The organism is Staphylococcus argenteus (genome assembly GCF_000236925.1).
In the GTDB taxonomy this organism is placed as follows: Bacteria; Bacillota; Bacilli; order Staphylococcales; family Staphylococcaceae; genus Staphylococcus; species Staphylococcus argenteus.
Genome location: NC_016941.1, coordinates 115,343 through 173,013, shown reverse-complemented (window position 1 = coordinate 173,013; position 57,671 = coordinate 115,343). Strand labels below are relative to the sequence as shown.

The 57,671-nt window shown below is 32.9% G+C and carries 55 protein-coding genes and 1 pseudogene (2 of these 56 running past the window's edge); 8 read left to right on the top strand and 48 right to left on the bottom strand.

All coding sequences use genetic code 11. The features are described 5' to 3' along the window. From SAMSHR1132_RS00775 to SAMSHR1132_RS00740, 8 genes are all read right to left on the bottom strand, one after another. Positions 1-327, bottom strand: the 5' end (the start) of a protein-coding gene (locus SAMSHR1132_RS00775; RefSeq protein ID WP_000826864.1) for an MDR family MFS transporter. It extends 924 nt beyond the left edge of the window; the window shows 327 of its 1,251 coding nt (coding positions 1-327); its start codon is at positions 325-327; its stop codon lies beyond the left edge, outside the window. A 385-nt stretch (positions 328-712) separates the two neighbouring features. Further along, entirely contained in the window at positions 713-1,738 is a 1,026-nt protein-coding gene (locus tag SAMSHR1132_RS00770) for an NAD-dependent formate dehydrogenase (RefSeq protein ID WP_000706132.1), read from the bottom strand. A gap of 172 nt (positions 1,739-1,910) precedes the next feature. Then, a complete protein-coding gene (locus SAMSHR1132_RS00765) occupies positions 1,911-2,270 on the bottom strand; it encodes a DUF2294 domain-containing protein (protein ID WP_001092007.1) in 360 nt (119 codons plus the stop codon). A 217-nt stretch (positions 2,271-2,487) separates the two neighbouring features. Further along, positions 2,488-3,519 carry an acyl-CoA/acyl-ACP dehydrogenase gene (locus tag SAMSHR1132_RS00760; RefSeq protein WP_000171668.1) on the bottom strand — a complete coding sequence of 344 codons (1,032 nt, stop codon included), beginning with the start codon at positions 3,517-3,519 and terminating at the stop codon, positions 2,488-2,490. A gap of 12 nt (positions 3,520-3,531) precedes the next feature. After that, positions 3,532-4,293 carry an ABC transporter permease gene (locus SAMSHR1132_RS00755; protein WP_000197561.1) on the bottom strand — a complete coding sequence of 254 codons (762 nt, stop codon included), beginning with the start codon at positions 4,291-4,293 and terminating at the stop codon, positions 3,532-3,534. Then, positions 4,290-5,261: an ABC transporter substrate-binding protein gene (locus tag SAMSHR1132_RS00750; protein ID WP_000719881.1), complete on the bottom strand. Its 972-nt coding sequence runs from the start codon at positions 5,259-5,261 to the stop codon at positions 4,290-4,292. The genes SAMSHR1132_RS00755 and SAMSHR1132_RS00750 overlap by 4 nt, the downstream gene beginning before the upstream one ends. Positions 5,262-5,274: 13 nt before the next feature. After that, positions 5,275-6,015 carry an ABC transporter ATP-binding protein gene (locus SAMSHR1132_RS00745; RefSeq protein WP_000590862.1) on the bottom strand — a complete coding sequence of 247 codons (741 nt, stop codon included), beginning with the start codon at positions 6,013-6,015 and terminating at the stop codon, positions 5,275-5,277. 322 nt (positions 6,016-6,337) lie between these two features. Continuing rightward, positions 6,338-6,850, bottom strand: coding sequence for a DUF4242 domain-containing protein (locus SAMSHR1132_RS00740; protein ID WP_000171917.1), 513 nt, complete (start codon positions 6,848-6,850; stop codon positions 6,338-6,340). A 178-nt stretch (positions 6,851-7,028) separates the two neighbouring features. On the opposite strand from SAMSHR1132_RS00740, the gene SAMSHR1132_RS00735 reads away from it, so the two are divergent. Continuing rightward, a complete protein-coding gene (locus SAMSHR1132_RS00735) occupies positions 7,029-7,232 on the top strand; it encodes a hypothetical protein (RefSeq protein WP_000356961.1) in 204 nt (67 codons plus the stop codon). Between the two features lie 57 nt (positions 7,233-7,289). Here the strand turns inward: SAMSHR1132_RS00735 and SAMSHR1132_RS00730 are convergent, their stop codons facing one another. Then, positions 7,290-8,249: a cation diffusion facilitator family transporter gene (locus tag SAMSHR1132_RS00730; protein ID WP_001042037.1), complete on the bottom strand. Its 960-nt coding sequence runs from the start codon at positions 8,247-8,249 to the stop codon at positions 7,290-7,292. Positions 8,250-8,795: 546 nt separating this feature from the next. Then, positions 8,796-10,283, bottom strand: coding sequence for an aldehyde dehydrogenase family protein (locus tag SAMSHR1132_RS00725; RefSeq protein ID WP_000290384.1), 1,488 nt, complete (start codon positions 10,281-10,283; stop codon positions 8,796-8,798). A 423-nt stretch (positions 10,284-10,706) separates the two neighbouring features. Between SAMSHR1132_RS00725 and SAMSHR1132_RS00720 the strand changes: the two genes are divergently transcribed. Further along, positions 10,707-11,090: a YbaN family protein gene (locus SAMSHR1132_RS00720; RefSeq protein WP_001236998.1), complete on the top strand. Its 384-nt coding sequence runs from the start codon at positions 10,707-10,709 to the stop codon at positions 11,088-11,090. 6 nt (positions 11,091-11,096) lie between these two features. After that, positions 11,097-11,423, top strand: a complete 327-nt coding sequence (gene isdI / locus SAMSHR1132_RS00715; protein ID WP_000480597.1) for a staphylobilin-forming heme oxygenase IsdI — start codon at positions 11,097-11,099, stop codon at positions 11,421-11,423. Positions 11,424-11,491: 68 nt separating this feature from the next. On the opposite strand, the gene wecB is transcribed toward isdI, so the two are convergent. From wecB to SAMSHR1132_RS00620, 20 genes and pseudogenes are all read right to left on the bottom strand, one after another. Then, positions 11,492-12,637: a non-hydrolyzing UDP-N-acetylglucosamine 2-epimerase gene (gene wecB, locus SAMSHR1132_RS00710; protein WP_000723430.1), complete on the bottom strand. Its 1,146-nt coding sequence runs from the start codon at positions 12,635-12,637 to the stop codon at positions 11,492-11,494. Between the two features lie 66 nt (positions 12,638-12,703). Next, complete coding sequence (locus SAMSHR1132_RS00705) at positions 12,704-13,975, bottom strand: nucleotide sugar dehydrogenase (RefSeq protein ID WP_000762191.1); 1,272 nt, start codon at positions 13,973-13,975, stop codon at positions 12,704-12,706. A 54-nt stretch (positions 13,976-14,029) separates the two neighbouring features. Then, complete coding sequence (locus tag SAMSHR1132_RS00700; protein ID WP_001230667.1) at positions 14,030-14,917, bottom strand: NAD-dependent epimerase/dehydratase family protein; 888 nt, start codon at positions 14,915-14,917, stop codon at positions 14,030-14,032. Continuing rightward, a complete protein-coding gene (cap8M, locus tag SAMSHR1132_RS00695) occupies positions 14,917-15,474 on the bottom strand; it encodes a type 8 capsular polysaccharide synthesis protein Cap8M (RefSeq protein WP_000825094.1) in 558 nt (185 codons plus the stop codon). Before cap8M ends, SAMSHR1132_RS00700 begins: the two co-directional genes overlap by 1 nt. Before the next feature lie 10 nt (positions 15,475-15,484). Further along, a complete protein-coding gene (locus tag SAMSHR1132_RS00690) occupies positions 15,485-16,690 on the bottom strand; it encodes a glycosyltransferase family 4 protein (protein ID WP_000038838.1) in 1,206 nt (401 codons plus the stop codon). Between the two features lie 37 nt (positions 16,691-16,727). Continuing rightward, complete coding sequence (locus tag SAMSHR1132_RS00685) at positions 16,728-17,966, bottom strand: oligosaccharide flippase family protein (RefSeq protein ID WP_000700193.1); 1,239 nt, start codon at positions 17,964-17,966, stop codon at positions 16,728-16,730. Between the two features lie 8 nt (positions 17,967-17,974). Beyond that, positions 17,975-18,532 carry an acyltransferase gene (locus SAMSHR1132_RS00680; RefSeq protein ID WP_000584662.1) on the bottom strand — a complete coding sequence of 186 codons (558 nt, stop codon included), beginning with the start codon at positions 18,530-18,532 and terminating at the stop codon, positions 17,975-17,977. Further along, positions 18,529-19,929 (bottom strand): type 8 capsular polysaccharide synthesis protein Cap8I, encoded by a 1,401-nt coding sequence (gene cap8I, locus SAMSHR1132_RS00675; protein ID WP_001032319.1) that lies wholly within the window; start codon positions 19,927-19,929, stop codon positions 18,529-18,531. The genes SAMSHR1132_RS00680 and cap8I overlap by 4 nt, the downstream gene beginning before the upstream one ends. Continuing rightward, a complete protein-coding gene (locus tag SAMSHR1132_RS00670) occupies positions 19,922-21,001 on the bottom strand; it encodes a glycosyltransferase family protein (RefSeq protein ID WP_042354630.1) in 1,080 nt (359 codons plus the stop codon). The genes cap8I and SAMSHR1132_RS00670 overlap by 8 nt, the downstream gene beginning before the upstream one ends. Before the next feature lie 2 nt (positions 21,002-21,003). Beyond that, positions 21,004-22,128: a type 8 capsular polysaccharide synthesis protein Cap8G gene (gene cap8G / locus SAMSHR1132_RS00665; RefSeq protein WP_000413163.1), complete on the bottom strand. Its 1,125-nt coding sequence runs from the start codon at positions 22,126-22,128 to the stop codon at positions 21,004-21,006. Positions 22,129-22,131: 3 nt separating this feature from the next. After that, positions 22,132-23,241 (bottom strand): capsular polysaccharide biosynthesis protein CapF, encoded by a 1,110-nt coding sequence (locus SAMSHR1132_RS00660; RefSeq protein WP_042355847.1) that lies wholly within the window; start codon positions 23,239-23,241, stop codon positions 22,132-22,134. A 12-nt stretch (positions 23,242-23,253) separates the two neighbouring features. Then, on the bottom strand, positions 23,254-24,282 hold the full coding sequence (cap8E, locus tag SAMSHR1132_RS00655; RefSeq protein ID WP_000459058.1) for a type 8 capsular polysaccharide synthesis protein Cap8E: 1,029 nt from the start codon (positions 24,280-24,282) through the stop codon (positions 23,254-23,256). Beyond that, positions 24,275-26,095, bottom strand: coding sequence for a type 8 capsular polysaccharide synthesis protein Cap8D (cap8D, locus tag SAMSHR1132_RS00650; protein ID WP_000940797.1), 1,821 nt, complete (start codon positions 26,093-26,095; stop codon positions 24,275-24,277). The genes cap8E and cap8D overlap by 8 nt, the downstream gene beginning before the upstream one ends. Before the next feature lie 19 nt (positions 26,096-26,114). After that, on the bottom strand, positions 26,115-26,879 hold the full coding sequence (locus tag SAMSHR1132_RS00645; protein WP_000565289.1) for a tyrosine-protein phosphatase: 765 nt from the start codon (positions 26,877-26,879) through the stop codon (positions 26,115-26,117). A 2-nt stretch (positions 26,880-26,881) separates the two neighbouring features. Further along, positions 26,882-27,568, bottom strand: coding sequence for a type 8 capsular polysaccharide synthesis protein Cap8B (gene cap8B / locus SAMSHR1132_RS00640; protein ID WP_000037323.1), 687 nt, complete (start codon positions 27,566-27,568; stop codon positions 26,882-26,884). Between the two features lie 15 nt (positions 27,569-27,583). Next, entirely contained in the window at positions 27,584-28,252 is a 669-nt protein-coding gene (gene capA, locus SAMSHR1132_RS00635; RefSeq protein ID WP_000376471.1) for a capsular polysaccharide type 5/8 biosynthesis protein CapA, read from the bottom strand. 360 nt (positions 28,253-28,612) lie between these two features. Continuing rightward, positions 28,613-31,222: a bifunctional acetaldehyde-CoA/alcohol dehydrogenase gene (adhE, locus tag SAMSHR1132_RS00630; RefSeq protein WP_000955804.1), complete on the bottom strand. Its 2,610-nt coding sequence runs from the start codon at positions 31,220-31,222 to the stop codon at positions 28,613-28,615. A 386-nt stretch (positions 31,223-31,608) separates the two neighbouring features. Next, a pseudogene (locus tag SAMSHR1132_RS13635) lies at positions 31,609-31,821 on the bottom strand (zinc peptidase); the annotation flags it as partial. 38 nt (positions 31,822-31,859) lie between these two features. Beyond that, positions 31,860-33,395, bottom strand: a complete 1,536-nt coding sequence (locus SAMSHR1132_RS00625) for a bifunctional metallophosphatase/5'-nucleotidase (protein WP_000065024.1) — start codon at positions 33,393-33,395, stop codon at positions 31,860-31,862. 51 nt (positions 33,396-33,446) lie between these two features. Next, positions 33,447-34,991 carry a hypothetical protein gene (locus tag SAMSHR1132_RS00620; protein WP_000725616.1) on the bottom strand — a complete coding sequence of 515 codons (1,545 nt, stop codon included), beginning with the start codon at positions 34,989-34,991 and terminating at the stop codon, positions 33,447-33,449. A 229-nt stretch (positions 34,992-35,220) separates the two neighbouring features. Between SAMSHR1132_RS00620 and SAMSHR1132_RS00615 the strand changes: the two genes are divergently transcribed. The 4 genes from SAMSHR1132_RS00615 to phnE (SAMSHR1132_RS00600) all read left to right on the top strand — a co-directional run bounded on the left by SAMSHR1132_RS00615 (position 35,221) and on the right by phnE (SAMSHR1132_RS00600) (position 38,779). After that, complete coding sequence (locus tag SAMSHR1132_RS00615) at positions 35,221-36,177, top strand: phosphate/phosphite/phosphonate ABC transporter substrate-binding protein (protein WP_000787780.1); 957 nt, start codon at positions 35,221-35,223, stop codon at positions 36,175-36,177. 214 nt (positions 36,178-36,391) lie between these two features. Further along, the gene (gene phnC / locus SAMSHR1132_RS00610) at positions 36,392-37,165 is read left to right on the top strand and encodes a phosphonate ABC transporter ATP-binding protein (RefSeq protein WP_000078098.1); all 774 of its coding nucleotides are present in this window, start codon (positions 36,392-36,394) and stop codon (positions 37,163-37,165) included. A 1-nt stretch (position 37,166) separates the two neighbouring features. Then, complete coding sequence (gene phnE / locus SAMSHR1132_RS00605) at positions 37,167-37,967, top strand: phosphonate ABC transporter, permease protein PhnE (RefSeq protein WP_001127868.1); 801 nt, start codon at positions 37,167-37,169, stop codon at positions 37,965-37,967. Further along, positions 37,964-38,779, top strand: coding sequence for a phosphonate ABC transporter, permease protein PhnE (gene phnE / locus SAMSHR1132_RS00600; protein ID WP_000191087.1), 816 nt, complete (start codon positions 37,964-37,966; stop codon positions 38,777-38,779). The genes phnE (SAMSHR1132_RS00605) and phnE (SAMSHR1132_RS00600) overlap by 4 nt, the downstream gene beginning before the upstream one ends. A gap of 118 nt (positions 38,780-38,897) precedes the next feature. Here the strand turns inward: phnE (SAMSHR1132_RS00600) and deoB are convergent, their stop codons facing one another. From deoB to deoD, 4 genes are all read right to left on the bottom strand, one after another. Next, entirely contained in the window at positions 38,898-40,076 is a 1,179-nt protein-coding gene (gene deoB / locus SAMSHR1132_RS00595; protein ID WP_000197809.1) for a phosphopentomutase, read from the bottom strand. 27 nt (positions 40,077-40,103) lie between these two features. Beyond that, the gene (deoC, locus tag SAMSHR1132_RS00590) at positions 40,104-40,766 is read right to left on the bottom strand and encodes a deoxyribose-phosphate aldolase (RefSeq protein ID WP_000667250.1); all 663 of its coding nucleotides are present in this window, start codon (positions 40,764-40,766) and stop codon (positions 40,104-40,106) included. 80 nt (positions 40,767-40,846) lie between these two features. Next, a complete protein-coding gene (tet(38), locus tag SAMSHR1132_RS00585) occupies positions 40,847-42,202 on the bottom strand; it encodes a tetracycline efflux MFS transporter Tet(38) (protein WP_001066714.1) in 1,356 nt (451 codons plus the stop codon). Between the two features lie 6 nt (positions 42,203-42,208). Further along, positions 42,209-42,916, bottom strand: coding sequence for a purine-nucleoside phosphorylase (gene deoD, locus SAMSHR1132_RS00580; RefSeq protein ID WP_000843297.1), 708 nt, complete (start codon positions 42,914-42,916; stop codon positions 42,209-42,211). A gap of 235 nt (positions 42,917-43,151) precedes the next feature. Between deoD and SAMSHR1132_RS00570 the strand changes: the two genes are divergently transcribed. Further along, positions 43,152-43,907 (top strand): GntR family transcriptional regulator, encoded by a 756-nt coding sequence (locus SAMSHR1132_RS00570; protein ID WP_096001295.1) that lies wholly within the window; start codon positions 43,152-43,154, stop codon positions 43,905-43,907. Between the two features lie 109 nt (positions 43,908-44,016). On the opposite strand, the gene SAMSHR1132_RS00565 is transcribed toward SAMSHR1132_RS00570, so the two are convergent. The 14 genes from SAMSHR1132_RS00565 to sbnF form a co-directional block, all read right to left on the bottom strand. Then, the gene (locus tag SAMSHR1132_RS00565) at positions 44,017-44,718 is read right to left on the bottom strand and encodes an LPXTG cell wall anchor domain-containing protein (protein ID WP_000731945.1); all 702 of its coding nucleotides are present in this window, start codon (positions 44,716-44,718) and stop codon (positions 44,017-44,019) included. Positions 44,719-45,015: 297 nt separating this feature from the next. Beyond that, positions 45,016-45,615, bottom strand: a complete 600-nt coding sequence (locus tag SAMSHR1132_RS00560) for a superoxide dismutase (RefSeq protein ID WP_000874680.1) — start codon at positions 45,613-45,615, stop codon at positions 45,016-45,018. A gap of 270 nt (positions 45,616-45,885) precedes the next feature. Then, entirely contained in the window at positions 45,886-47,316 is a 1,431-nt protein-coding gene (locus tag SAMSHR1132_RS00555) for an oligosaccharide flippase family protein (protein WP_000834079.1), read from the bottom strand. Then, complete coding sequence (locus SAMSHR1132_RS00550) at positions 47,306-48,544, bottom strand: O-antigen ligase family protein (protein WP_000431249.1); 1,239 nt, start codon at positions 48,542-48,544, stop codon at positions 47,306-47,308. Before SAMSHR1132_RS00550 ends, SAMSHR1132_RS00555 begins: the two co-directional genes overlap by 11 nt. After that, positions 48,525-49,700, bottom strand: coding sequence for a glycosyltransferase family 4 protein (locus tag SAMSHR1132_RS00545; RefSeq protein ID WP_000692488.1), 1,176 nt, complete (start codon positions 49,698-49,700; stop codon positions 48,525-48,527). The genes SAMSHR1132_RS00550 and SAMSHR1132_RS00545 overlap by 20 nt, the downstream gene beginning before the upstream one ends. Before the next feature lie 215 nt (positions 49,701-49,915). After that, positions 49,916-50,608 (bottom strand): sugar transferase, encoded by a 693-nt coding sequence (locus SAMSHR1132_RS00540; protein WP_000736179.1) that lies wholly within the window; start codon positions 50,606-50,608, stop codon positions 49,916-49,918. Further along, positions 50,571-51,551, bottom strand: coding sequence for an NAD-dependent epimerase/dehydratase family protein (locus tag SAMSHR1132_RS00535; RefSeq protein ID WP_072324220.1), 981 nt, complete (start codon positions 51,549-51,551; stop codon positions 50,571-50,573). The genes SAMSHR1132_RS00540 and SAMSHR1132_RS00535 overlap by 38 nt, the downstream gene beginning before the upstream one ends. Before the next feature lie 325 nt (positions 51,552-51,876). Then, positions 51,877-52,653 carry a (S)-acetoin forming diacetyl reductase gene (locus SAMSHR1132_RS00530; protein WP_000183773.1) on the bottom strand — a complete coding sequence of 259 codons (777 nt, stop codon included), beginning with the start codon at positions 52,651-52,653 and terminating at the stop codon, positions 51,877-51,879. A gap of 216 nt (positions 52,654-52,869) precedes the next feature. Then, positions 52,870-53,664, bottom strand: coding sequence for a hypothetical protein (locus SAMSHR1132_RS00525; protein WP_014373754.1), 795 nt, complete (start codon positions 53,662-53,664; stop codon positions 52,870-52,872). A 49-nt stretch (positions 53,665-53,713) separates the two neighbouring features. Then, positions 53,714-54,142 carry a hypothetical protein gene (locus SAMSHR1132_RS00520; RefSeq protein ID WP_100848549.1) on the bottom strand — a complete coding sequence of 143 codons (429 nt, stop codon included), beginning with the start codon at positions 54,140-54,142 and terminating at the stop codon, positions 53,714-53,716. 189 nt (positions 54,143-54,331) lie between these two features. Further along, positions 54,332-55,096, bottom strand: a complete 765-nt coding sequence (gene sbnI, locus SAMSHR1132_RS00510; RefSeq protein WP_001015552.1) for a bifunctional transcriptional regulator/O-phospho-L-serine synthase SbnI — start codon at positions 55,094-55,096, stop codon at positions 54,332-54,334. Between the two features lie 3 nt (positions 55,097-55,099). Next, on the bottom strand, positions 55,100-56,302 hold the full coding sequence (sbnH, locus tag SAMSHR1132_RS00505) for a staphyloferrin B biosynthesis decarboxylase SbnH (protein ID WP_001266970.1): 1,203 nt from the start codon (positions 56,300-56,302) through the stop codon (positions 55,100-55,102). Next, positions 56,302-57,078, bottom strand: coding sequence for a staphyloferrin B biosynthesis citrate synthase SbnG (gene sbnG, locus SAMSHR1132_RS00500; protein WP_001186808.1), 777 nt, complete (start codon positions 57,076-57,078; stop codon positions 56,302-56,304). The genes sbnH and sbnG overlap by 1 nt, the downstream gene beginning before the upstream one ends. Further along, positions 57,053-57,671: the end of a staphyloferrin B biosynthesis protein SbnF gene (sbnF, locus tag SAMSHR1132_RS00495; RefSeq protein ID WP_096001294.1), read on the bottom strand. Its footprint extends 1,244 nt past the window's final position; the window shows 619 of its 1,863 coding nt (coding positions 1,245-1,863); its start codon lies beyond the right edge, outside the window — the gene reads right to left on this strand; it ends in the stop codon at positions 57,053-57,055. The genes sbnG and sbnF overlap by 26 nt, the downstream gene beginning before the upstream one ends.

The window sequence follows — 57,671 nt, the reverse complement described above, 5'->3', positions numbered from 1 at the left end:
TGTAAATATAGCATATGCAACGCAAAAACCAATGATTTGCCACAACTGATGTGATCCAAACATCCCCATTAAAACTAGCATCATAACCATCGTTGCTTGATAAATAAGTACTAGCAACTTTTTCGGAAATATTTCAATAAGGTAACCAGATATAATAGATAACGGAAATTTTAGAACTACTAAACCAACAAGGTATATGCCGACAATTGATTGACTTAACATATCTGTTAAATATAATGCTATAAACGGTATAAATGCTGTCGTAATAATCAGCTGTAAAAAATTACTAATCAACCGTACTTTCAAAGTCGTACTTAAGCGTTTCATTGATAACTACACCCCAATTTCCATGTATATGCGCACTAACATTTATGTGATATCTATTATTGGATCATACGTTGAAGCAATTTTTTTAATTATGACCATTTATTTAATAAACAAATACATCGATTTAACAATGCTTCTTGCATATTACACCTCAAAAAATTTAGCACTATATGACTATATATTATTCCAAACGAGTGAAATTTATCAATATTTGCGTAAGTGAACACATATGTGCGTAAACGTTAAATGATTGTCCAATTCTAGTAGTTCATATACTTAAATGTAATCATAAAAAAACTACTGCCATCTATACAACAGCAGTAGTACTTATATAATTCATTTATATAAAATTGAAAGTGTTCATCGCTAAATCAACATACTTATTCTATTTTGCTGTATAACTTTTACTAGCAATACGACCACTTGCAACAATAATATCTTTATCTTGGAAAGGTTCATGATTGAAGAAACGATCTAAAATATCTTTAACTCCATCTTCAATACGTTTTTGTGCTTCTAATGTCATACCTGAATAGTGGACTGTCATAGCATTTCTAGGCATTGTTCTCCATGGATGATCAGCAGGTGCAGGTTGTGGATACCATACATCACCAGCATATCCTTGTAAATGTTCAGATGCTAATGCTTCAACTAACGCATCGCGATTAACAATTTTACCACGTGCAGTATTCACTAAATAACTGTGTTTTTTCATGCGACTTAAAACATCTTTATCAAATAAGTTATCAGTTTCTGGTGTTAATGGTGCATGAATTGTAATCGCATCACTTGTTGAAACAAGTTCATCAAAGCTTACAAATTTTGATAATTTATGGTCTTGTTGATTGATTGGATCATAGTGTTGTAATGTCACATTAAATGGTGCTAATCTTTCAGCAACAAGTTGTCCAATTCGTCCAAATCCAAAAATACCAATTGTTTTGTGTTGTAATTCATGCGCATGATTACCCACTTGAGATAAATTCCATTCACCTTCTACTGATTGACGATGACCTTCTTCATAGTTTCTAAGAAGTATTAATAAGTCCATGACAGCATGTTCAGCCACACTAACTGTATTACTTCCAGTAACTTCAACGACACCAATATTGTGTTCACTTGCAGCCGCTAAGTCTACATGGTCAGATCCGACACCTGCTGTAATTGCTAATTTCAATTTTGGTGCTTTTTCAATACGTTCACGAGTCATATATGCAGGGTAAAATGGTGCACTAATAACCACATCCATATCTGGTAAATGTTTATCTAAGTCTTCACCGTTATCTGCTAATATAATGAATTCATGTCCTCTTTCCTCTAAAAATGATTTTAATCCTAATGCTTTTTTAGTATTAAGCAATTGATTGTCTTGACCTTCTACTGCTTCTGGAAATAACGCTACGATTTTCATATCCATCTCTCCTAAATGATAAATTTTGACTTCCTTAAAGTACGTGTTGCGTGTTACTTGTTTTAAAAATACGACAAAAAAACGGCACCGTTTGACATACCACCCCCTTGAATTATTGTTAAATTCAAAGCGAAGTTAGCAAACAGCACCGCGTACCTTACACCAGCAACACTTATTCTATTGACTTATCGAAAACAAATATTGAAATGACTTCATCATCATTCAAATCAATATCTGTAAATAATTTTACAAACTTAGCGCCTACAAGATTTTCCATCTCATTTACATCTATTTCTTTATACATCTGTTTAATCTTCTCTGTGCGTGTATAATGTAGCATCGATTCATTGCGTTTGTCGTTTAAGTAAAAGCTTTCAACTTTACTTAAGACACCAGTCATATATGCAATCGCCCAATTATCTTTAAACGACACTCGAATACTATTAGGGCCTTTACCCACGTATTCTTTACGATAAGATCTCACTAGATTCGAGAATTGTTGTTCTTTAGTATGCGTATCTATTGTATTCACCTTCTTTAAAATAAGAAGTTCATTAATTGTTCACATTTTCATTATACACCTTATTAACACTTTTTCAATGATAACGATTATTATTATTACAAAATGTATATTTTCCTAGTTAAAAAGATATAACAAATTAACAAGAAATATTTATAAACTAGTATTTATATTATTTATAAAAAATGTTTCAACAAATGCATCTAAACAACAAATCAACATATTGTACTTAGTCCTTCAATGTTTCTTCAAGTTTACCTAAATGTCTTAATGTCGGTGTTAATGCAGCGAAGAAGAATCCTTCTTTTAATTTACGTACTTGTGGGGAATACAGTGTATATGCTCTTGAGCCACCATTAACAACAGAAGCTTGATTTACATCCAACAATAAATAGCCAATGTCCTTCTTCAATGATATCAATTCACTTAAATGGCCATCTAAATTGCCATCTTCTAACAATGTATAAAATGCCTCTTTAAGTTGAAGATAACGCTTTTTAAAATCTTCAACATCGTATTCTAAATATTGATTGATACCATTTTGTGCATTAGAAAATGCATCGATTAAGTCTAATGAACTCTTGATTGATCCTAATCCAATTGGAATTTGGTATGCAATAAATTGTGGTCGAATCGTTGCGGCAAACTGTTTTGCATCATGCGTAATAATTTGAGATTGTGGTACAACCACTTGATTTAGCGTAATTTGATATGTTGCTGAGCCATTGACTCCTAAAAAGTTTGTTTTTTCAACGAGTGTAATACCATGTTGATTTGCACGTAATATAAACATCACAAATTCATCTGATGATTCATGCTTCGAAATTGCGCCAAAGTAATGATCTTCTTGGATATTACTAACAGCCGGCATACGTCCACTAACAACTAGTTGCCCATCGACATATGAATGCTCTAAGTTTAATTTTTCTAAATCATTAAATGATTTCATTGGATTAGACAATCCGGTAGCTCCTAATATTTCTCCCGATAACAATTGCACTTGTAAGTCTTTATTTAAATGTGGCTGTGGTGCATTTTGCAAATAAGTAGAAAAGGCCAACTGGCACCACAAGCAAAAGCCTGTGGTCAAACAAGACTGCGATACTGCCTCAATTACTTCAGCATTTTTTCTAAGTGATGCTTCACCAAAATATCCATCTACAAATAACTTTTGAATAAAAGCCTTCGGATAATATGTACCAGCATCAATTTCTTCTAAATATGGATCCAACTGTTCTTTAATTAATGTTTCTAAAGTCATCATCATCTCTCCTTACTCTCCAAATCTTTTCAGTATAAATTGCTCAATATAACTAATTAAACGATCAATAATAAAACCAAATAGACCTATAAAGAAGATCGCTGCTAAAACATCTTCTAAATTCAACATGTTCCGTGCATCTACAATTAAAAATCCTAGACCTGATTGCGCTCCAATCATTTCACCTGAAACTAAAAATATCCAACTTGTTCCAACGGCCATGTGTATACCAGCCATGATCTGTTTGAATGCCCCAGGAAATAAAATATTTCGGTATAGTGACCATCCAGTTAAATTTAAATTAGTAGCTATTTTCAAATATTGAGGTTCAATATCTCTTACACCTTTAATTGTGTTAAAAACAATTGGGAAAAAGGCAGCTATAAAAATAATTGCTATCGCTGGCAAACTACCTATACCAAACCATAGGACAACAAATGGCGCCCAAGCTATCGGTGATATTGGTCTAATCAACTGAAATAGTGGTTCTACTGCATTGTAAAACCAGTGATTTCTTCCAAGTAGGAACCCTACTGGAATAGCAACTATTAATGCGACAACAAACCCTGCAACAAACCGCCATAAACTAATAACCAAATGTTGAAAAATCTCTCCAGTAACAATGAATGTCCAAATACTTTTTCCTACAAGCGCTGGACTAGGTAGCAATACTGGTTGGTAGTGTCCTATGATAATAACTAGTTCCCATATGCCTAGGAAAATGATAAATGTGATAATTGGTAGTAATATTTTATTTATTGTGAGACGTGTCATGAACGCGATGCCTCCTTATATAGTGATGGTTCAACAAAATCATCATATGCAGGTGGGTTAAATAATTGATGTTGTCTCACCAACTTCGAAATTTCTTGATAGCCGGATGGTTTAATAGTTAAGTCGCCATATGATGTCCACTCGGCTGATTGTTTTAAGACCTCACGACTTTGTTTAAAATGTTGTGTCATAATATCTACACTTGTATTTTTATTATTCATTTTAAAGCCGGATTTTTTATAATCTTGTACAAACGCTTGCGCTATATCTCTATGTTGATGCAGAAGTTCACCTCTAAGCACTAGCACACAGCAATATGCATCAGGAATGACGTCATCACCATGTTTCAAAGTCTCACCTTTCCCTAACTTTTCACCGAGGGCACCAAACGGTTCAGCTACAGCGTATCCAGTAATTCGATGTTCACTTAAAGCTGCTGGCATTTCTGCTGGTGACATTTCATGATAACTAAAATGACTCGGTTGAATCTTTAATTGCTTACGTAATGCTTCAAGTAAAAGATAATGGGTTGAATAACGATGTGGTATACCAAAATGATATTCATCATTATTATTAAATTCACTCAAATGCATGCCTTTTTGACCCATAATGACGTTGCCTTCATGATGCCCTAATGCCACCGCTTTTATATTTGATCCCTTTTGCTTTGACTTCATAGCAAGTTCTATTAAAGTCGATGCACCATCTATACGACCACTATTTAATGCATCCATTAAATCAGGCCAATTATTAAATTTCACTAGTTCAAGTTTGTATTTAGCGTGGCTCGATTGCGATAATAATTTTTTAGTCATCATCAAATTCGCTGAATGTGTAATCGGCAAATACCCTATTTTAATTACTTGCTGATTTTGCGACTTTTTAGACGGTGCTTTAGACACCCTTTGCCAGTCACAACCTGAAAGTATAAGGAATCCAATAATGACGATTGCGATAATTTTTTTCATCGTTTTTCACTCCTTATAGATAGTATTCAGGTTCAACTTGATGATGATTCAAGGCAAATGTTTCCATAATATCATGACGAATTTTAAGCAAATGACTATCATTACGATTACGTGGATGTGATGTTGTCATTTCATATTGAGAAATAATATTACAACCTTCTCCTAATAAAACAATTCGATCAGAAAGATAAATTGCTTCATCAATATCGTGGGTCACAAGAATGATAGTGGCTTTTGTTTGATGTTTTAATTGCACTAACTGATCCTGTAATTTATAACGTGTAAATGCGTCCAATGCACCTAATGGTTCATCCATTAATATGACGTTTGGCTGATGTACATGTGCACGACACAGTGCTACACGTTGTTTCATACCACCAGATAATTGCTCAGGAAAATGTTTACCTTTTCCTTCTAAATCAACTAATTTGAGTTGTTCATTGATATCTGTATCAGTCATTTTTTTATGTAACCCTATCCTAATATTGTCATTAATCGTCTTCCAAGGTAGCAAATTATGATGTTGGAATAACATTAAACAATCTGGCGATGGGTTTCGCTTTACTTGATTATTAATTACGACATGTCCTGACGACGGTTGAATAAATCCGCCAATAATATTAAGTAAGGTAGACTTGCCACAACCACTTTTTCCTATAAATGAGATGATTTCACCTTTGTTAATATCTAAATTAAAGTTATGTATGACTTGATGTGTGCCGAAATGATGTTGTAATTGCTGTATTTTAATCATGACAATCCCCCTTTTAATTCCTACTATTTTAATAAGAATTAAGTGTATATCTAAAGGGCTATGCCTAACACAGCCCTTATATCCCAAATTGTTATAACTACAGATGATTATTGATATCGTGTTCGTTACGATATATTCCTTACCACTTTCATAAATTATCTTTAGAAAAATAGCAGGCCTATACTATATTAAGAAAAATCTTTATTTCAATACCTCTGCATACAGATGTTGTATTGCGTTCATGATATCTATTATTAAAATAACTCTCGTCCATCTATACTAAACATTCAAATTTGATGACTAACATCAACTTGTAGTCTTATTAAAGTTTTTCGATGCCATCAATTGGTGTATCTACTGCTTTACGCGCACGACGCACCGCTTCTTCATCAGGTGCATTATATAAACAAATACATTTAGACATATCTTCACATACGTATGTACGTTTAAATTCTACTTCTGGTACTTCTTCATAATGAACAGAATTTTTCTTTTTACGTGCTAAATATTGATCCATAGTAATGCCTTCAGGAATATTCCAAGTTACAAGGTAATCGACATGTGCATCTCCATTTTTAACTTCGTCTAAATCTTTTCCAACTAAGCGTACTTCTTTCACTAATTGAATACTGATACCTGCGTCTGTTAAAAATTGTTTAGCTTCTGTTTCATCATTTGCTTCTACAATAAAATATCCATGAGTTAAATTTTCAGTAGCTTGTACTTCAATTAAAGTTGGTATTGATTTAGTAGATAACGATGCTGCCTTTGCTTCCAGTTCTTCTTTCGATGATGCAAAATCAAGATGATTGGCTTCTAGTAAAAATAATGTCATTAATAAAACCTCCTATAACAATGGTTGAAAAAATATTACTATAATTCCTATCAGATTACAAGGATATTGAGCTATTTTTTTAAATATTTAGATAAAATTTCAGGAAATATATTTTCAAAGAGTATAAAAATAATGTTAGGGTATAACTAAATAAACATATATATAGGAGGCTATCATTATGGATAAAGAATCTGTCGTAGCAAGTTTAGCAAGAAATAAAAAGATTGCTGTGGAAACAATGGCCGGTCAAAGATACATCATAGAACGTATTTTACATACAGATGACGAAAAACATATTCATATTCTGAAACCTAAAGACGTCGTTTTAGAAGTGGATGACATTAAAGAAATTGATGAAAATGATTTAGGTGACGCAACATAAGCATAAACAAAACATGCGCTGTGCTAAAGTTATTCTGGCACAGCGCATGTTGTTTAATTATTTTAATTTATCAAAGTATGGTTCATCTAATGGGTTTAGTTGTAAGTTTTCAATTTGCAATGTTGAATGTGCAATGCCATATTTTTCTTCAAGCAGCGTTGAAACTTGATCAATAGCTTGATAATCATCAACATCACAATTTCTATCTAACACAACATGCGCACTTAATGAGTAATGGTCTGTTGTAATACTCCACAAATGAAACTCGTGCACATCTAAAATGCCATCGATACTAATGATATCTTCAATGATTTCATCGGTATTTAAATGTTTAGGTACACTTTCCATTAGAATTAACCAAGCATTACGCGTAATTTTATAACCACCACGCAAAATGATGATTGAAATCACAATACTAATGATTGGGTCAATAATGCGCCAACCAGTAAAATGAATCAATACAACCGCTACGATCACACCAATAGAATTTAACAAATCCCCCATAAAATGCCATAGTGCACTTTGAATATTAATATTGTCTTCTTGTTTTAAAGATCTTACTAGAATTATAGTCAAAATAATATTAACTAACAAACCAATACTAGCTATGAGAAACATAATGCCACTTTCAATTTGTTGTGGATAAATAATGCGCACAATCGCCTCATACAAAATCCAAATTGATATTACAATCAATGCTAAACCATTTAAAAATGCTGCTAATATCTCAAATCTCAAAAAGCCAAATGTATAGCGTGCGGTCGGCTTCTTACTTGCAAAATAAATTGCTAGCATCGATAAACCTAGTGCTAATACGTCACTTAACATATGAAACGAATCAGAAAGTAATGCCAATGAATTTGACACTAATCCTCCAACAAATTCAATCACTGTAAATAACAGTGTAATAATAAGTGAAGCCCATAATGTCTTTTTAGAATTATGTTGAATTTTTTGATGATCAACATGATGAAAATATTTGTATCTATTTAAAGCAATTTTCTCCCTTTTATTCATCTAATTTTCCACTCCTAAATAAAGCACCATATTCAATAAAATTAGTTTTAAAAGTAAATATTTATAGTTTTATAAAAATAATAGCATTCTCTTAACTAAACATGATTTATAAAATAACAATTTTATGACATGACAGTTCATTAATATTTACCCTTTATAACGTAATGTAATATCACTTTTGCAAAAACTTTTACCACTTAATGTCTCGTTGTATCGCTATTTTATCCCTATCATATAGAATATATGGAAAACTGCCGAGAGTATTATGCTATTTACATAAAAATGTCAAAAACTATAACCCCTTTTCAATCAAATAAACGTTGTCTTATAAAAAACGTACTGCAAAAGAGCGCAAGTAAAAACAGCAGTAAGATGATTTGTAATTAAAAATCATCCTACTGCTGTTATTTTTCTCATTATATACTGATATCATTACGCGCATTCCTATACATTCAGTCATTCTACTTAAAATCTTAATCGCTTCGTTAAACATTAAGACCTACCGATAGACTGACCTACGAACACGCCTCAAAAACTATATTTACTCTAGTACAAACCTTTTAAAGCGTTACTTGTATCAATATAAATATTTTTAACTTGTTGATAATTACTTAACGCACCTTTATATGTTTCTCGACCAATACCTGATTTTTTATAACCGCCAAATGGTGCGCCTTCTGGTACTTGGTTATAAGTGTTAATCCAAATACGTCCTGTACGTACGGCCTTCGCAATATTTAATGCACGTGTAATATTTTGAGAGAATACGCCACCAGCCAAACCGTACTCTGAGTCATTAGCGATATCTATTGCCTCTTGATCGTCTTTCACTTTAATGACTGTTAGCACTGGTCCAAATATCTCTTCTTGAGCTAACTTATGTTGATTATCTGGCACAGCAATTAACGTTGGTTCAAAGAAGAAACCTTTATCTAATCCATTTTCAGTTAGACGATGACCTCCTGCTAATATTTGTGCATCTGATTCTTTTGCTGCATCAATATAAGATTGAATCTTTTCTAACTGATCTTTACCAGTTTGACTACCCATTTGTGTAGATTCATCTTGTGGATTACCGACTTTAATATTTGAAAATGCCTCTTGTAAACGCGGTACCAATTGATCATAAATTTTTTCATGAACTAATAATCGAGAGCCTGCACTACATACTTCACCTTGGTTGAATAAAATACCTAATTGAATACCTTCAACTGCTAAGTCTAAATTAGCATCATCTAAAATAATATTGGCACTCTTACCTCCAAGCTCTAATGTAGCAGGAACCAAATGTTTCGCTGCAGCTTCTGCAACTTGGTATCCCACATCAGTTGAACCAGTAAATGATAATTTATCCACACCTTCATGATTAAATATTGCATTACCTGATTCTGATCCTTTACCAGTTAGTATATTAACAACACCTTTTGGTAACACTTCTTGGAAGATTTTTGCAACTTCTAATAAACTTAATGGTGTCGAAGACGATGGTTGTATCACAATCGTATTACCTGCAGCAATGGCAGGTGCAATCTTCCATGCAGCTAATAACATTGGGAAGTTCCAAGCAACAACCGCACCGACTACTCCAATCGGCTCATGCCTTACAATACTCATCGTATCTTTATCGATATCATTCACTGTGCCTTCTTCAGTCTCAATAACACTTGCAAAATAATGGAAATGTCTTGCCGCAAATGGAATATCAATCGATGTTGTTTCACGAATAGGTTTACCATTATTTAACGTTTCTATCATTGCAATCTTGTCTTTTTGCGCCATTAATTTATCACCAATGTCGCGTAACATCTGCGCTCGTTCTGTTTTTGATGTCAATGACCATGATTCAAATGCCTCTTGTGCTACTTTGACTGCATCATCAACATCTTTATCTTTTGCTCTCGTAATATGTGATAGTGTTTCTCCAGTTGCTGGATTTTTCACTTCAATTTTTTCGTCACTGCTACCTTTAACAAATTCCCCATTGATAAATAAACCGTAATCCTCTGCTATATAATCTCGAACGTTTACTGCCATGTTATCTCTCCTTTGTTTATAGGCTATAAAATAAATCATTCAGCATCATATATAATAATGATTTTAAACGATATGATTCACATTATATAGTAAGCGTTTACATTTTATAAAATAATCAGCTCACAGATGTTTCATCTTTTAAAAATTTCGTCTTATTTAACCACAAAAAGTGATTATATTATCGAAAATATATTGCACTTTTCAAAAATAAAACTCATAATATAACTATACTACTTGAGAAGTATTCTCATTAATCAACTGAATTGTTATGAAAGTCGCACTTAAAATGCATGAATAAGATAAAAACAATCCAAGGTTTCGATTTGCTTACGCATTGCGCTTGTCATACATATTACATCTAGCATGATTTATATTGATATAACGATATAACATGCGCATTAGTATTAGAATGGAGTTTTTACAATGCGACTTATATTAATCGTCATTGGCCTGATATTTACAGCACTTGGTATTGCCGGTGCCGTTTTACCTTTATTGCCAACGACACCTTTCTTACTCGTAGCAGTCTTTTGTTTTGCACGAAGTTCGGATCGTTTTTACAATTGGCTTATTAATCAAAAAATTTATAAAGAATATGTTGAAAACTTTTACTTACACCGCGGTTATACGTTACCACAGAAAATAAAAATCTTAATTAGCTTATACATTGTCATTGGTTTTTCAATTTATATGGTGGATGTTTTGGCAGTAAGAATAGGATTAATTATTATGGTTGTCATTCAAACAATCGTTCTATTCACATTTGTAAAAACATTACCACAATCAAATAATAAAATAGAGGAGTGATTATCTATGTTTATGGCAGAAAATAGATTACAGTTAGAAAAAGGTAGTGCAGAAGAAACGATTGCGCGCTTTTACAATAGACAAGGAATCGAAACAATTGAAGGATTCCAACAAATGTTTGTCACTAAAACATTAAATACTGAAGACACAGATGAAGTTAAAATCTTAACCATTTGGGAGTCTGAAGAGAGTTTTAACAATTGGTTAAATTCAGATGTGTTTAAAGAAGCTCATAAAAATGTACGTTTAAAAAGTGATCATGATGCAGAAAAAAGCCCAATATTATCAAATAAAGTTTTCACTTATGATATTGGCTACCACTATCAAAAATAATCATATAAAAATATCCCCTAGTCACTGCTGGTCATGTATATCAGCTTCATGATTAGGGGGTATTTTAATTATTTATCACATAATGGCATGAATTCATCCGGCTTGTCGGATCGTAAACCAAAATAATATTCGATAGCTTCACAAATACGTCGCGATGCTTGACCGTCTCCATATGGATTGCTCGCTTGGCTCATACGTTGATATGCGTCATTATCTTCTATGAGTTGTTTCACATTTCGAACAATATTGTCATAATCAGTACCAATTACTTTCGACGTCCCCGCTTCAACACCTTCCGGACGCTCAGTGTGATCCCTTAGTACCAACACAGGCTTACCAAATGTCGGTGCCTCTTCTTGAATACCACCCGAATCTGTTAACACGAGATATGATTGGTTTGTAAAATTATGGAACTCAATCGCATCTAATGGTTCAATCAATTCAATACGATTTTTATTTGACAAATATTGCTCAGCAATCGCTCTAACCTTTGGATTTCGATGCATTGGATAAATGAAGACCACATCTTCATATTCATCTGCCAAATCTCTCACTGCTTTAAAAATACGGTGCATAGGTTCTCCAATATTTTCACGACGATGGGCAGTTAATAAAATAACTTTCTTACCTTTATGTTTATTAATGATTTTCGAAACAAAATCATCACGTACTGTTGTTGCAAGTGCATCAATTGCTGTGTTTCCAGTAATAAAGATACTGTTTTTATCTTTATTTTCAAAAAGTAAATTTTCAGCAGCAATCACCGTTGGCGCAAAATTCAATTCTGCAATATTACTTACCATGACACGATTTAATTCTTCAGGAAATGGCGAATATTTCTGATGTGTACGCAGTCCCGCTTCGACATGTCCAACAGGAATTTGGTGGTAAAATGCCGCCAAACTACCTACAAATGTCGTAGTTGTATCACCATGAACTAAAATCATATCTGGCTTTTCTACGTTAATGATATTGTCGAGTTTAGCGAGCGTATTCGCAGTAAGACTCGCTAACGTCTGTTGATCTTTCATAATATTTAAATCATGATCAGCTTGAATATCAAATATATTTAGTACACTATCCAACATATCTCGGTGTTGTGCTGTAATCACAATATTCGCTTCAAGTTGCGCATTATGATCAATTTCTTTTACTAAAGGTGCCATTTTAATTGCTTCGGGTCGAGTTCCGAAAATAACCATAATTTTCTTCATATCATTATCCTCTCTGAGATTCAAACACGTGGCAATTGATCGCTTTTAATGATTCGAGCCTTTATTTTATAAAATGTGTTTGTCCATAAAATCAAATATATTGCCATAATTATAATATGATACATCTTTAAATGCAGATTTAACAACATTCTTAGTATCAAAAATTACTTTATGTTTCATTCCTTTAAAATCGTTATCTGTTAAATGTTTAAATTCTGAATGATCACTTAAAATTAATACTAGCGATGCATCTGAAACTGCACGCGCCATTTCATGTTCGACAAAATCTAATTCAACATGTGGATCATACGCACTTACTTTGATATCGTTCTCCTGCAATAGCAATTGATAAATGTCAAATGCCGGGGATTCTCTAATATCGTCTACATCACCTTTATATGTTAAACCAAAGACTGCAACTTTATTCCCGTTAAGCACTTTAAGCATTTCTTTCGTTTTATGAACGACATAGGCTGGCATTGAATTATTAATTTCACGTCCAGTTTGGATGAGCGCTGCATTTTCAGGGTCTTTAGCAATAATAAAGTAAGGATCTACTGCCAAACAATGACCACCCACGCCTGGACCAGGTTGATGGATATTAACACGTGGGTGTTTATTAGCCATTTCAATAACATCCAACACATTAATATTTAAGTTATTACATATTTTAGTTAACTCATTCGCTAAAGCTATATTGACATCTCTGTACGTATTTTCCATTAACTTACTCATTTCAGCAGTACGCGCATCAGTTTCAATCATTTCGCCCTGTACAAATGTACGATAAACACGTTTTCCTGCTTCAATACACGCTTTAGTCACGCCACCAATAATACGATTATTATGAACCAATTCTTCTAAAATTTTTCCTGGCAATACGCGTTCTGGACAATGGACTAAATAAATATCCTCACCTATTATAAATCCTAAATTTTCAATAACTGATTTTACAAAATCATCCATCGTTTTAGGCGCTATTGTCGATTCAACAATAATGGTATTTCCCTTTTCTAAAAATGGTAAAATACTGTCGAGTGCACTCATTACAAGAGAAATATCACATGATTTATATTGATCATCATTGTTCGGTGTCGGTACTGCAATGATAAATACATCAGATGCTTCAGGTGTTGTGGATACTTTTAATTTACCCGATGCCAGTACATCTTCATAAACTTCTTGCAATCCTGGTTCTTCAATACTAATTTGACCGCTTTGTAACTTATCTATTGTTTTTTGATTTATATCAACACCAAGCACATCGACACCATGCTTTGCAAACATAATTGATGTTGGTAAACCGATATAACCTAAGCCAACTACTGCTAATTTCATACTATAACCTCCAAATAAAAACTATTTGTATGTTTATTTCATTTAATAGATGACTTATGCCTTATCTTTGGTTGTCGTTTCATCCATGATGTCCGCAATAACAAGTGACATTTTTCCAGGGATAACTTCTAATGCATTATTGTTTTCATATAACGTCTTACTGTATGTTAAATTGCCAAATAATTTTCTAAAAATCGACAATTTATTAAAATATCTATTTAACATTGATGGCATAGTTACCATAATGGTTTTACGATGTGCTTGATGACGAATTTCATGCATTACCGCTGATGTATCAAAATAAAAACTGTCTTGCGGATGATATACCCCCGTCACTTCTAGTGATATTAATTGATCAATAAATGCTGTCAGATGTTTAATATATAAAGCACTACGCTGATTTTTAATATCAGGAATGATTGGTAATAATTGCGATAACTTCATTAAGCGTTGGAAATTTCCTGGGCAATTTGGACCATAAATCATAGGTGGCCTTACAATTGAGACTTTAAATGTATTACTCACCATCTCTAATAATGCTTGTTCAGCAAACATTTTGGAAATCCCGTAATTTGTCGTTGGTTTTATTGGTGTTTGTGTACTGATTTCATCTGTTCTTCCAACATTACCCTCTTTACCATAGACAGCCATCGTACTCATAAAAATAAATTGCTTGATGCCTTCATCTTTCGCCTTTTGTGCTAATTGTTTCGTAAGCAACATATTCACTTGCATATAATCTGATAGTCGCGCTTCTGGTGTACTATTGTGAACTAAGGCTGCCGTATGAATTAAGACATCATAGTCCTTGAATGAAGTTGACTTCCATAATTGATTCCTAACATTGATTTGATTCACTCGATGCCCTTGTTCAGTTAGCTTATTTTTCAGTGCATTTCCAATGTAGCCATGCATACCTGTAATTAAAATGTTTTTTCTCATTAGTGATGCACACCTTCAGAAGTAATAATATTTTTAACTGTTTTATAAATGATATACATATCAAGCATCATGGATTGATGCGTTAAATAATAACGATCATAGGCTACTTTTTGATCATCTGTAATATCATCTCTACCCATCACTTGAGCTAAGCCGGTCACACCTGGTCTAATCGTATGCACATTCGCTTTTGTACGCTTTTCTATTAACTCGTATTGGTTATAAAGTGCTGGTCTCGGTCCTACAATCGACATTTCACCTTTTAAAACATTCAATAATTGTGGTAATTCATCTATAGATGTCTTACGAATGACTTTGCCTGTTTTTGTAATATATGAAGTAGAATCCATCAAATCTGTTGCAACGTTGGGTGTGTCTATTTTCATAGATCTGAACTTATAAATATTAAAAAGTTTATTATTAACAGTTGGTCTTTTTTGTTTGAAAATGGCTGGTCCCGGTGATTCAATTTTTATCAGTAATGCCGTTATAAATAAGATTGGACTTAATACTACTAAACCGTAAATTGAACTTACTACATCGAATAATCGCTTCATAATTATCTCCTCACTTCAACAGATTGTAATACTTCATTGTATTAATTTCTCTCGTATATTTATCTTTAAACAGTTGATGTGCGCGCTCACCCATTTCTTGTAATGCTTGACTAGAATGGGTGTTGATGAAATTATAAATAGCTTGTGCATCGCCATTATCTATTTGTACACCTGCATCATATTGTTCAACATGTTGAACAATGTCAGATTGTTTATCCATGATGAGTACTAACGGCTTCTTAGCTGCTAGGTAGCCATAATTTTTACTCGGCACTCCTAACCCAACACCTTCTTTAATAAGTGATGCAAAGCAAACGTCAGCAATTTTCAAGACGTCGGCGTAATCTGTCCCCGTTAAAAATTCAAACATTTTTACATTTTCAATTTGATGTGTCTCAATAGCCGCTTTGACTTCAGCAAATTTCTTACCATGCCCACACAGTATTGTTAATGTTTTCGTTTCATTTTTATTTAATTTTAAGAATGAAACGAGTGTCTCCATATCTTGTAACTGACCCATATTACCGCTATATAATAAAATCTTGTCGTATTGTTCGCGATAAGTTCTAAATGTGTCATTTTCAATATGATTGTCTTGCAACTGACGCATATCATACCAATTAGGAATAATATGGATGTTGTTAGGATTTTTAGAAATCTGATGATTTACTAAATAATTTTTCATTTCAGTACCAAGCACAATGACATTGTCTGCGTGTTTATACACATTTTTATTGATATAACGCATTAATTTATCAATCATACTACCAGGTCGAGTAGCTCCTGTTTTAATAGCATTGTCAGGCGCAATATCATAGACTACAAAAGAATATTTCTTCTTAAATACTCTATGCAAAACGTCTGGTATTAATGGCAAAATGGGTGGATTAGAGTAAACAAGAATGTGGTCGTACTTCAACATTTTTGGCATATTTAGTGCAAACTTTGAAAATAGACTAAAGAAATTAATTATTCTTCCAACATTACTTTTATTATTAAATCTTGAATATTTAAGACGTCGAATATGAATGTCATGATACGTTTCCGTCTTAGAGACATTATTGTTTTGACTATATTCATATGGCCAACCACATAAGACATCGACATTGATACCTTGAGCAGTTAAATCCTCAGCCAGTTGCGTTGGCAACGTCGCAGAAGATACATACTCCGGATAAAAATACTGGCATAGTATTAAAATATTTTTTTTGCTCATCTAATCGTCCTTTTCAGTAGTCATTTTAGATTTCAACTTAAGTTTCTTTGAATCTTTTGTTTTTAGCGAAATAAAACAGTGCTATAAAAAATATAATGTACGACAATACTAGTACAATTGTATTAATAGAAACGAAGTTTAAAAATGTTAGGCTAAATATTTTAGAAATGATGAATGTAATAGTTGTTCCTACTAAAAATAACGCTTGTAATATAAGTTCTAACTGTTGTTTTTGCAATACAATCACAGAAAGTGACACTGTAGATACAATCAGTCTTACTACAAATAATGGGATAACAATTTTAATTACAATAATTGCATCACCCCAATTTTTTCCTAATAATATATTTACTAGTTCTTCGCTGAATAAATAAAGTGGTACATAGAGTATGATTGAAACTATGATTAATGCTGAACTAAATTTAAGTAACAAATTCCGAAAATTACCATACTCGATGTAATAATCATTGGCTTGTTGCATAAATATTTTTGATAAACCTAAAGAAATAATTGTGACTGGAATACCCAATACTCTGATCGCCATCCCATATATACCTACTTCAGTGTTTGTATACAAAATACCTATAAAGAACACAACAACCGAAAAAGATAAACTATTTAATAATATTGATGGTGTTGAATAAACTAACTGATTCTTATTTTCTAAAAATATCTCCTTTGCCTCTTCTTTATCTTTTACAATATTAAAATGCTTTTTAAAGGTTCTATATCCGAGTGTTAGACCTGCAATATAAGACAATGAAAATCCAATGATTAAACCTAGACTTCCAAATGCTAAAAAACCAAATATGATTTGAAGTAATGCCATTGATGCAGCTCTAAAAACGTTAATCAAACTTAATACTTTATATTTCCGTTCCTTATTTAAATAATTCGTAAATATATTCGTTAAACTTACCAAAAACAACATGACAATAATAAAAATAAAATCTAGTATAAAATTTGGAAACAATAATGCACTAACCATAAATACTGGAATTAGTATTAATATAATGACTAATGATATTAAAAAGCTAATCTGTGAAAGTATATTTGCAATACGATCATTTTTAGCATTTACAATTAATAAATCATATCTTGCATTAATAATCGGTATTAGAATCATTGCGATATTAGAGAAAATCGTAAACTCTCCAAATTCAGCTGGCGAATATAACCTTGTAATAATTGGAGTTGTGACGATTAGTATGATTTGCGCAATACCGCTACTTAAAATCATTAAAAATGAATCACTAATAAATTTATTTATTTTCATAATTAGCCTCAGATTTTCTTAATGATTTTCGCTGGATTTCCGCCTATAATAACGTTGCCTTCAGGAAAACTTTTTGTAACAACTGATCCAGCACCTACTATAGTATGATCCCCTAACTCAACGCCTGGTAATATGACTGAATTCATACCTATCCAGCTATAATTGCCTATTTTGACATCTTTTCCTGGGACATGTGACTTTAAATTTTTAATGTCATGATTTGCTGTAATAATACCTACATTAGGTGCTATGTAGACACCTCTTCCTAGATATATTACTGCTGAAAAATTATTAAAATACGTACCTGGTGATTGGAATATATGAATATCATTTTTATCAAAAACAATATTATTTGGATTATGCATTCTGACAGTTATGTCAGCTGGAAATGGTATACGAGCATTAATACCTAACAATTTAAATGGAACTGCCTTCCACGCCCATAACCATCCAGCTACTTTATTTTCAAAATAGTATCCAGTTAAATATTCTTTTTTATAAAACAACAATAGCGGTGTATTCATTAATCTAAACAGTTTGGTTTTCATAAATGTTTTGATTATCATTCTATCCCTACTTTTTTAGTGAAATTTTTAATAATAATGCCTGGGACGATAGCTATAGAGTATACAACTAAAATCATAGAAATCAGTGTAATTAGTGGTGTTGGATGACTGAAAACATTTGTGATAAGTCGCATATAAATGTATGTGCCAATAAATATCACTTCTAAGGATTTACTTCTGCGAATAATATATTCGACTAAAAATGCAAAGAAAATATTTGCTAGCAAATTCAAATAGAAGAATAATGGTCCAAAGTATATAATGCCGTATCCTGCACTCGATATAAGATGACCGGTCAATTGTTTACTACCATATATCAACTGATTGAAAAGTTGACTCGTAATTAAATGTTGTTTATCTATAAAAAAGTTAATACCAAAAATAGCTCTCGTATTATCGAATAAATATTGTTTAAATGAACCACTATAATAATTTAAATAATCTATAGAAGCCGCAATGTTACTCGGTCCATAAAAATATGATTGTAACGTATCAACGATTCTCAAGTTACCTACACTTGTGCTCTTAAGTGCTTCGCTATACGATGTATAATTAAACACATATAATTCCTTATATAATGTCATTAATGCTAATACAAAGATACCTACCGAAATAATGACAATATTGATACGTCTTTTATGTTTAAAAAACAACAATGAAACAACTGTTAAAACAGCAATCATTGTATAAAGTTGATAACTTCTTCTTTCACCAACAATTAAACTAATATTAATAACTCCTATAAATAGCGGTAATATAGCATAATAAATTTTAGGGTTATCTTTGTATTTTTTATATGACGCATACGCAATAACTAAAAATAAAAGTGCTAAAGCCAGTTGAAATAACATAACAAAAAGGACATTTAAACTACTTGCCGTCTCCGTTCCTCTACCCATTGCATCTGTTTTGATGATTAAAAATGATATATTTTTTCTTACTCCTGGAGAAACTAAAAATATTCCAAAAATAACTAAACTAAATAGAATGTAATAAATTGGTGATCCAGAAAGCTTAAAATTATTGCGTGTCACTACTTTTTGTTTAAATAACCTTGTCCTTGATAGAATCAAAATAAATAATGAACCTATGATAAACTCTACACACATGTATAAAACTGCTTCATTAAAATATGTTTGTCCTAATGGCAAATTATCTATAATTGAATCATTGAATAAGGCAATCATTGCTGGTATGATGACTAATCTTAGAAAACCCAAAACATCATATACAATTTTTGAGAACTTGAAATTTGCATTATTAGAGAAACTTAAAAGGAGTTTTCCAACTCCATAACATATAGGTGCTAGAAATAATAATGGTTTGTCTCCAAATATAAGACATGGAAATATTAAAATAGCAATGACATATGATGTGACATTGTAGAATTTATTCATTGAATATCCTACCTATTTCCTTATAAAACTGTTTATTATTTTCAATTACATTATTTCTATAAGTTTCTCTTTTATTTTCAATGTCATTTACATCCAAATTGTTATACCAATTCATCAATACATCACCTATACCTTTTAAATTTTCTGGACTAACACTAAACCCCAATCCAAATTTATTCGCTTCCGTAGCAGTAAATGTACCCTCAGTTGTAATAATAGGTTTATTTAAAAACAAGGCATAGTACATTCTTATTGATAAAGCTGTATCTAAAGCAATATTTTGATTACCAAACAAATTATTCAGAATGTCAATTTTATTTAAGAATTTAGGCGTATCTGTCAAATCAAAGCCACCTGAAAATGTAACGTTATTTATATGATTTTTTTGAGCAAATGCTTCTAAATGTTTCGATCCCGTTCCAAAATATTGCAAATGGAACCTTGGATCATTAGCAAGTTCTTTCATTAATGCTTCATTTATCTCATTAAATCTGACATTTCCTATAAACCCTATATTAATAGGGAGTATTGATTTATAACTTTTATTTACATAACTTTCTTCAATAATACTTAAGTTATAACTATAAATAATTCTATACTTATCAGATTTTGGTAAAAAAGATAGAAAACCCTCTGAAGATAACGTCGTTAGTCTACTGGTATTAACAATTTTTTTCATTCTATGCTTAATGAGTTTATTTCTTTCATAAAAGTAATCTCTTATATTTAAGATAAATTTGTTTTTATAGTGCTTTTTTAAAAACCCCTTAAACAAATGTCCCGTATAACTTCCCCAAACAATAATAAAATCATACTTATTTTGTCTCAGAATTTGTTTTGCATAGGGCTTAAATTGATAATACGTTCTAGCTTTTTTGAAAAATGACCAATTGTCTTTAATATTTACTTTGTATTTATAATAATTGTTGATGCCTTGGATATGCTCGTTGATATCATATTTGTCAGTATATATAATGTCCACGTCATTGCTCTCCAAATCAATATGGTTTAAGTAATGCGATAACAATGACATGTGCTTAATATTTGTAGCGCCAAGAATCGCTATCTTCATCATCATTTCCTCCAAGTATTTCGATTAATAATGTCCTTATAGCTTTGAATGATTTTGACTACTTTTGTTGAAACATTTGTGTCTTTGTAATCTATTGCATCAATCATCGGTTCGTTATTATTTTGCATCTCTCTTGCTAGTTCAACAGATTGAATAAGATTGTTATAGCTTATACCACCAACTATCACTGTCCCTTTATCTAATACTTCTGGTCTTTCTGTCGAAGTACGGATAAGCACACCTGGAAACTTCAATATTGAAGACTCCTCTGATAAGGTGCCGCTATCTGATAACACAACGAATGCATCTTTTTGTAATGCATTGTAATCAAAGAATCCAAATGGTTTTAACTGTCTAACTAATGGATCAAATTCAAATTGGCTTTCTTCAATTTTTTTCCAACTTCTTGGATGTGTCGAATAAATAACAGGCATTTGATATTTTTTAGCAATGTCATTAATCGCATTCATTAATGAATTAAAATTGTCTTCATTATCAATATTTTCTTCTCTATGTGCAGATACTAAAATATATTGTTGTGGTTCTAATCCAAGCTCATTTAACACATCACTTTGATTGATTTTATCTTGATGTGCTTCTATCACTTCAGTCATCGGTGAACCTGTCACAAAGATATTCGCTTTATTGAAGCCTTCATCTAATAAATAGCGTCTGCTATGCTCCGTGTAAGGTAAATTGACATCACTAACATGATCAACGATTTTACGATTAATTTCTTCAGGTACATTTTGATCAAAACATCTGTTACCCGCTTCCATATGAAAAACAGGTATTTTTAAACGTTTAGCAGATACTGCTGCTAAACAACTATTTGTATCACCAAGAATTAAAAGTGCATCTGGTTGTTCACTTGCTAAAACGTCATATGATTTTGCAATAATATTCCCCATCGTTTCTCCGAGGTTACTTCCAACTGCCTCTAAATAGTGGTCCGGCTGTCTTAATTCCAAATCATCAAAGAAAATTTGATTTAACGTATAGTCATAGTTTTGCCCTGTGTGTACTAATATTTGGTTAAAATATTTATCACATGCTTTTATCGTCGATGATAAACGAATAATTTCAGGTCTTGTACCAACTATGGTCATTAACTTTAACTTTTCCATATGCTATACCTCCAAGAAATAGGTGTCTGGCTTAGTTGGATCAAACATCTCATTCACCCACATAATAGTTACCATATCTGTATCACCTAAATTTTCAATATTATGTGTATATCCGACAGGTATGTCTACGACTTCCAGTTTGTCACCAGAAACATAATATTCTATGACTTCATCATCATTAACATGTCTAAAGCGAATCACACCTCTACCTGATACAACTAAAAACTTTTCATTTTTAGTATGATGCCAATGATTCCCCTTAGTAATACCTGGTTTAGATATATTTACAGATACTTGACCACGATCCGGTGATTTTATAAATTCTGTAAATGAACCTCTATCATCCACATTCATTACAAGTGGATAGCTAAAGTCCGTCGTCGGCAAATAACTTAAGTACGTACTATATAAATCTTTTTCAAATACATTGTCTAACTTTGGTAACGTTCGATCGATTCGTGATTGTTTAAATTTATATAATAAATCTACAATTTCTCCAAGTGTCACTTTAAAAACATTTGGAACTGTAGGCACACCATTTTCAATCGTTGGTTCCCCTTCAATTGCGCGTTTAATTTCGGCCACAATGTCATCCACATAGTTTAGCGTCAGTTCAACATTGCGATCATTCACTTGTATTTCTTCATCTCGTGCTATTTTGTAACAAAATGTCGCAATAACTGAGTTATAGTTCGGTTTGCACCATTTACCAAATAGATTTGGCCATCGATAAATGTAAATCGGGTTGCCATACTCCTCAGCATATTGTCTTAATAGCTGTTCCCCTTGCAACTTACTTTCTCCATAAGGATTATCTTGCGTTGCTTGTATTGATGACGATAACAATATCGTTGGCTTTTTTGTATTTCTCGTTAATATCTCAAGTATATGGTCTAAGTAACTTACATTTCCTAAACTGAATTCTTTATTATATTCAGGTCTATTAACGCCCGCTAAATGGACAACAAAATCTGCTTTTAATAAAGCCTTCTCTAAATCCTCTTCATCTGTTTGTCGATGTATTTCATAAATGTGATGATCTGTTGTTGATGATAAATCTGCTTTTAAATTTTTCCCTACAAATCCATTTGCTCCTGTAATTACAATGTTCAACATCAATCTCTCCTATCTCATTGAATCTTTATAATTATTCAATTCGTTTCTAACATATTCTAGCGTCAGTAGTTTTTCTTTTATTTCCTCTACTGTTAAAATATGTGTGTTATCGGAGTTATATTCATAAGCTTTAGTAATCTTTTCGTTACCAGTTTCAACGTAATTACTATAGTTTAAATCTCTGGAGTCTGCCGGCACTCTAAAATATTCACCCATGTCTTCACAGTGCGCGTACTCTTCTCGTGTCAATAAGGTTTCTGCCTTCTTTTCTCCGTGACGAGTCCCGATAATCTCAATATCATTATCCGCATCAAATAATTCTAATAAGGCTGTTGCAAGGTCACCTACAGTGGAACTAGGTGCTTTCTGAACCATGATGTCGCCTGTCTCTGCATGTTTAAATGCATGAACAACGAGCTCCACCGCATCTTCTAAACTCATTAAGAAACGAGTCATTTCTGGATCAGTAATCGTCAAAGGCTCTCCCGCCTTAATTTTGTCTATAAATAACGGGATTACAGATCCTCTTGAAGCCATCACGTTTCCATACCTCGTGCCACAAATTAGCGTTTGTTCACTTCGTACATTTCGCGATTTTGCCACGAACACTTTTTCCATCATCGCTTTTGATATCCCCATTGCATTAATTGGATACGCTGCTTTGTCTGTAGATAAACAAATGACCTTTCTAACATTATGATGAATAGCACTCTGTAATACATTTTCAGTACCAATAATGTTGGTCTTTACCGCTTCAACTGGGAAAAATTCACACGATGGTACTTGCTTTAACGCAGCTGCATGGAATACATAATCAACATCCCGCATGGCTGTATCTACACTATGACTATCACGCACATCTCCAATATAAAACTTCAATTTAGAGTTGTTATATTTCTTTCGAATATCATCCTGTTTTTTCTCATCACGCGAGAAAATTCTAATTTCTTTGATGTTAGAATCTAAAAAGCGTTTCATAACAGCATTACCGAATGAGCCTGTGCCACCAGTTATTAATAAAATTTTGTCATCAAACATCATTATTCCCCTTTTTGCCATTGGCATAGTTAATAATTTTTTCTTTACTAAAATCATTTACAATATCTTGAATAATCGCTTCAACTTGATTACTTGTCATATGCTTTACTTTACCGCGATAAATTTTTTCATATACTTGTTCAGGGTGTACTTCGTCTTTATTCATTAACTCTTCAAACATTTTTTCGCCAGGTCTAATACCCGTATATGTGATACGTATATCTTCTTCTTTTTTACCACTTAACTTAATTAAGTTGCGGGCTAAATCTACAATCTTGACTGGTTCTCCCATGTCCAACACAAATACTTCGCCACCTTCTGCGAGTGCACCTGCTTGTAAAACTAATCTAGAAGCTTCGGGTATCGTCATAAAATATCTTGTCATCTCAGGATGCGTTACAGTAACTGGACCTCCCGCTTCAATTTGACTTTTAAAAAGCGGAATCACGGATCCTCTCGAACCAAGTACATTACCAAATCTTACTGCAACAAAATCTGTTCGATGCGTTTCATCGTTTAAGCTTTGAATAATCATTTCTGCAATACGTTTTGAAGCACCCATAACATTAGGTGGGTTAACTGCCTTATCGGTGGAAATCATCACGAATTTCTTTACACCTGCATGTTTCGCTGCTTCTGCAGTATTTTTTGTCCCTAAAATATTATTACGAACTGCTTCTTCAGGATTATATTCCATTAACGGTACGTGTTTATGTGCCGCTGCGTGATAAACTGCATATGGTTTATATTGATCCATAATTTCAAACATGCGCGCTCTATTTTGAACGTCTGCAATAACAGGCACAATATCAAAGTGTTTTCCAAAACGATTACGTAATTCTCGATTAATTAAATAAATACTGTTTTCACCATGTCCAAGCAAGATAATTCGTTCTGGATAAAAGTTACATACTTGTCTGCAAATTTCAGAACCAATTGAACCACCTGCACCTGTCACTAGAATAGTTTTATTCGTTAATTCTTTTGATATCATATCCATATCTAGCTCAACGGGATCTCTGCCTAACAAATCTTCCACTTCAACTTTTTTCAATTGATTGACTTCCAATTCACCAGACATCACGTCTTCAATGTTAGGCATTTTCAATAATTCAACACCGTCTAAATGGCAAATATTATTAATCTCTTTCAAACGCCCTTGCCCGATTGTCGGAATAGCGATAATAATTTTTTTAATTTTATATTTTTTCACTAATTCTGGTATGTCTGCTATCTTCCCTTGAACTTTAACACCTTCAGTAATGGTGATATTACGTTTATGTTCATCATCATCAACAGCTAATACTGGTTCAAGTTTCATCTCATCACTTTTCAACATTTGTCTAATCAGCATTGATCCTGCTTGACCTGCACCAACAACTAGAGTAGTTTTTTTATTAAATGATTTACCCCCAAGATATTTTCGGTAAATTCGCCAAAAGAGACGCGAGCCACCTATTAAAATCAAGTGCATCATCCAAGTAATTAAATACAGCCTAAAAAACGGTCTGTTGCCTGTTACAATTGTCACGACAATCATAGTTATAACAATAGATGTCGTAACAGCTTTAACAATTAAAATTAATTCACTCACACTGGCATATTCCCATGCACGATGGTACATATTAAAAATAAATGCTGAAATATGATGTGATATGAATAGTGAAACAGCTGCCAATATTAGTAATTTGACAGAGTATGTTTTGAAATACGGCTCTAAAATGTAGTAACTCACAAACACTGAAACTGTCACAATCAGCGAATCGATTAATGCTAATATTAGAAGCCGCAATTTCACAGATAAATGTGCCATAAAACCCCTCATTTGCTGTTTATAACCCAAACCATCTTTTCTGTTTATAGTCTTGTTGTGGCATTCGTTTAGGAATTTTTTTATTATTAACAACTAACTTCGCATTACTTATAAATTCGTTCATATCATCTTGATATTGACGTAATTTTTTATCTTTGAATAAATCATTCATTAAGAATGGTCTTATTTTTCTGTTATGCGCATCTGATCCTATAAAATGGGTCAGATTATTTTCAATCATTTGTATTGCTAATTTTCTAATTTTTTTACCAGATATCCCCGCAAGAGATGATGTTGTAATTTGACTTAATGCCCCTTTATTAATTAAATCGTAAAGAATATCAAGATTTTGGGTGATTGCCTTATTACGCTCTGGGTGTGCAATGATAGGTATAAATCCTTTACTTTGTAACTCGAAAAATAATTGATCAGTATAATGTGGAACTTCATTTGATGGGAATTCTATGAGTAAATAGCGTGAATCATTAATACCAGTAATATCTTTATGATCAATATCTTTAAGTATTTGATCAGTAATTCTTATTTCCTGACCATAATAAAACTTTAAGTTCAGCTTTTGAACTTCAGCTAAGTTTTGAATATGGTTTAAACATGATTTCACTTTTTCTATTGGAGTATTATATCGTGGGTGTAAGTGATGTGGTGTTACGATTATTTCTGTAATACCTTGTGTTGTTGCTTGCTTTAAAAGCTCGAGCATATCAGTTTCATTTTTAGGTCCGTCATCGATGTCAGGCAATATATGATTATGAATATCAATCATATTTATTCATCTCCGTAATAGTGATAATAACTAGACGATTTATCGACCTTGGTCTTGTTTAAAATGACACCTAAAATGTTACTGCCTGCTTTCTCCATAAGCGCTTTTGCTTTTTTAACTTCATTTTTATCATTTTTTTCACTATCAATAACTAACAAGCTATCTTTAATGGCACGTGCATATAGTTGTGCATCCGTCACAGTATTAACTGGTGGTGTATCAACGATAATAATGTCATAACGTTCATTGAAAAGATCAACTAATTCTTTAAATCTTTCAGAAGCTATTAGTTCTGATGGATTAGGAGGTACAGGACCTGCTGTGAGTAAATCTAAATTGTCAATTTCTGTTGATGTAATTGCTTCTGACATCGTAGTTCTACCAATAATTAAATTTGATAATCCATTATTATTTTGTTCATTAAAAATATAGTTTTGTGTTGGCTTACGCATATCACCGTCAATTACTAAAGTCTTATAGCCTGCTTGAGCATACGTAATCGCGACGTTCGATACAACTGTACTTTTACCCGCACCAGGCTTTTCAGAAGTAACTAACAAACGCTTTACTTCACCATTTGCTTTTGAAAACATGATGTTTGAGCGTATACCCCGAAATTTTTCACTAATTGTAGATTTCGGTTTTTCATATACAAATAGTGTCGTTGTCGTATTTTCCTTTTTTGACATAAGTAGCAACCATCCTTAATTAAATTTTTGAATTGAACCTAATACTGGTAATCCCAATTCTTTCTCTACGTCTTCTTCATCCTTAATTCGCTTATCGAAAATAACTTTGAAGAATACATATATCAATGCGATAACTAATCCTAAGAAGAATGCACCAATTAAATTCACTACCGTTTTTGGTGCGACTTTAACTGCTGTACCATCTGCTTTAGATAAAATTGATACGTTATCTACACTCATAATCTTTGGAATTTGTTTACTTGTTACTTTAGCGAAACTATTCGCAATTTTTTCAGAATCCTGTTTATGACCACTTTTAACTTGGATGTTGATAAGTTGTGTATTTTCTTGGTTTGTAATTGTTAACATACTCGATAATTTAGAAGGTGAGTATTTATGATTTAAGTCTTTCGACACCTCATCTAAAATTCTCGGACTTTTAACAATTTCTTTATACGTATTTACAAGCTGGATATTACTTTGTACTTCTTGTGCCATAAACTGAGGATTGTCACCTTTAGTTTGATTCACTAAAATTTGTGTATTAGCTTGATATTTAGGTGATAAGACAAAAAACGTAACAATCGCGCTAATAATTAAAAATAATAGTGGCAAGATAATTAATATCTTTAAGTTTTTTTGTAACACTTCTTTAATTTTTGTTAATTCTAATGCACTATCCATTATTTACCTCCCTTAAATTTTTCAATATTGTTGGTATTATATATATAGTATTTACATATTACAATGTATTTAAACAATAAATTACTTTTAAAGGTAAATATTTCTTCTTTCACATTTATATGCCTTTAAAAATAATTATACTCTAAAAGTGTAAGACTTTGTGAAAATAATCTCAATCTTAAGAAATTATTTATTTGAACTTTTTATTTTTTTATGATTATTTTGATAGATATTTTGATGATAAAAAATAAAAAGCCGATAACCAATTATGATTACCGACTTATCATTTCATTTGATATATGATTAAACTTTTAATTTCAGAGGTTTAAGCTCTATCATTCGTGGCACAATCTTGAAAAACTATTCTTCATAATCATATGCTGTTTGAATGATACCTTTAATTTCACTAATGAGCGCCTCTTTTGGGTTTGCAGTTGTACATTGATCTTCAAATGCTAGCTCTGCCATTCTATCAATAGTGCTATTTAATTTTTCTTCAGAAACACCTTGTGCTTTCAAGTTCATTTCAATGCCAACCGATTGACCTAATTCGTAAACAGCTTTGGCCAATGATTCTACGAGTGCTTCTGTCGTATTTCCTTTTAATCCTAAGAATTTCGCGATATCTGCATAATCTGTGTCCGCTCTAAAGAATTCATATTTAGGGAATAACGCATGTTTTTGTGGATCTTTAGCATTATAACGAATAATATGTGGAAGTAATATCGCATTTGTTCTACCATGTGGTATACCATATTCGCCACCAACTTTATGTGCAATTGAGTGCGCGATACCTAAGAAAGCATTGGCAAATGCCATTCCAGCTAATGTTGAAGCATTATGCATTTTCTCTCTTGAAACTTTATCACCTTGTTCAACAGATGATTTTAAATATTCGAACGTTAGCTTAATCGCTTGTAAACTTAATCCTCTAGTATAATCCGATGCCATGACTGACACATATGACTCCATCGCATGTGTTAAAACATCCATACCAGTATCTGCTGTGACGCTTTTCGGAACACTCATAACAAACTGAGGATCGATAATTGCTACATCAGGTGTTAATGCAAAATCTGCCAATGGATATTTTACATTCGTTTCACTATCAGTAATAACAGCAAATGGAGTCACTTCAGAACCTGTACCCGATGTCGTTGGTATACAAATAAATGTTGCATTTTCAGGCATGCCAATTTTATAAGTACGTTTACCTATGTCTAAGAATTTTTGTTTTGCACCAAAGAATGAAGTTTCTGGGTGCTCAAAGAACATCCACATTGCTTTGGCAGCATCCATTGCAGAGCCACCACCAAGTGCAATAATTGTATCTGGTTGAAAATCTATCATCATTTCTAAGCCTTTATAGACAGTATTCGTTGATGGGTTTGGCTCAACATCACTAAACACTTTAATATGCGGCTGATCAGGTCGTTGATTCAATACTTTTTCAACAGTTTTCGTATATCCCAATTCGACCATACCAGGATCACAGACAATCATAACTTTTTCAATATTTTCCATCGCTGTAAGGCTCATAATTGCATTTTCTTCAAAATAAATTTGGGAAGGAACCTTGAATATTTGTGTATTATTACGACGTTTAGCAATCGTTTTAATATTTAATAAATCCGTTGCGCTTACATTGTGTGAAATAGAGTTTCTACCGTGAGAACCACAACCTAATGTTAAAGATGGAATCAATTCGTTATACATATCACCAATACCTCCAACTGCTGATGGTGTATTTACAAGTACACGACACGCTTTCATTCTAAGACCAAAGTCTTTTTGTAATGTTTCATCTTCTGTGTGGATAACGGCCGTATGACCTAATCCACCAAAGTGCAATGTGTCTTCACAAATTTGAAATGCTTGTTTTGTAGATTGAGCTTTTACTAAAGCTAATACTGGGGATAATTTTTCACGAGATAACGGATAGTCTGAACCTACACCGCTAATTTCAGCTATGATAAGTTTTGTATTTTCGGGGACAGTAATACCAGCTAGTTCAGCAATTTCGACTGCAGATTTACCTACAATATCAGGCTTAATACCTGTTTTATATTCATTCATAATTGCATTTTCTAAACGTTGTAATTCGTCTTTTTTAGCAAAGTACGCTTGATGGGCCTTAAATTCATTTGTAACGTCTTTATAAATTTCTTTATCAATCACTACAACTTGTTCAGAAGCACAAATCATACCATTATCAAATGTTTTTGAACCAATAATATCGTTTACTGCACGTTTAATATGTGCTGTTTTTTCAATATAAGAAGGTACGTTACCTGGTCCTACACCTAACGCTGGTTTTCCAGTTGAATATGCAGATTTAACCATGCCAGAGCCACCTGTTGCCAACACTAACGCAATCCCCTTATGATTCATTAATTGTTTTGTCGCTTCGATAGATGGCACATCAATCCATTGAATGATATCATTCGGTGCACCTGCTTTGATTGCAGCCTCTAACATAACTTCAGCTGCACGTTTCGATGATTCTTGCGCGCTTGGATGGAATGCAAAAATAATTGGATTACCTGTTTTGATTGCAATCATTGCTTTAAAGATTGTTGTAGATGTAGGATTCGTTGTAGGTGTTACACCACAAATGACACCAATTGGTTCCGCTACATATGTCAGTCCTTTTTCTTTATCTTCACCAATAATTCCTACTGTTTTATTATCTTTAATTGAATTCCAAATATATTCAGAAGCATATAGATTTTTAATTGCTTTATCTTCGTATATACCTCTTCCAGTTTCTTCATGTGCTAATTTTGCTAGCACCATATGTTGATCAACAGCCGCTAAGCTCATTTGATGAACAATATGATCAATCTCTTCTTGTGACTTTTTAGATAATGCTTCTAGAGCTTTTCTCCCTTTATCAGCTAGGGCATCAATCATAATAGCCACTTCTTGTTCTTTCGATCCACGATTTTCTTTTTCAGGTATAGTTAACATATACAACCACTCCTTTTTAGTTTGTGAATTATTTCACAAACATTATAGTATATGTTTTCGCGGATATAAAGAGAATTCTATACAAAAAAATTAAATTTCGAATATTATTTGAACAAATATCAAATTTTAAAATAAATGTTTTCTTGAAATCACTGTTATTTCAATGTTTTAAGAATGATTTTGAAAACATAATTTTTCCAATGACATAATTTATTCATAATTATATATTTAATTCTGAATATTCTTCAACAGTCTAAAAAGCCCGTTATGTCGCGTAAAACACAACATTTACAAGACTTTATAGATACCTATCAACAGATGTTACACATAAAAAACCTCGAACTGAAATGATGATCTTTTCAGCTCGAGCTTTACATATTTGTGTCTTATTTATATAGATTCGTTATATTATATTCTCTATTTTCATTAACATAATCCTTAAAGAGTTTTAAATTAATACCTGCTAGATGATTCAGAAATATTTCATCGACTTTCAAATAATTCAATAATTTTTGTGGTGTCAGTATATTTTTATCAAAATACAACTTTAACAAACTATTCATTTTGACAGGGCGTGACATTTCAATCACGTCGTCTAAAAATAATACTTTCTCGCTTTAAACATATATCTTTTTCGTCACTTTTCAACTTTAAAATCAACAACTTGTGGGATGCGCATCAAATTATGATTTGATAAAAAATCAATAAGTAGTTGTGCGCCTTCAACTTGAATATCTTTTATAACTGGCGCGTCGATATACATATCATACTGACCACCGCCAACTGCACGATAATTATTCACACAAATTGTATATGTCTGCTTTAAATCAACTGGATGACCTTTTATCTTCATGTCACTCACGCGTTCTCCGTTCGGTTTTCCAACATGAATGGTATAACTTACGCCACCATATATATCATAATTAAAGTGTTGTGGTTTAGGTTCAAGGAAGTCTGCGCTCACACTTATTTCTCCATCTTGCACGTCAAAATATTCTGCTGATCGTTCAATGGCTTCTTTAAGTTTGGCACCACTTACAGCTAAAACTTTAAATGTATTTGGAAATGGATAATTGTTAATAACATCTCTCATCGTCACGACCTGCTTGAAACCACTAGCAGAATCAAACAAAGCTGTGCAGGCAACATCTGCACCACTTTTTTCTAGTAAAGCGTAATTCATAAAATTAGTAAATGGATGCGGTGCTACACGTGCCCTAAATGCATGATCAATCGTCATATCATATGGCAATGTAGTAATTTCGTAATCTAACCAGTCCTCTAACTGCTTACGTAAATATTGGTCATCTTCATCAATAGAAAATGTAGAATCATCTATAACAGGCAGTAATTCACATGATTCAACGGATACATTTTCATATTCATCAGTATTTAAGACAACTTTCCCTACAGTTGTACCTCTCGTACCAGGTTGAATCACGGCCGTATCCTTATACATCCCAGCAATTTGTCGATGTTGGTGGCCAGTAATAAAGATATCAATGTCTTGTGAAAATGCTTCTAACATGGCATAGCCTTCATTTTCACCCGTCAATACTTCGGTTGAATTACCACTTTCTAAATCTTTTTCAAAGCCCCCATGATAACAAACTACTACAATATCAGCACGCCGCTTCATTTCAGGTAAGTGTTGTTGAAGTGTTTCTAAAGCACTATGAAATGTAAGTGTCTGAATATGCTCTGGCTGTTCCCAATGCGGGATAAATTGTGTCGTCAATCCTATTACACCAACTGTTTGATTACCCGCATGAAAATACTGCACACCATTATCCGTCAATGTACTATCATTTTCATAAATATTTGCACACAATATTGGATGGTTAAGTTTACTTATAGTGTCTTTTAAGTATGGCAATCCATAATTAAACTCATGATTACCTAGCGTACCAAAGTCGAATGCCATTCGATTATAAAAATCAACTAAAGGCTGACTATTGCCGCTATGCGCGATTAAGTAATTACAAAATGGTGACCCTTGCAAGAAATCACCATTATCTATTTTAAAACTCTGGTCATACTGCCTTCTGTCTTGTTCAATAACATGATTCGCTAGTAACAGTCCCATAGGCTGATATTGATTTCTACTCGTAAAATCTGTTGGAAAAATATAACCATGCACATCACTCACGACATAAAATGCTATGTTTGACATCCTCAACCACTCCTTAAATCAAAAACATACTTTCTTAAATCTATTATATATTTATTTGAAGTCTGTTGTAATCAAGGTTTTGTCACCGAGTTTCAAACGAATCTTTGACCCTTCAGTATTTTCAAGTACTTTTGCATTAATTTTGATCGTAGCATCTCCATTTTCATCAGTTTTAACTGTTGACAACGTACTGTATCCTGGAGGGCTGAATGCACCATTTCCATTTGAGAATTGTCCAATTTGTTGTCCACCCTCTTTGTAAATGCCAACTCTAAGATTCTCAAGTGTTTGGTTCGCTTCAAAACCTTTTAAATGAATCGCTAATTCAAATGGCTCATTTACAGATACATCTTGTGGAATATCAAATGATACTTTCCCATTCTGATTTGTTGGCGTATTATCATCTGGTGTATTCGGCTGAGGTCCCCCTCCTTTTTCACTGCCATAACTACCTGCTTTGAAGGTTGTTGGATCGTACCATTTATAACCACTTGGTGGTTGTGCCCACGGTTCTTTTTCAGGCTCTGTTGAGTTTGCTGGCTTTTCAAAATCAAGCAACTTAGTCTTAGTATCTAATGTTACTCCACTCGCCTTAAGTGATTTCCCATCATTATCTTTAGACATCCAAGTCGTTATATTATTTAATAATTTGCTATTGTCTTGCTCTTTAAATCCATCATATGTTTTCTTCTTTTCCCCAGTATCTTCTCTCACATATTTTGGCGAACTATCTTCCACTAGTGATGAATCACCGATGAAAGCTGCTTTACCTTTACCTACTTTTGATATTGCAACATATGGACCTTCTTCCTTACCTCCACCGTTATAAATACCTTGATCTACAGCATGTGACCATTTACTTTTAGCTGGCAGTTTTTCTGGTGTATACACAATACCTTTAGCTTTTTCAGGATTGGTGATGGCTAATGTGGAACCTGCATGCATGGATACTGATTTAACACCTTCAGTAATACCAAAACTTTCTTTTGCAGTAACTATATTACTCGTATTTAAATCACCTAACGCATTGTAACGAAAACGCACGCCAAAGTTAGTAGATAGCCAATCTGAGCTTTTCACACCTTGCATTGCTGTAGAACTTTTTTCTTCTGTATTCATACCTTTCGACATATCCTCATAAGCACCACGTCTATAACCATTCATTGCTTCAGATGAATCAATACGATTTAAATTTCTATCCGCATTATAGTGATCTGAAATAAAGACAACGTTACCGCCTTGCTTAACGTAATTGACGATTGCAGCCTGTTCTGATTCTTTGAAAGGAATGTTAGCCTCAGGAATGACAAATATTTTAGAGTTTTTCAAACTTGCTTCTGTTATGTTCGAATGACCATCTATCGCTTTAACATCATAGCCTTGTTTTTGCATTGAATCTGCATAATCTGAAAATGCACCATCACTTACCCAATCTGCAGCACCAGCTGTTTGACCATGGGAACGATCAAATAATACTGTTTGCTGTTGTTTTGTAGGTTGTGACGCATGTGTTATAGCTAAAGATTGTGATAATGCACTTAATGATACCGTTGCAACAATTGCAGAGACAGTTAATGACTTATATATTTTTTTCATTTTATGAGGCTCCTTTTGATTTTTATTTGCTCTTGAATTATAGGATAAATATAAGTTGAAAACAGGCAAATTAACTAAAAATTTACAAAATCTTATCACACTCTTAAAGAAAGTTATTAAAATTCATTTTTATAAAATACTTTTTTACATTTAAATATGATACGCTATAAGTGTAATTTTAATGCATACATATTACACGATTAAGAATGTGAAGGGGACAGTTATCAAAATGAAAAATTTCAAGTATTTATTTGTGTTAATGTTAGCAGTCATTGTTTTTGCAGCAGCATGTGGGAATTCAAGTTCTTTGGATAATCAAAAGAACAGCAGTAATGATTCAGACTCTAAATCAGGAGGATACAAACCTAAAGAATTAACAGTTCAATTTGTACCTTCTCAAAATGCCGGGACTTTAGAAGCTAAAGCGAAGCCATTAGAAAAGTTGTTATCTAAGGAGTTAGGTATTCCAGTTAAGGTATCTGTATCTACTAACTACAACACAATAGTAGAAGCTATGAAATCTAAAAAAGTCGATGTTGGTTTCTTACCACCAACAGCATACACATTGGCACATGATCAAAAAGCAGCTGATTTATTATTACAAGCACAACGTTTTGGTGTAAAAGAAGATGGTTCTGCAAGTAAAGAACTTGTAGACAGTTACAAATCAGAAATACTTGTTAAAAAAGACTCGAAAATTAAAAGCTTAAAAGATTTAAAAGGTAAAAAAATCGCATTACAAGATGTTACTTCAACTGCCGGGTATACATTCCCACTAGCGATGTTGAAAAATGAAGCAGGTATTAATGCAACAAAAGACATGAAAATTGTAAACGTAAAAGGTCATGACCAAGCAGTAATTTCATTATTAAATGGAGATGTAGATGCTGCAGCAGTATTTAACGATGCACGTAATACAGTTAAAAAAGATCAACCAAATGTATTTAAAGATACAAGAATTTTAAAATTAACACAAGCTATTCCGAATGACACAATTTCTGTAAGACCTGATATGGATAAAGACTTCCAAAAGAAATTGAAAAAGGCATTTATAGATATTGCTAAATCAAAAGAAGGTCACAAAATTATTAGCGAAGTATATTCACACGAAGGATACACTGATACGAAAGATTCGAATTTCGACATTGTTAGAGAGTATGAAAAATTAGTGAAAGATATGAAATAATCACAAATTCAAAATACAACGAAGATCGAATTTAAAATTCAAAAGCTTTCGTTCAATAGCTATATTCTAAATTGATATTGAAAAGCTAGGCGCTAAACTGGCGAAGACACCGAAAAGTTATAGTTGTACATTTGAAACGAATTGTACACTAGAACTAATGTCTATCATGCTTCAGTTTACCTTGGCTTTTCTTTATTAAAGAAAGGTGTCAAACATGAGTCAAATCGAATTTAAAAACGTCAGTAAAGTCTACCCTAACGGTCATGTAGGCTTGAAGAATATTAACTTAAGTATTGAAAAAGGCGAATTCGCGGTTATTGTTGGTTTATCTGGTGCTGGGAAATCTACATTATTAAGATCTGTGAATCGTTTGCACGATATCACTGCAGGTGAAATTTTCATAAAAGGAAAATCTATTACAAAAGCACGCGGCAAAGAGTTATTAGCTATGCGCCGTAATATTGGTATGATTTTCCAACATTTTAATTTAGTTAAACGATCAAGTGTACTTCGAAATGTGTTAAGTGGACGTGTAGGCTATCATCCTACGTGGAAAATGGTATTAGGTTTATTTCCTAAAGAAGACAAAATTAAAGCGATGGATGCATTAGAACGCGTAAATATTTTAGATAAATATAATCAACGTTCTGACGAGTTATCAGGTGGTCAGCAACAACGTATTTCAATCGCACGTGCGCTTTGTCAGGAATCAGAAATTATTCTTGCTGATGAGCCGGTTGCTTCTTTAGATCCATTGACAACAAAGCAGGTAATGGACGATTTAAGAAAAATTAATCAAGAATTAGGAATAACAATATTAATTAATTTACATTTTGTAGATTTAGCGAAAGAATATGGCACACGTATTATCGGTTTACGTGATGGCGAAGTTGTCTTTGATGGTCCTGCTTCTGAAGCAACAGATGATGTCTTCAGTAATATTTATGGACGCTCAATTAAAGAAGATGAAAAGCTAGGAGTGAACTAACATGCCTTTAGAAACATCTACAAAGTATGACTCCCTTTTAAAAAAGAAAGTATCGTTAAAAACGAGTTTTACATTTATGTTAATCATCGCATTCATCATTTGGAGCTTTATTTATACAGGCTTTAACTTTGGAGATTTAATGATAGGGATCCCTCAAATTGGTGACCTATTTAAGCAAATGATTCCGCCTGATTTCGAATACTTACAACAAATCACAACCCCAATGTTAGATACAATTAGAATGGCTATCGTAAGTACGGTATTAGGCAGTATTGTTTCGATACCTATTGCATTATTATGTGCTAGTAATATCGTTCATCAAAAGTGGATTTCAATACCATCACGTTTCATTTTAAATATTGTTCGTACTATACCTGATTTGCTATTAGCAGCAATCTTTGTGGCTGTATTTGGAATAGGCCAAATACCAGGTATATTAGCATTGTTTATTTTAACTATCTGTATTATTGGAAAATTATTATATGAATCATTGGAAACGATAGATCCAGGTCCTATGGAAGCAATGACAGCTGTTGGTGCCAATAAAGTAAAATGGATTGTTTTCGGTGTTGTACCACAAGCCATATCATCATTTATGTCATATGTATTATATGCGTTTGAAGTAAATATACGTGCTTCTGCCGTGCTAGGATTAGTTGGCGCTGGCGGTATCGGATTATTTTATGATCAAACACTTGGTTTATTCCAATATCCCAAAACAGCAACGATTATTTTATTTACTTTAGTTATCGTCGTCGTCATTGATTACATCAGTACGAAAGTGAGGGCACATCTCGCATGACACAAGAAATAGCAAAATATAATGTTCATACAAAAGCACACAAACGAAAATTGATAAAAAGATGGTTTATAGCAATTGTCATCCTAGCTATTATCATTTGGGCATTTGCAGGTGTACCAAGTTTAGAACTTAAAAGTAAATCATTAGAAATTTTAAAATCCATATTCAGCGGATTATTCCATCCTGATATCAGCTATATTTATATACCAGATGGCGAAGACTTATTGCGTGGTTTACTTGAAACCTTTGCGATAGCTGTTGTAGGAACATTTATCGCCGCAATCATCTGTATACCATTAGCATTTTTAGGTGCAAATAATATGGTAAAGTTACGCCCTATTTCAGGTATCAGCAAATTTATTTTAAGTATTATACGTGTCTTCCCAGAAATTGTCATGGCACTTATATTTATAAAAGCTGTTGGCCCAGGTTCATTTTCAGGAGTGTTAGCTTTAGGGATACATTCAGTAGGTATGCTTGGAAAACTCTTAGCTGAAGACATAGAAGGGTTAGATTTCAGTGCAGTAGAATCGTTAAAGGCTAGTGGTGCGAATAAGATTAAAACACTCGTATTCGCAGTCATACCCCAAATTATGCCTGCCTTCCTATCACTCATCCTTTATCGCTTTGAACTCAACTTACGTTCAGCGTCTATATTGGGGTTAATCGGGGCAGGTGGTATTGGAACTCCACTCATATTTGCCATTCAAACACGTTCTTGGGATCGTGTAGGTATTATATTAATCGGTTTAGTACTAATGGTGGCAATTGTCGATTTAATTTCTGGCTCAATTCGAAAACGCATTGTTTAACCTTTTATAATTTAAGCAGTCAAGCAGTCTTACTTATCTATTCAAAATATAAACAGCAGTGAGGAAAACTATTGTTATAGTTAACTTCACTGCTGTTTTAATTATATCTAAATTGATTCTATTTCAATTCTTTTAAATAACTTTTACCGAACTCTGGTAATGTTACGTTGAAATTATCTGCTATTGTTGCGCCAATTGAACTAAATGTAGTATCACTTTCTAGTGCATGACCACCTTTAAATTTCGGACTATACATAATTACTGGAATATATTCTCTTGTATGATCCGTACCTGGTGCTGTTGGATCATTACCATGATCTGCTGTAATAATTACTAAGTCATCTTCTTGTAAGTTGCTAAACAGTTCTGGCAAGCGATCATCGAAATCTTTAATCGCTTGTGCATAACCAGGTTTATCACGACGATGACCATATAATGCATCAAAGTCTACTAAGTTTAAGAAACTAATACCTGTGAAATCTTTCTTAACAATATTCATCAATTGGTCCATACCATCCATGTTACTCTTCGTACGAACCGCTTCTGTTACACCTTCACCATCATAAATGTCATTAATTTTACCAATGGCAATGACATCATACCCACCGTCTTTTAAATGATCTAATACAGTTTTACCAAATGGTTTTAACGCATAGTCATGTCGGTTAGATGTACGTGTAAAGTTTCCTGGTTCACCAACATATGGACGCGCAATAATACGACCAATTAAATATTTAGGATCTTTTGTCAATTCACGAACCTTTTCACAAATATCATATAGCTCTTCTAATGGGATAATGTCTTCATGTGCAGCAATTTGTAATACTGGGTCTGCACTTGTGTAAACAATTAAGTCACCTGTTTTCATTTGGTGCTCGCCCCACTCATCAATAATTTGTGTACCTGATGCTGGTTTATTGGCAACAACTTTACGACCCGTCATTTCTTCAATTTGTTGAATTAATTCTTCTGGAAAACCATTAGGATATACTTTAAATGGTTGCATAATATTTAATCCCATAATTTCCCAATGTCCAGTCATAGTATCTTTACCAACTGAAGCCTCGCTTAATTTTGTATAGTACGCTTCTGGATGCTCAACAGATTTTACTACCGGTAAATCATCAATGTTCCCTAGACCTAACTTCTCAAGATTTGGTAAAGTTTGTTCGAAACCTTCTAAAGTATGTCTTAAAGTATGTGAACCTTCATCTTTAAAATCAGCTGCGTCTGGCGCTTCACCAATTCCTACTGAATCCATTACGATTAAATGCACACGATTAAATGGTCTTGTCATAACTATCACTCCCGAAATTTATATATATTAGTAATCTGAATCTGCTTCTAAGCCTTGCATAATTTGAACGCCTGCGCTCGCACCAATACGTGTTGCTCCCGCTTCAACCATTTTGTTAAAATCTTCTAAATTGCGTACGCCACCTGATGCTTTTACTTCTACATCCGCACCTACTGTGTCTTTCATTAATTTAACGTCTTCTGCTGTCGCACCGCCACCTGCAAAACCTGTTGATGTTTTAACGAAGTCTGCACCAGCTGCTTTGGTTAACTCACTCGCTTTTACAATCTCATCACGGTTCAACAATACCGTCTCAATAATTACTTTCACTGTGTGACCTTTTGCGGCTTTAACTACAGCTTCAATGTCTTGTTGTACATCATCATAACGCTCATCTTTTAATGCGCCAATGTTGATAACCATATCAATTTCATCTGCACCATTTTGAATCGCATCTTCCGTTTCAAATGCTTTCGTTGCAGTTGTCGATGCTCCCAATGGGAAGCCAATCACAGTACAAACTAACACGTCTGAATCAGCTAGACGCTCCGCTGCATATTTAACATGCGTTGGATTGACACATACAGATTTAAAGTTGTATGCTTTCGCTTCATCGATAATTTTGTCGATTTGCGCGCGTGTTGATTCAGGTTTCAACAATGTGTGATCTATATATTTTTCAAATTTCATACTTATTACTCCTCGTGTTATATAGTCTATTAACTTAATTTTACTATAAATACGAATATATCTCGCGAATTTATATCTATTTATTTTTCAGATTGTGTCCAACGGTTTAAGATAACAAATAAAGCCAATCCGACAATGCTCATCAAGCCCAAGATGATTAAAATGATACCAAAATGTGAACTTAATGCATCATTACCCGGGAAATTTAATGCTTTAAAATCAATTAAAGCTGCTGCAATTGCAATACCTACTGATACCGCCACATTTATAATTAAATTGTAAAAACCAATAGCTACACCTGTCATATTAAGGTCAATTGTTTTAATAGCCTCATTAAGTAATGGAGCATACATTAAAGCAAAGCTACCTGCAAAGAATATCATAGAAATAACAAAGATTGAAATGTGATTACCTACTGCGAATGCAGGTAAAATCAAACTTAAAGCAATTAAAATTATCGCTGTAATGATCGCTTGTTTTGAATTAAGGTATTCACCAATTTTACCACTTAATGCACCAACAACCACTGCTACTATATAGCCCGGCACTAATAAAAGTGATGTTGTATCTAGTTGAAGGTGATAAATTTGCTCCATGATAAATGGGAATGTAAATATATATCCTAGTTGAATTGCATACATAACAAACACAATAAATAAAAAGGAAGCATAACGTTTATTTTGGAAAAATGATTTATTTACTAATGGACGTTGAGCATTTTTAATATATAGTGCAAAAACGATAATCGCAATTAAAGCACCAATCATGTATAACCAATTAAAATTCGTAATAAACAGCATGACTGTTGTAGCTATAGTTGCCACTAGAATTAAGCCAACAAAATCAAGATGTGCCTTATTTGTATTATTTTCTTTTGGCAATAGTTTAAATAGGAATGGCAACGTAAATACTACGATTAATGCAATTAAAAACATATTTGTCCAGTGTAAATACGTAGAAATAAATCCACCTGATAATGTTCCGATAACTAATGACAAGGAATAACTACTCGTACTTAAGCCAAGGTAAGTCTTCTGGTCCTCTTTAGAAAGATACTTTGCCACATATATTACATATAATGTCTCCGCAGCTGCTAAACCTGCAGTTTGAATAATACGTCCAACTAAAAGTAATGCGAATTGATGTTGGAAAATATAACCAATAATTGATCCGATAATAATTAATATCACGCCATAAATGAATAATGTACGTATACTAATCGCATCTGATAAAGAGGCGTATACAACAGCACCAATACCAATAACTAAACCTGCTAAAGTTGCTTGCCAACTTACTGTTGTTACAGAGATATTTAAGTCATCAGCAATAGCTACAGAAATCAATTTGAATGAATTGTCTATAACCAAACTGAATACAAATAAGAATAATAATATAGGTACTGCTTTCTTTATTTTAGAATATTCAACATTATTCATAATTATCTACACCAATGACAGTGCAATTTCAATCATATCAGTGAATGCACGTTCCCTTTCTTCAGGTGTTGTTGACGTAGCATGAATTAAATGGTCACTCACTGTAAACACACCTAATGCTTCAACTCCAGCATAAATCGCATTCATATATAATGCAGCTGATTCCATTTCTACACCTAAAATACCCATACGCATCCAACGCTCACTTGCAGTTGTATCCGCGTTATAGAAAATATCACTTGATAATACATTTCCTACATGATGGCGCACACCTTTATCACGTGCTTTTTCAACTGCTTTTTCTAATAAATGATAAGAAGCAATCGGTGCAAAATGTCCTGGCAACTGATATTGTTGCACGTAATTTGAGTCGGTAGAAGCACCTTGTGCAATAATTACATCGTATAAATCAATATTTTCTTGCATTGCACCACAAGAACCAACACGGATTAATTTTTTACAACCAAATGTATGAATTAACTCATAAGAGTATATTCCAATGGATGGCATTCCCATTCCAGAACCCATAACAGAAACTTTTTTACCTTTATAAGTTCCAGTATAACCAAACATATTTCTCACGGTATTGAACTGTTCCACATTGTCCAAATATGTTTCTGCAATGAATTTTGCTCGTAACGGGTCTCCTGGCAATAGAACCGTTTCTGCAATTTCGACGTCATTCATCGGCTTGATGTGTGGTGTTGATTTCATAAAATATTCCTCCCAATATTTGTATAGTAATTTGTCTATTTGTCTAACCATGTATATAATAATATTTTTTAAAAGCGCTTTCAAGCATTACATTATGACAATATTTAGAACATTTTACAGTAATACAAACTAGCACTATGCAAATTCCATTTTTAAGTAAACTCGGTGCTTAATTTTTATTATTTTGCCAAATTCAGTAAAAATTATTGTATGATGAAAGTGATAAAGTAACTTTATGGAGGTTGGCTACGTGACGCAAACACAACCAAAGTTTTTAACGATTTATAATACGTTATATAAAGAAATTCAAATAGGAAAATATCCGAGTGGCCATGCACTGCCTACTGAAAAGGAATTATGTGCACGCTTTGAGGTCAGTCGTATGACTTTGCGCCAAGCTATAAAATTGTTGGCCGAAGATGGCATCGTAGAGAGTACAAGAGGGAAGGGACACTTCGTTATTCCACAAACGAATGCCCAACACGCTTCAAGTATGGATCAATTTAAGCATCCACTTGATCAAATATTATTAGCAAAAGTATCAATGTCATCAATTAACTATCGTGTAGACTTAGAAAGCGAATATACAAATCATTTATTTGCAAATCATCCTTCTGCAGTCATTGCTATGGAGCGTTACTATCAAAAAAAGGATAATCATTCCAAGTATGCTGATGCATTTTGCTTTACCTTTATACCACTCAACGTAATCGATACGTTTAAAGTAAATACACAAAACGAAGATGACATGAAAATATTTGTTGAGCAAACAATATACAATAATGCCTATCGATCTGATTTAAAAATGTCTATTACCAAAGCACCACACTTTAAAAATCAAAGTCACGTATTTGATGGAGATATGCATTGTTGGCTCATTATTGAAACACTATATGCTCAAACGCCATATCCAATTATGATTAATAAATGGTACATTCCTCAAGATATTTCAGAATTAACGCTAACTCGAATCAGACAATCAGATTATTAAATATTTTAGACATAAAAAAGAAATCATGTGATAACTGTCATGCTATTGCTTTATTGACAATAACAATTCAGATAATCACATGATTTTTTTACTTTGTTATGCTCTAATGTTATTTGTTAGCTGAGCGACGTCTAAATGTTAAGAATAAACCAGATACTAAAAGTAGTGAAGCAACACTCACACTAACTATACTTGTCGTTACACTTTCACCTGCCGCTGGTAATACTTTCTTATCATTATGTTTCATTTGATGATGTGATGACTGCATATTAGCTTGTTGTTGCATATGTCCTTGTTGATTTATCATTTGATGTTGACCCATTTGCTTTTGGTTCATCATTGGTTGTTGATTCATATGTCCTGTTTTATTTTGAACCATTTCACTCCCACCATGATTAACGCCATTTGCATCTACATTTGTTTGATAAAAGTTACCATTTTTCGTTACAGGTAAAGCATGACCATTCATATCTCTAACAGCATGTGGTTTAAAAACACCTAAATTTGTTGTAATTGTTACATTGTATTTATCTGCAATGTTTTGAGTGGCATCGAACAATTTCATATTATAGTCTTGTATGTTACTACTTGCACTCAATTTAGGTACGGCTTTCTCTAATTCATTGTATTGTGCTTGTGTCATTCCTTGTGGTGTAACACCACCATATGGTCGATCTTTTTGAGTAGCTTGATTTTGTTGATTTGTAACATTTGAAACTGTGCTAGCGGCATGTGCTTCTTGATAAGGTACGCTTGTTAATAATAAAGTGCTTGTTGCAATGATAGATCCTACAGTTGCTAATTTTTTCATTTTTCTCTTACCCCTTATATTACAATTTGATTACAAATATATTATCATATGATTACAAAAGAAAAGCAACCATTTTTTTGAATCATTACATTTTTTATAAAAATTTCACTTTAAATTCACAAAAACTACTTATTCTATCAATTTATATATTATAAATATGTTGCCCCATTAATACTGTTGTTCAATACAAGGCGGGTGTTGTTCCAATAAAATATGAATGATTAACATCTAATATGGATAGTAAAAAAGATGGAACACCTTAAAGATGCTCCACCTTAGTTCATTAATTATATTTTATTATTTTGCTGCTTGGTATAATTCATCAACTTTTTCCCAGTTAACGATATTCCAAAATGCAGACATATAGTCCGGACGTTTATTTTGATATTTTAAATAGTAGGCATGTTCCCAAACGTCAAATAATAAGATTGGTGTTTTGCCTTCTGTAAGTGGATTGTCTTGGTTTGGTGTAGTTACGATTTCTAATTTGCCATTGTTCACTACTAACCATGTCCAACCTGATCCAAATAATGTTGTAGCCTTATTTGCAAATTCAGTTTTAAACTCATCTAAAGTGCCCCACTGCGCTTTGATGTCATCGATTACGCCACCTTTTTCTTCAGAATTAGGTGAAAGTATTTCCCAGAATAATGAATGGTTAAAATGACCACCGCCATTATTACGGACTGACATCCTCATCGCTTCCGGTACTTTGTCTAAGTTAGCAATCATATCCGCTAGTGATTGATGCTCTAAGTCTGTTCCTTCAACTGTTGCGTTTAATTTCGTCACGTAAGTATTATGATGTTTATCGTGATGAAACTCCATTGTTCTTTGATCTATATATGGTTCCAATGCATCATATGCATATGGTAAATTTGGTAATTTAAATGCCATAAGTATATTCCTCCTTTTATGAATATACTTTTATAATAATTAATTTCGGGTGTGTTTTGCAATAATTATTATTTATTTGTTATATCCAATTATATAAAATTTAAATATTCGAAATTGCTATAATATTTTACCTTAAATATAAAAGGGCATTTGTAGCTTTTTGTAACTACTCCAATTCACAACACGAAAAAGTAAATACTAATTTTCAATAAAAATTACGCTTCGATTCATTCCTTTTCAACTGAGCTGTTAGCCTGGAAATTTCCAATATCAAATAGTCTTATGTCTTAAATGTTTCAGTAATTGCCATAAATAATAATTTTTCATAGCCATCATTAATAAAATATACACCACGATACCTATCACAATTAAAAATATCGTTGTATAAATAGTTGGTGATAAGTAATGATTGATCACCCCAAGTACGATAAACATAATTACTGCTGAGATGATACATTGAAACGCACTTAACACATTTAACTTTACGTTGATTTGAGTGATGTCAATAAAGCACCAAATGAGTAATATAAATTCTGTAACTAAACGTGCAATTGCAGCGCCGTAAATGCCAAATAAATATATTAGAATCAAACATAATACTATATTAACAACCGCACCTATGGTAATTGACGCATTATATAATCGTATTTTATTCACTATCAATAAATATTGCCTACTTATCAGCATATTTAATGGAATGATTAATACGAGTATCGCCAAAATGGTCATTAATGGCACAGTTGATGCGAAAGCGTCTCCAAAAAACCATAAATAAAAGGATGGCATGATTGCAATTAAACCAAAGACCATAGGAATAGTTAACATCAATTGGATATTCATATTATCTGCTAAAGTTTTAGTTAAACTATGTGATGGGTGCGTCGACATTTTCGTAATTCTCGGAATCATCACAAGGTCGAAAGTGTTAATCATAATGATTGCGACCGTTAAAATATTAAATGCGTTAGAAAAGATGCCTACTTGTTGGTACGTACCTAATAGCCCTAGCACAACACACGAAATACTTGTATATAAATTGAGCTGTCCATTCGGTAGTAAGTATGCTAATGATGAACGAAATATCTGCCAAACTTGTTTCCAATTAATCGACACAAATATGATATATCGTTTTAAGTAGATAAATAATGGTATTTGGTTTAATACTGTTACGATAGCGATTGTAAATACGTACAATGATAAATCCGATTGGTCTTTAACAAAAATAACGACAACACCTAACACAATGCCAGAAGCAACAATATTACTTAAACTGGGGATCTTAAATTTTTCAGTCCCTGCATAAAACCATGAAATATCAAGCGCGGCACCTATAATATAAATTCCTTGTAGTAGGAAAATCATGTAGTAATCATCTATCAATAAAGTTATGGTTGCAATGTAAATGACCAATACAGTCGCAGATAAGAGTAATTTACTAATAAATATGTCCCAAAATTGCTGAGATAACTGCTGTTTGTTATCCACAGATTGCGCGATAATTCTATTAAAATACAACTGTACACCAACACTTGCAATCATTAAAAAGTATTGCACGATATTGAAAGAAAATGATGCTATACCTACTCCAGTAGGTCCAAACGCACGTGAAATAATTGGTATCGTAATCAAAGGTGTTAGTGTTCTAATAAGTTGATAAAGTCCCTGATAAATAATATTTGCTTTTAGTGAATCACTCTTCATTACGATCCCTTTCCATCTTTTCATATTGAACAATAAAGACGATAATTCCTAAAATAAAAGCGACATACCTAGAGTTATTGAATGATACAGTTAAAAAGTAAATTAACATTGTCAGCATTACGACAATTGCTGTTACATTTTTACCAGAAATGTTAAATCTAAATAATTCAAATAGTAAGTACAGTAAATAGATGATAAATAAAGCACCGAATAAAATGCCCCATTCAGCAAAAATTTGTAAATATGTATTATGTGCAACGAGCAAAATACCATTAATTTGCGATCCAATATGTACATAGTCAACTAAACCAACGCCGAACCCTAAAGTGTATTTGATTACTGAAATGGCATTGATCCATACAACACTTCGTTCAGACCCACTATCATTTAATGATGCAAATCCTTCTTCAAAAATAGAGGCCATTCGATCTAATGACGGCAACGCATCAAGATCACTCAATTGGAATAAATAATAGTTAATGTTATAAAATGTGAAACAAAGTAATATCAACATAATAACCAACATACTAATAACACTTATTGCATTCCTACTAAATAACTTTTTAATAAAGAAATAAATCGCAAGGACGATTAAAATAATAAATGCTGTCTTAGAACCTGTAGTTGTTAAAGACCAAAGTAGAATGGCACACGCAATAAACTTAAATATGTAATTATGAATATACTTGTATGCGAGCACTAATGTAATAATTTGTGTCATCGCAAAATAGTTAGGATCATTCATTAATCCTTTCGAGCGAATTTCATCAAAATAAAGTAATTTCATTAGTATTGGCGACTTATTCAAACCGGCAATTATGCAAAACAACCCGATTGTGACACTACTAATAATATAAGATGTAACGATTACTTTTTTGCTGTTACCTAATCTAAAAATAATCATACCTAAATAGAAGTATATGACTACAAATGCATATTTAACTGTAGAAGCTAGTACTTCTTTAACCGTAATAAAAATCAAATCATCAAAAAATAGTAATATTAGCGTCATTATCATACGATATGTATACAAAATAATGAAAAACTGTAAAAAATGATTTGCTTTTAATAAATGGTTAGCGAAAAAAAGTAAATAAACTAATATTAGTAATGTAATAAAGTCAGCTATAGATACATTCACACCAGCAATAACCGAAGATTGCTGAATGAATATCGATAAACCGATAAGTAACAATGTGAGATATTTACTATTGTGTTGATTTTCCATTATAAACGTCTTCCACTTCTTTAATCATTTTCGCCTCAGTAAAACATTCTAAATAACGTTTTCTCGATTGTTTACTCAATGTGTCATAATCACCATCTGTTAAATATTTCTCCAATACTTTAGCAATCGTCTCTGGTTGATTATTTTTGACACATATGCCATTATTCGTTAGTAATTCAGTAATACCACCCACACGACTTGCAATAACGGGTAACCCTGTAGCCATAGCTTCGATAATGCTAATTGGCAATCCTTCGTGCTTGCTTATTAAAATAAACGTGTCATATTGTGATAATAAATTGCTCGCGTTAATGACATTTCCTAAAAATGTGACATCATTATCTAAACCAGCTTGTGACACTTGTTGCTTACAATCATTTAATGTCGGTCCATCTCCTATAAATGTAAAATGTGCATGCTTTCTGTACTGTGATTTTAAAATCGCTATGGCTGCAATTAAATTCTGTTGTAATTTTGGATAAGCAAACCGTGCAATCATGACAAATTGATGCTGTGATGGTCGCTCAACTTGAATACCATTTGAATTTATTGGAGCTCCAACTACTCCATCTACCTCTATTAATGTATCTTGAATATGATTTTTGTATGTCTGCTTTACAACTGGAACGTCGGCAATGCCATTATGTATTGTAGTTAATTTCAATCGATTAAATCGATACTTCACAGCTAATTTTTCATCAAATTTTGAAACACAAATAATGCAATCTGTAATACGTGACATTAATCTTTCAATCGTCAAATATATAATTTTTTTAACTAATTTAACGCCTTCTGTAAATGCCCAACCATGCGCTGTAAATATTACGCGTGCACCTTTTGACTTTGAAAAAAGGTTTGCAATACGACCTACTGTACCAGCTTTTGAAGAATGTAAATGTATGACATCCGGTTGAACCTTCGAGAATAGTTGTGTTAATGCTTTAATCGCTAATATGTCTTGCTTAATATCAATAGGACCTACTAAATGATCAACGACAATCACCTTTACTCTTGTATCTAGCTGTTCAATCATTGGTCCATGGTCACCTACAATGACATAAACATCATGATGTAAGCAAAAATGATTCGCAAGTTGTATGAGGTGTGTTTGTGCACCACCATTATCTGCTTTAGTTATACAATATATAATTTTCAATTGTTACAAACCCCTTTAACACTGTACTTTCATTTTCTTAACGATGATATCGCTGCTAATGGGTTGCCATCATTTACAATGTCACTCAGCGTAGTATCGTATTATCGTATTGCTTAATTCTATTAATGAGTCTCAAGGGTTTACTCTTTTTATCATGACTACTGATTACAATTTTGAATATAAATTAAGAATTCAAATTTTCTAAAAAATTAAGACTACCTTGAGCCCTCCCCTGTTATAACAACCATAAGTGTCCTAACTGATATGTACAATTCCATCATCATGCTACCTTTATGTATATATTTCATGTCATAGTTTAGTTTTTGTTCTGGTGTTAAGTCATATCCACCTTGAATCTGTGCAAGTCCTGTTAATCCTGGTGTAACAAGACATCTTTGCTCAAAACCTTTAACTTCTGAACTAAATAATTCTACAAATTCCGGACGTTCTGGACGAGGGCCTATAAAACTCATTTCTCCTTTAACTACATTGATTAATTGTGGTAATTCATCAATTCGTGTTTTACGAATGAACTTACCTACATTTGTTATACGATCATCATCTTTATCAGCCCACTGTGCACCATTTTTTTCTGCGTTTTTGCACATTGAACGTAATTTATAAATTTTTATTAATTTACCCATTTTCCCAACTCGAACCTGACTATAAATAGGGTTTCCAGGAGAGTCTATAACAATCGCGACTGCAAAAATAACCATAATTGGAAATGTTAAACATAATAAAATAATACTTAATACTAAATCGATTGTACGTTTGATTGGGAAATATGCTTTATGTACTTCTTCTAGCGCATCTAATTTTCTTTGATAGTCATATTCTTTATTAATATGTAAATCTTCATTAATACTTTTATGACATTTCCACTTCTTTTTTCGTAACTTCTTCAATATTATCTACCTCAAAATTAAAGTAATCCTTCAAACCAGTTTCTACTGTGTATTTAGGAACAAACCCTAATGCTTTTAAATGAGTAATATCTGCATAAGAATGCTTAATATCTCCTTTTCTTGCTTCTTTAAAATCATGCTCGACAGACTTACCATATAATTCCCCAATAATTCGATATACTTCTAATAAATTTGTAAATGTTCCTGTACCAATATTGAATCCACGTCCAATTGCATCTTTATGCTCCATAATTAAACGTACCGATTGAACAACATCATATACATATACAAAGTCTCTTGTTTGTAAGCCATCCCCAAAAAACGTAAATGGTTTATCATGCTCAAATGAATCGAACATTTTTGAAATTACACCTGAATATTGTGATTTAGGATCTTGTCTCGGTCCAAATACATTAAAAAATTTAACAACTGATGTTGGAATATTATAGAGGGAACAATAATTCAATGTTGTTCGCTCTCCATAATATTTATCAATTGCATAAGGCGACAACGGTAAAATTAACGATTGATCATTCTTAGGTAAATCAGGAAGATTACCATAAACTGCCGCTGATGATGCAAAGATAAAGCGTTTAATATTGCGATTATATATTTTAATGGTTTCTAATAATCTTAATGTTGCAACGACATTAATTTCTTGAGATAAAATAGGCTTTTCAACAGACTCAGCAACACTTACTAAAGCTGCTAAATGAATTACATATTCAAATTGATATGTTTTCATGATTTGCTTTACTGCACTATAATCACGAATATCAAGTTCAAAGACATGATCTTCGGCCAAGTTTTTTATATTTTCTCGTTTGCCCGTTCTATAATTATCTAGAACATAAACATCATAGTCTTGTTGTAAAAAATCTACTAAATGAGAACCTATAAAACCAGCCCCACCAGTTATTAAAACTCTTTCCACATCTTCCACCTCTTTTATACATTAAAAATATATCACAAAAACATAAAGTATTGTAAGCTTTTTATCACTATTTTTTATTTATAAAAATATAATGAGATATTTTTGTGAATTTTTATTGGTATAGATTAGATAGCAGTGTCTTTTTCATTATTATGCGAGCGACAATTTTATTGAAGGAGGGATATGATGCGATGATTTTATTGATAATAATGCTCCATATATTTAAAAGCTTATGACTTCATCCAATACAATTCATTCTAATTGCACTAAAAAATCCTTACTGCTAAGTTTTAAACTTAACAATAAGGATTTATTTATCTTTGGTGTATCGTCATTAACGGAATCTCATACCGCCATCAACAATAATTGTTTGTCCAGTAATATAATCAGAATCTTTTCCTGCTAAAAAGCTGACTACATTTGATACATCTTCAGGTTGAGAAACTCTTCCTAATGCAATTTGACTAGTAAATTGTTCCCAGCCCCATTCTTCAGGTTTACCTGCTTCTTCAGCAGTTGCCACTGCAATACTTTCCATCATTGGTGTTTGTACAATACCAGGTGCGAAAGCATTTACAGTAATACCTTCAGAAGCTAAATCTTGTGCAGCTACTTGAGTTAAACCACGAACCGCAAATTTTGTACTACAGTATAATGATAAACCTGGATTTCCTTCTACACCTGCTTGAGATGTTGCATTAATAATTTTACCGCCATGATTAAATTTTTTAAATTGTTCATGTGCTGCTTGAATACCCCATAACACACCTGCAACGTTAACACCATAAACTGTTTTAAATTGTTCTTCAGTAATAGTATCAATCGGTGTTGTTGGTCCAAGACCAGCGTTGTTAACCATAACATGGAAGTCACCAAATTGTGCTGCAGTTTGTCTTACCGCATTAAAGACATCATCACGATTTGATACATCTGCTTTAATAGCAATAGCTTTTGAACCATCACTTGATAATTTAAGTGCCGCTTCTTTTGCACCTTCCTCATTGAAATCGACAACTGCTACTTTAAAACCATCTTCCACTAAACGTTCAGCGATTTTAAAACCAATCCCTTGTGCTCCGCCAGTTACTAATGCTACTTTGTTATTTGTCATAAAAATCACTCCTCAAATTACTTTCTCTTTAATTACATTTTACTCCTCTTAATTTGATTAGTACAATAATGACACCCTTTTTAACGAAATATTCAAACTTTTAAGAAAAAATTAAGCGCACTACCTATCATGATTGGCAATGCGCTTAAAATTTTATTTTAAATAATCTTATGTTCAAAGAATTAATTTCTTGAGAAAGACACTATCGTAATGTCATTAATCTTTTTTAGATGAATGATTTTTTGACTCAATTGGAGGTTCTGTATCATCACTATCACTTTTAGATTCTACACCAGCTGTGTGTATTTCTTGTTTTGAGCCTTCATTATTTTTAGTCGCGATATTTTTAAACTCTGGATGTTCACTCATGTCTTTACTTTCCAATTCAGTTCTAGTGTCCTCTGTATATAGCGCTTGATTTGAATCAGTGTTAATCTTTGTCAATATTTCACTAGAATCAAGATGAATATCGATTGTTTTGTTATCAAATATTTTTTTATTTTCGTCTGTATGTGCTGCTTTGATTGAGTCATCACTATGTTTTGTTGAGGAAGATTTGTATATAAGTTTATAACGTATTGCTTGTTCGGAAGTTCCTTTGCGACTTTGAACAATAACAGTATCTTTAGCAGCTGACGATTCTTTCCTAACAAAAAGTAAAATAGCTGCAATAAACCAAAGTATTGCAGATACAAAGTTGTTTATTAATAAAGCGATAATAGCATATACAACTAATATAATACCTTTTATAATTCTCCCTTTAGATAAGTCAAATGCCATTACGATAACAGGTATGGACGAAAATATTATTAAACATGTGGCAAATATAATAAATGTAATTGGAGTTGTTAATAAATCTTCAATATGATTACCCGTTAACAAATGTAAAAATCCAAAAAGTGATCCAAAGAATAATGTAAATATATATATTAATAAAGATATAACAGCTACATATGCTATTTGAATAATTATGCCTATCCATATTAATATTATTTCTGTATTTTTCACCATGACTACTCCCCATTTATTTAAAATTTATACTTCTCATTAAGCATTCGTTTTACTTTTTAGTTATGTTATCTGTAGATTCAATTCGATTCTCTGTACTCTCACTATCAACATTTTTATTTTCGTCTTCGTCTGTCGATTCACCTTTTGAATATTTAGCCCAAATCAGAAAAATGCCGCAAACCACCCATAAAATTGACGAAAGGTAATTATGTAAACGAAATACAACAATCGCATAAACAATAAAAAGCGCACCTTTTACTTCCATTTTATTCTCTAAATTAATGGCTGTTAGGACGAGTGGTAAACTTATGATAGCAATTATTACTAATGCTATTAAAACAGCCATTACATGGCTGGGTACTTCACCATATATATATAAGATAAAGGCTGTCACGCTAACAATGGCGACGTTATAACATATTTGAGCTACGATTCCTATCCAAATTGCTATTTTTCCTATAATTAAATCCATACTCATTCCCCATTTATTTAAAATTTATACTTTACCTTAATATACCTTATTTTATTTAATTTTTATATGCAAAATACAAAAATAGAGAACTTCAATATTTATAAAATATCAAAAGTTCTCTATACTATATTGTTTCATTATATTTTCGCTATCAATACTCTAAATCATCATATTTCTCTCTACATCACAGTAAAACTATTGCTCCACCAAGTATACTTTTTCAGTATAGCATCTCATATTAGCAAACTTATCTGCTAAAAACTGTTTCCAATTACGCAGTTGTTCAACATCATCATCTTGTTTAAGTAATGACAGTGGTACTTGAAGATTAAGGCAACGTCCTGAAATATTAAAGCGTGTCACACCTGCTGGCACAGTTTCTCCTTTATGAACAACCGCTTCAATTTCTTTATAACTTAATGGTTGATACTTCATGAGTACATCTTGCTGATTAAGGCAAGGATATGTACCTTGCGCAATTCTTTCTACAGAACAACAACCGCTGTAACTTGCGACAACCTTTTCCCATACTTGAAAATGTGCTTCACCTAAATCTTTTGTATACAAATATTGCTCTGTATCACCATGACACATTGTAATGAATGGCGCTTCTTGTCTTGTCTCAGTAGTCCAAGGCAAACGATGTTCTTGTTGTAAATTTTCCCACCATACTCCAAATGGTACTTTATGTTGCCACGTACTAATTGAGTATTGCGTCTCATGGATTTCTTGCACTGGAACTTTCTTACACCCTAATTCTTTCAAACTTGTGTATCGATGGACACCATCAATAACCATATATCGACCATGCTGCATCGGAGTCACTAAAATCGGATGACGTATAAAGCCATCTGCCTCAATACTACTTTTCGTTTTTTCCAATCTTAAAGGTTCGAATGTTTCGTGAAGATCAATTTTATCTACTGGTACCAATTTTAAATGTTCATGAATATGATTCAATAGTTATTCATCCTCCTTTGTTTGCGTTAAATAAATAAATTCGGGATGTGGGTGGCTTAAGAAATCATGATGTGAAATAGACCATCCGTATGCACCTGCATATTTGAAAATGATAACATCGCCTGTACTCATTGCGTCTATCTGGACTTCTCTTGCAAAGACATCTTTCGGTGTACATAACTGTCCGACTAATGTTGTGTCCTGTCTCGAAATTGAAACTTTTTCAAATGGATATGGATTATCCTTACAACGATAAATTTCAAAAGGATGGTTATGCTGCCATGATACCGGTAGTCTAAATTGTTGCGTACCACCTCTTAAAATGGCATACCATGCACCATGTACTTTCTTAATATCTAGAACTTCTGTCGCATAGTATCCAATATGCGCCACAATAAAACGTCCACATTCAAAGTTCAGCGTTACATCTTCCATATCTTGTTCAACAATTAATTTCTTAAAACGTTCTACAAAATTATCCCACTCAAATTGGCTAGTTAAATCCGCATAGTTTACACCTATACCACCACCAAGGTTGATATGTTTGAGTGAAAATTGATGTTTTTCAGACCATGCCTTTGCTTTTTCAAAATAAAGTTTCATTACATCAACATGTAAATTTGCATCTAAATTGTTAGAAATGGAATGAAAATGAAAGCCATCAAGATGTATATTTGACATTGCTAGTGCTGCTTCAATGACATCATCCACTTCGTCTTCGGAAATACCAAATTGTGTTGGTCGACCTGCCATATGCAACGTTGCATTTGGGAAGGGTCCTGCTAAATTAACACGCAATAATATATGTTGTGTTTTCTGTTCTTCTTCTAAAATTGCATTTAAACGTTGTAATTCATATATACTCTCAACATGAATTCGTTGAATACCTTCGCTTACTGCATATCTTAGTTCCTCGTCTGTCTTACCAGGGCCACCAAAAATAATATGATTTGCTGGTTTAAAAGCAAGACCTTTTGCTATTTCACCTTGAGATGCAACTTCAAATCCTTCAACATATTGACTGATTGTATCTAGGATTGTTCGTTCACTATTTGCTTTCATTGCATAGTACATATGACAATTACTCGGCAATGATGATGTAATGCGTTGTAAATGTTGCGCCAATCCGACTAAATCATAAATATAATGACAAACTGGATGACGTTGTGCTTTTAATTGTTCGATAACTGGTTGAACCACACGCATTAATCTTTAACCCCTTTCTGCTTAGACGTCGCTAAAGTTGCTGAAAAATGACGATATATTTTTCCTCGATCATCACCTAAAATAAATGTTTGTACACCTTGTGAACGCCATTTTGCAATATCTTCATCTTCACGCGGTAACGCACAAAAATGTTTACCATATGCATTTGCAACTTCAAATATATGTTGGACGTGTGACGTTACCTTTTCATCTCTGGTTTTCCATGGCATACCAAGTGACTGAGATAAATCTGCTGCACCTTCGACTATCATGTCTAAACCTTCAACTTGTGCTATATCTTCAATGGCCATAACCCCTTCAACATCTTCAATCATAGCAATCACCATGATATGTTCATTAGCCATTTCCATAGTATCAAGTAATGGTATGCGTCCAAATCTAGCCATACGTCCACCATTTAAACTTCTCAAACCTTGCGGGTAATAACGACTAAGCTTAACGATATGTTCAACTGTCTCACGATCTTTCACATGTGGCACGATAATACCTCTTGCGCCCATATCTAACACTTTAATGATGTCCCTATCTATAACTGCAGTGACACGAACAATTGGAATAATATGTGCTGCTTCAGCTGCACGAATTAAATGCGCCAGTGTCTCATCATTAATCGCTACGTGTTCTGTATCAATCACAACAAAGTCATAACCACTTGCAGCAATAATTTCTATCATCAGTGGATCTGGTATGGAATTAAAAATGCCATAAACTGAATCACCATTGTTCAATCTATTTTTCAGGGATAGTTGTTGCATTAACACTACCTCCTATACCTAATGGATTGGTAACATGATGAATTCGCAACTCCGAGTCATTTAACAAACGACGTGTCGTTAGCTTTTCAACTTGAATTGTAGGTTCAAACAAATCGAAATGTTGATAGTTATTCAACTCTGGAAATGCTTCTTGATATGAATCGATTATGGCTTTAACCCATTGCCATTGCAGATTCTCATCGATACCATATTGTTTTTCAATAAATAAGATAATTTCAGCAATATTGATGAAGAAAAATGCATCATGTAAAAAGTCTCGTACTAACCGTTCATCATCTGTTTCAATAAATGAATTACTATTCACTTTTTTATGTGCTTCTGGCATTGGCTTTAACTTCAAATGGGAAGCAGTTTCACTCAAATGTTCACGTTTAAATCGAACACCATCATGAAAATCTTTTAAAGCAATTCGCGTAGGCCAACCATTTTTGTGAATAAGCATCATATTTTGTGCGTGCGATTCAAAAGCAATGCCATGATAATACAGCATATGAATCATTGGACGAACCGCAACAGATAAAAATTGTTTCATCCATGCCTCAGCACCATACGATTTTATCCATGACTCAATG

Excerpts from the sequence above, each read along its gene's own strand:
- phnE (WP_000191087.1), top strand. The coding sequence starts at position 37,964 with ATGACACAAGAAATAGCAAAATATAATGTTCATACAAAAGCACACAAA.
- isdI (WP_000480597.1), top strand. The coding sequence starts at position 11,097 with ATGTTTATGGCAGAAAATAGATTACAGTTAGAAAAAGGTAGTGCAGAA.
- SAMSHR1132_RS00670 (WP_042354630.1), bottom strand. The coding sequence starts at position 21,001 with ATGAAGATAGCGATTCTTGGCGCTACAAATATTAAGCACATGTCATTG.
- SAMSHR1132_RS00680 (WP_000584662.1), bottom strand. The coding sequence starts at position 18,532 with ATGATAATCAAAACATTTATGAAAACCAAACTGTTTAGATTAATGAAT.
- cap8I (WP_001032319.1), bottom strand. The coding sequence starts at position 19,929 with ATGAATAAATTCTACAATGTCACATCATATGTCATTGCTATTTTAATA.
- SAMSHR1132_RS00725 (WP_000290384.1), bottom strand. The coding sequence starts at position 10,283 with ATGGCAGTAAACGTTCGAGATTATATAGCAGAGGATTACGGTTTATTT.
- wecB (WP_000723430.1), bottom strand. The coding sequence starts at position 12,637 with ATGAAGAAAATTATGGTTATTTTCGGAACTCGACCCGAAGCAATTAAA.
- SAMSHR1132_RS00530 (WP_000183773.1), bottom strand. The coding sequence starts at position 52,653 with ATGACAAATAACAAAGTAGCATTAGTAACTGGCGGAGCACAAGGGATT.
- sbnH (WP_001266970.1), bottom strand. The coding sequence starts at position 56,302 with ATGCGTGTGGTTCAACCAGTTATCGAACAATTAAAAGCACAACGTCAT.
- sbnG (WP_001186808.1), bottom strand. The coding sequence starts at position 57,078 with ATGCAACAACTATCCCTGAAAAATAGATTGAACAATGGTGATTCAGTT.
- SAMSHR1132_RS00625 (WP_000065024.1), bottom strand. The coding sequence starts at position 33,395 with ATGTCAAACATAGCATTTTATGTCGTGAGTGATGTGCATGGTTATATT.
- SAMSHR1132_RS00690 (WP_000038838.1), bottom strand. The coding sequence starts at position 16,690 with ATGAGCAAAAAAAATATTTTAATACTATGCCAGTATTTTTATCCGGAG.
- SAMSHR1132_RS00520 (WP_100848549.1), bottom strand. The coding sequence starts at position 54,142 with ATGAGTATGGATTTAATTATAGGAAAAATAGCAATTTGGATAGGAATC.
- SAMSHR1132_RS00730 (WP_001042037.1), bottom strand. The coding sequence starts at position 8,249 with ATGAATAAAAGGGAGAAAATTGCTTTAAATAGATACAAATATTTTCAT.
- SAMSHR1132_RS00700 (WP_001230667.1), bottom strand. The coding sequence starts at position 14,917 with ATGAGAAAAAACATTTTAATTACAGGTATGCATGGCTACATTGGAAAT.
- cap8E (WP_000459058.1), bottom strand. The coding sequence starts at position 24,282 with ATGTTTGATGACAAAATTTTATTAATAACTGGTGGCACAGGCTCATTC.
- SAMSHR1132_RS00770 (WP_000706132.1), bottom strand. The coding sequence starts at position 1,738 with ATGAAAATCGTAGCGTTATTTCCAGAAGCAGTAGAAGGTCAAGACAAT.
- deoB (WP_000197809.1), bottom strand. The coding sequence starts at position 40,076 with ATGACAAGACCATTTAATCGTGTGCATTTAATCGTAATGGATTCAGTA.
- cap8D (WP_000940797.1), bottom strand. The coding sequence starts at position 26,095 with ATGGCACATTTATCTGTGAAATTGCGGCTTCTAATATTAGCATTAATC.
- SAMSHR1132_RS00550 (WP_000431249.1), bottom strand. The coding sequence starts at position 48,544 with ATGGAAAATCAACACAATAGTAAATATCTCACATTGTTACTTATCGGT.
- SAMSHR1132_RS00620 (WP_000725616.1), bottom strand. The coding sequence starts at position 34,991 with ATGAAAAAAATATATAAGTCATTAACTGTCTCTGCAATTGTTGCAACG.
- cap8G (WP_000413163.1), bottom strand. The coding sequence starts at position 22,128 with ATGGAAAAGTTAAAGTTAATGACCATAGTTGGTACAAGACCTGAAATT.
- SAMSHR1132_RS00705 (WP_000762191.1), bottom strand. The coding sequence starts at position 13,975 with ATGAAATTAGCAGTAGTTGGCTTAGGTTATATCGGTTTACCAACATCA.
- SAMSHR1132_RS00760 (WP_000171668.1), bottom strand. The coding sequence starts at position 3,519 with ATGACTTTAGAAACATTAATTAAAGAACAGTTGGATCCATATTTAGAA.
- deoC (WP_000667250.1), bottom strand. The coding sequence starts at position 40,766 with ATGAAATTTGAAAAATATATAGATCACACATTGTTGAAACCTGAATCA.
- SAMSHR1132_RS00525 (WP_014373754.1), bottom strand. The coding sequence starts at position 53,664 with ATGGTGAAAAATACAGAAATAATATTAATATGGATAGGCATAATTATT.
- SAMSHR1132_RS00645 (WP_000565289.1), bottom strand. The coding sequence starts at position 26,879 with ATGATTGATATTCATAATCATATATTGCCTGACATCGATGACGGACCT.
- cap8B (WP_000037323.1), bottom strand. The coding sequence starts at position 27,568 with ATGTCAAAAAAGGAAAATACGACAACGACACTATTTGTATATGAAAAA.
- SAMSHR1132_RS00745 (WP_000590862.1), bottom strand. The coding sequence starts at position 6,015 with ATGATTAAAATACAGCAATTACAACATCATTTCGGCACACATCAAGTC.
- SAMSHR1132_RS00560 (WP_000874680.1), bottom strand. The coding sequence starts at position 45,615 with ATGGCATTTAAATTACCAAATTTACCATATGCATATGATGCATTGGAA.
- SAMSHR1132_RS00565 (WP_000731945.1), bottom strand. The coding sequence starts at position 44,718 with ATGAAAAAATTAGCAACTGTAGGATCTATCATTGCAACAAGCACTTTA.
- phnE (WP_001127868.1), top strand. The coding sequence starts at position 37,167 with ATGCCTTTAGAAACATCTACAAAGTATGACTCCCTTTTAAAAAAGAAA.
- SAMSHR1132_RS00735 (WP_000356961.1), top strand. The coding sequence starts at position 7,029 with ATGGATAAAGAATCTGTCGTAGCAAGTTTAGCAAGAAATAAAAAGATT.
- SAMSHR1132_RS00570 (WP_096001295.1), top strand. The coding sequence starts at position 43,152 with ATGGAGGTTGGCTACGTGACGCAAACACAACCAAAGTTTTTAACGATT.
- phnC (WP_000078098.1), top strand. The coding sequence starts at position 36,392 with ATGAGTCAAATCGAATTTAAAAACGTCAGTAAAGTCTACCCTAACGGT.
- adhE (WP_000955804.1), bottom strand. The coding sequence starts at position 31,222 with ATGTTAACTATACCTGAAAAAGAAAATCGTGGATCGAAAGAACAAGAA.
- deoD (WP_000843297.1), bottom strand. The coding sequence starts at position 42,916 with ATGAAATCAACACCACACATCAAGCCGATGAATGACGTCGAAATTGCA.
- SAMSHR1132_RS00755 (WP_000197561.1), bottom strand. The coding sequence starts at position 4,293 with ATGACACGTCTCACAATAAATAAAATATTACTACCAATTATCACATTT.
- SAMSHR1132_RS00615 (WP_000787780.1), top strand. The coding sequence starts at position 35,221 with ATGAAAAATTTCAAGTATTTATTTGTGTTAATGTTAGCAGTCATTGTT.
- SAMSHR1132_RS00740 (WP_000171917.1), bottom strand. The coding sequence starts at position 6,850 with ATGACATTATTTTTACTAGAAGCCAATCATCTTGATTTTGCATCATCG.
- capA (WP_000376471.1), bottom strand. The coding sequence starts at position 28,252 with ATGGATAGTGCATTAGAATTAACAAAAATTAAAGAAGTGTTACAAAAA.
- SAMSHR1132_RS00685 (WP_000700193.1), bottom strand. The coding sequence starts at position 17,966 with ATGAAAATAAATAAATTTATTAGTGATTCATTTTTAATGATTTTAAGT.
- SAMSHR1132_RS00750 (WP_000719881.1), bottom strand. The coding sequence starts at position 5,261 with ATGAAAAAAATTATCGCAATCGTCATTATTGGATTCCTTATACTTTCA.
- cap8M (WP_000825094.1), bottom strand. The coding sequence starts at position 15,474 with ATGAAGCGATTATTCGATGTAGTAAGTTCAATTTACGGTTTAGTAGTA.
- SAMSHR1132_RS00555 (WP_000834079.1), bottom strand. The coding sequence starts at position 47,316 with ATGAAGAGTGATTCACTAAAAGCAAATATTATTTATCAGGGACTTTAT.
- SAMSHR1132_RS00720 (WP_001236998.1), top strand. The coding sequence starts at position 10,707 with ATGCGACTTATATTAATCGTCATTGGCCTGATATTTACAGCACTTGGT.